General features: G+C 62.6%; 55 protein-coding genes, 2 tRNA genes and 1 pseudogene (2 of these 58 cut by a window edge). 27 read left to right on the top strand and 31 right to left on the bottom strand.

From position 1 onward, the window contains the following. A protein-coding gene (locus tag UP10_RS26820) for a DUF6622 family protein (protein WP_044590232.1) crosses the window boundary here: on the top strand, positions 1–97 show its final stretch. The gene continues 407 nt to the left of window position 1, outside the view; 97 of the gene's 504 nt are visible here — the last part of the coding sequence; its start codon lies off the left edge, out of view; its stop codon occupies positions 95–97. A 12-nt stretch (positions 98–109) separates the two neighbouring features. Here the strand turns inward: UP10_RS26820 and UP10_RS26815 are convergent, their stop codons facing one another. The 5 genes from UP10_RS26815 to UP10_RS26795 all read right to left on the bottom strand — a co-directional run bounded on the left by UP10_RS26815 (position 110) and on the right by UP10_RS26795 (position 6,609). Beyond that, entirely contained in the window at positions 110–1,099 is a 990-nt protein-coding gene (locus tag UP10_RS26815; protein WP_044590231.1) for a hypothetical protein, read from the bottom strand. A 98-nt stretch (positions 1,100–1,197) separates the two neighbouring features. Further along, positions 1,198–2,049, bottom strand: a complete 852-nt coding sequence (locus UP10_RS26810; RefSeq protein ID WP_044590230.1) for a carbohydrate ABC transporter permease — start codon at positions 2,047–2,049, stop codon at positions 1,198–1,200. After that, positions 2,046–2,915, bottom strand: coding sequence for a carbohydrate ABC transporter permease (locus tag UP10_RS26805; RefSeq protein WP_044590229.1), 870 nt, complete (start codon positions 2,913–2,915; stop codon positions 2,046–2,048). Before UP10_RS26805 ends, UP10_RS26810 begins: the two co-directional genes overlap by 4 nt. Before the next feature lie 198 nt (positions 2,916–3,113). Then, positions 3,114–4,499 carry an ABC transporter substrate-binding protein gene (locus tag UP10_RS26800; protein WP_044590318.1) on the bottom strand — a complete coding sequence of 462 codons (1,386 nt, stop codon included), beginning with the start codon at positions 4,497–4,499 and terminating at the stop codon, positions 3,114–3,116. A gap of 160 nt (positions 4,500–4,659) precedes the next feature. Further along, positions 4,660–6,609, bottom strand: a complete 1,950-nt coding sequence (locus tag UP10_RS26795; protein ID WP_044590228.1) for an AsmA family protein — start codon at positions 6,607–6,609, stop codon at positions 4,660–4,662. A gap of 242 nt (positions 6,610–6,851) precedes the next feature. On the opposite strand from UP10_RS26795, the gene UP10_RS26785 reads away from it, so the two are divergent. From UP10_RS26785 to UP10_RS26775, 3 genes are read left to right on the top strand one after another with little or no spacing between them, the layout of a single operon-like run. Then, positions 6,852–7,559, top strand: coding sequence for a CoA transferase subunit A (locus UP10_RS26785; RefSeq protein WP_044539432.1), 708 nt, complete (start codon positions 6,852–6,854; stop codon positions 7,557–7,559). 24 nt (positions 7,560–7,583) lie between these two features. Then, on the top strand, positions 7,584–8,234 hold the full coding sequence (locus tag UP10_RS26780) for a 3-oxoacid CoA-transferase subunit B (protein ID WP_044590227.1): 651 nt from the start codon (positions 7,584–7,586) through the stop codon (positions 8,232–8,234). 1 nt (position 8,235) lies between these two features. Next, the gene (locus UP10_RS26775) at positions 8,236–8,880 is read left to right on the top strand and encodes a GNAT family N-acetyltransferase (protein WP_044590226.1); all 645 of its coding nucleotides are present in this window, start codon (positions 8,236–8,238) and stop codon (positions 8,878–8,880) included. Between the two features lie 341 nt (positions 8,881–9,221). Here UP10_RS26775 and UP10_RS26770 read toward each other — a convergent pair whose 3' ends face one another. Beyond that, positions 9,222–10,166 (bottom strand): threonine/serine dehydratase, encoded by a 945-nt coding sequence (locus tag UP10_RS26770; RefSeq protein ID WP_044590225.1) that lies wholly within the window; start codon positions 10,164–10,166, stop codon positions 9,222–9,224. 55 nt (positions 10,167–10,221) lie between these two features. Here UP10_RS26770 and UP10_RS26765 point away from each other — a divergent pair, with 55 nt between their 5' ends. Further along, entirely contained in the window at positions 10,222–10,539 is a 318-nt protein-coding gene (locus UP10_RS26765) for an ArsR/SmtB family transcription factor (protein WP_044590224.1), read from the top strand. Positions 10,540–10,964: 425 nt separating this feature from the next. Next, on the top strand, positions 10,965–12,656 hold the full coding sequence (locus UP10_RS26760) for a vWA domain-containing protein (protein ID WP_044590223.1): 1,692 nt from the start codon (positions 10,965–10,967) through the stop codon (positions 12,654–12,656). 290 nt (positions 12,657–12,946) lie between these two features. Here UP10_RS26760 and UP10_RS26755 read toward each other — a convergent pair whose 3' ends face one another. Continuing rightward, positions 12,947–16,639: a PAS domain-containing protein gene (locus tag UP10_RS26755; protein ID WP_044590222.1), complete on the bottom strand. Its 3,693-nt coding sequence runs from the start codon at positions 16,637–16,639 to the stop codon at positions 12,947–12,949. Between the two features lie 320 nt (positions 16,640–16,959). Here UP10_RS26755 and UP10_RS26750 point away from each other — a divergent pair, with 320 nt between their 5' ends. The 5 genes from UP10_RS26750 (at position 16,960) to UP10_RS44590 (ending at position 19,662) form a co-directional block, all read left to right on the top strand. After that, positions 16,960–17,358 (top strand): phasin family protein, encoded by a 399-nt coding sequence (locus tag UP10_RS26750; RefSeq protein ID WP_044590221.1) that lies wholly within the window; start codon positions 16,960–16,962, stop codon positions 17,356–17,358. A gap of 314 nt (positions 17,359–17,672) precedes the next feature. After that, positions 17,673–18,107 (top strand): phasin, encoded by a 435-nt coding sequence (locus UP10_RS26745; RefSeq protein ID WP_044590220.1) that lies wholly within the window; start codon positions 17,673–17,675, stop codon positions 18,105–18,107. A gap of 241 nt (positions 18,108–18,348) precedes the next feature. Then, positions 18,349–18,425 (top strand) — tRNA-His (locus UP10_RS26740). Between the two features lie 498 nt (positions 18,426–18,923). Further along, positions 18,924–19,598, top strand: a complete 675-nt coding sequence (gene tenA / locus UP10_RS26735; protein WP_044590219.1) for a thiaminase II — start codon at positions 18,924–18,926, stop codon at positions 19,596–19,598. After that, positions 19,577–19,662 (top strand) — tRNA-Arg (locus UP10_RS44590). Before tenA ends, UP10_RS44590 begins: the two co-directional genes overlap by 22 nt. 597 nt (positions 19,663–20,259) lie before the next feature. On the opposite strand, the gene UP10_RS26730 is transcribed toward UP10_RS44590, so the two are convergent. The 4 genes from UP10_RS26730 to UP10_RS26720 all read right to left on the bottom strand — a co-directional run bounded on the left by UP10_RS26730 (position 20,260) and on the right by UP10_RS26720 (position 26,137). Then, a complete protein-coding gene (locus UP10_RS26730) occupies positions 20,260–21,195 on the bottom strand; it encodes an archaeosortase/exosortase family protein (protein ID WP_044590218.1) in 936 nt (311 codons plus the stop codon). Between the two features lie 697 nt (positions 21,196–21,892). Then, the gene (locus tag UP10_RS26725) at positions 21,893–22,927 is read right to left on the bottom strand and encodes a beta strand repeat-containing protein (protein WP_156180268.1); all 1,035 of its coding nucleotides are present in this window, start codon (positions 22,925–22,927) and stop codon (positions 21,893–21,895) included. 394 nt (positions 22,928–23,321) lie between these two features. After that, positions 23,322–23,573 carry a hypothetical protein gene (locus UP10_RS44585; RefSeq protein WP_156180266.1) on the bottom strand — a complete coding sequence of 84 codons (252 nt, stop codon included), beginning with the start codon at positions 23,571–23,573 and terminating at the stop codon, positions 23,322–23,324. A gap of 410 nt (positions 23,574–23,983) precedes the next feature. Next, positions 23,984–26,137, bottom strand: a complete 2,154-nt coding sequence (locus tag UP10_RS26720; protein WP_044590216.1) for an EAL domain-containing protein — start codon at positions 26,135–26,137, stop codon at positions 23,984–23,986. Positions 26,138–26,436: 299 nt separating this feature from the next. Here UP10_RS26720 and UP10_RS26715 point away from each other — a divergent pair. Further along, positions 26,437–26,698, top strand: a pseudogene (locus UP10_RS26715) (transposase); the annotation flags it as partial. A 32-nt stretch (positions 26,699–26,730) separates the two neighbouring features. Here the strand turns inward: UP10_RS26715 and UP10_RS46735 are convergent. Continuing rightward, positions 26,731–27,009 (bottom strand): hypothetical protein, encoded by a 279-nt coding sequence (locus UP10_RS46735; RefSeq protein ID WP_197086904.1) that lies wholly within the window; start codon positions 27,007–27,009, stop codon positions 26,731–26,733. Positions 27,010–28,146: 1,137 nt separating this feature from the next. Next, positions 28,147–28,392, bottom strand: coding sequence for a hypothetical protein (locus tag UP10_RS44575; protein ID WP_156180264.1), 246 nt, complete (start codon positions 28,390–28,392; stop codon positions 28,147–28,149). Positions 28,393–28,577: 185 nt separating this feature from the next. On the opposite strand from UP10_RS44575, the gene UP10_RS46730 reads away from it, so the two are divergent. The 4 genes from UP10_RS46730 to UP10_RS26690 all read left to right on the top strand — a co-directional run bounded on the left by UP10_RS46730 (position 28,578) and on the right by UP10_RS26690 (position 31,646). After that, positions 28,578–28,844: a PilZ domain-containing protein gene (locus UP10_RS46730; RefSeq protein WP_050043818.1), complete on the top strand. Its 267-nt coding sequence runs from the start codon at positions 28,578–28,580 to the stop codon at positions 28,842–28,844. Positions 28,845–29,954: 1,110 nt separating this feature from the next. Next, entirely contained in the window at positions 29,955–30,302 is a 348-nt protein-coding gene (locus UP10_RS26700) for a hypothetical protein (RefSeq protein ID WP_349643978.1), read from the top strand. Between the two features lie 167 nt (positions 30,303–30,469). Beyond that, the gene (locus UP10_RS26695) at positions 30,470–30,790 is read left to right on the top strand and encodes a hypothetical protein (protein WP_044590214.1); all 321 of its coding nucleotides are present in this window, start codon (positions 30,470–30,472) and stop codon (positions 30,788–30,790) included. Positions 30,791–30,965: 175 nt separating this feature from the next. After that, on the top strand, positions 30,966–31,646 hold the full coding sequence (locus UP10_RS26690; protein ID WP_044539419.1) for an AAA family ATPase: 681 nt from the start codon (positions 30,966–30,968) through the stop codon (positions 31,644–31,646). 178 nt (positions 31,647–31,824) lie between these two features. On the opposite strand, the gene UP10_RS44570 is transcribed toward UP10_RS26690, so the two are convergent. From UP10_RS44570 to UP10_RS26685, 3 genes are all read right to left on the bottom strand, one after another. After that, complete coding sequence (locus tag UP10_RS44570; RefSeq protein WP_156180262.1) at positions 31,825–31,977, bottom strand: hypothetical protein; 153 nt, start codon at positions 31,975–31,977, stop codon at positions 31,825–31,827. Positions 31,978–32,112: 135 nt separating this feature from the next. Next, positions 32,113–32,262, bottom strand: coding sequence for a hypothetical protein (locus UP10_RS44565; RefSeq protein WP_156180260.1), 150 nt, complete (start codon positions 32,260–32,262; stop codon positions 32,113–32,115). Positions 32,263–32,377: 115 nt separating this feature from the next. Continuing rightward, the gene (locus tag UP10_RS26685) at positions 32,378–32,671 is read right to left on the bottom strand and encodes a DUF4282 domain-containing protein (RefSeq protein ID WP_044539418.1); all 294 of its coding nucleotides are present in this window, start codon (positions 32,669–32,671) and stop codon (positions 32,378–32,380) included. Positions 32,672–32,898: 227 nt separating this feature from the next. On the opposite strand from UP10_RS26685, the gene UP10_RS26680 reads away from it, so the two are divergent. The 3 genes from UP10_RS26680 to UP10_RS45430 all read left to right on the top strand — a co-directional run bounded on the left by UP10_RS26680 (position 32,899) and on the right by UP10_RS45430 (position 34,168). Continuing rightward, positions 32,899–33,357 carry a MaoC family dehydratase gene (locus UP10_RS26680; protein WP_044590213.1) on the top strand — a complete coding sequence of 153 codons (459 nt, stop codon included), beginning with the start codon at positions 32,899–32,901 and terminating at the stop codon, positions 33,355–33,357. Positions 33,358–33,365: 8 nt separating this feature from the next. Then, positions 33,366–33,848 (top strand): MaoC family dehydratase, encoded by a 483-nt coding sequence (locus tag UP10_RS26675; protein ID WP_044590212.1) that lies wholly within the window; start codon positions 33,366–33,368, stop codon positions 33,846–33,848. A 176-nt stretch (positions 33,849–34,024) separates the two neighbouring features. Then, positions 34,025–34,168: a hypothetical protein gene (locus tag UP10_RS45430; protein WP_044590211.1), complete on the top strand. Its 144-nt coding sequence runs from the start codon at positions 34,025–34,027 to the stop codon at positions 34,166–34,168. 48 nt (positions 34,169–34,216) lie between these two features. On the opposite strand, the gene UP10_RS45425 is transcribed toward UP10_RS45430, so the two are convergent. The 7 genes from UP10_RS45425 to UP10_RS26640 all read right to left on the bottom strand — a co-directional run bounded on the left by UP10_RS45425 (position 34,217) and on the right by UP10_RS26640 (position 39,121). Further along, on the bottom strand, positions 34,217–34,354 hold the full coding sequence (locus UP10_RS45425; RefSeq protein ID WP_197082685.1) for a hypothetical protein: 138 nt from the start codon (positions 34,352–34,354) through the stop codon (positions 34,217–34,219). Positions 34,355–34,571: 217 nt separating this feature from the next. Then, positions 34,572–34,994, bottom strand: coding sequence for a hypothetical protein (locus tag UP10_RS26665; protein WP_044590210.1), 423 nt, complete (start codon positions 34,992–34,994; stop codon positions 34,572–34,574). A 151-nt stretch (positions 34,995–35,145) separates the two neighbouring features. Beyond that, a complete protein-coding gene (locus UP10_RS26660; protein ID WP_044590209.1) occupies positions 35,146–36,024 on the bottom strand; it encodes a hypothetical protein in 879 nt (292 codons plus the stop codon). Between the two features lie 274 nt (positions 36,025–36,298). Continuing rightward, a complete protein-coding gene (locus UP10_RS26655) occupies positions 36,299–36,733 on the bottom strand; it encodes a nuclear transport factor 2 family protein (RefSeq protein WP_044539412.1) in 435 nt (144 codons plus the stop codon). Positions 36,734–36,930: 197 nt separating this feature from the next. Then, positions 36,931–37,197 (bottom strand): hypothetical protein, encoded by a 267-nt coding sequence (locus UP10_RS26650; protein ID WP_044590208.1) that lies wholly within the window; start codon positions 37,195–37,197, stop codon positions 36,931–36,933. 221 nt (positions 37,198–37,418) lie between these two features. Continuing rightward, positions 37,419–38,549 carry an alpha/beta fold hydrolase gene (locus UP10_RS43270; protein WP_082077266.1) on the bottom strand — a complete coding sequence of 377 codons (1,131 nt, stop codon included), beginning with the start codon at positions 38,547–38,549 and terminating at the stop codon, positions 37,419–37,421. A gap of 125 nt (positions 38,550–38,674) precedes the next feature. Then, on the bottom strand, positions 38,675–39,121 hold the full coding sequence (locus tag UP10_RS26640; protein ID WP_044590207.1) for a nuclear transport factor 2 family protein: 447 nt from the start codon (positions 39,119–39,121) through the stop codon (positions 38,675–38,677). 338 nt (positions 39,122–39,459) lie between these two features. Between UP10_RS26640 and UP10_RS26635 the strand changes: the two genes are divergently transcribed. From UP10_RS26635 to UP10_RS26625, 3 genes are all read left to right on the top strand, one after another. Further along, complete coding sequence (locus UP10_RS26635) at positions 39,460–40,581, top strand: alpha/beta fold hydrolase (RefSeq protein ID WP_044590206.1); 1,122 nt, start codon at positions 39,460–39,462, stop codon at positions 40,579–40,581. A gap of 73 nt (positions 40,582–40,654) precedes the next feature. Beyond that, entirely contained in the window at positions 40,655–40,894 is a 240-nt protein-coding gene (locus UP10_RS26630) for a hypothetical protein (RefSeq protein WP_044590205.1), read from the top strand. 1,013 nt (positions 40,895–41,907) lie between these two features. Continuing rightward, positions 41,908–42,264: a hypothetical protein gene (locus UP10_RS26625; RefSeq protein WP_044590204.1), complete on the top strand. Its 357-nt coding sequence runs from the start codon at positions 41,908–41,910 to the stop codon at positions 42,262–42,264. Here the strand turns inward: UP10_RS26625 and UP10_RS43265 are convergent. The 5 genes from UP10_RS43265 to UP10_RS26605 form a co-directional block, all read right to left on the bottom strand. After that, on the bottom strand, positions 42,157–42,438 hold the full coding sequence (locus UP10_RS43265) for a pyridoxamine 5'-phosphate oxidase family protein (RefSeq protein WP_082077265.1): 282 nt from the start codon (positions 42,436–42,438) through the stop codon (positions 42,157–42,159). The two genes, UP10_RS26625 and UP10_RS43265, sit on opposite strands and share 108 nt — an antisense overlap. A gap of 3 nt (positions 42,439–42,441) precedes the next feature. Then, the gene (uvrB, locus tag UP10_RS26620; RefSeq protein WP_082077264.1) at positions 42,442–45,369 is read right to left on the bottom strand and encodes an excinuclease ABC subunit UvrB; all 2,928 of its coding nucleotides are present in this window, start codon (positions 45,367–45,369) and stop codon (positions 42,442–42,444) included. A gap of 305 nt (positions 45,370–45,674) precedes the next feature. After that, the gene (locus UP10_RS26615; RefSeq protein ID WP_044590203.1) at positions 45,675–45,911 is read right to left on the bottom strand and encodes a hypothetical protein; all 237 of its coding nucleotides are present in this window, start codon (positions 45,909–45,911) and stop codon (positions 45,675–45,677) included. Between the two features lie 162 nt (positions 45,912–46,073). Next, a complete protein-coding gene (locus UP10_RS26610; RefSeq protein ID WP_044590202.1) occupies positions 46,074–47,297 on the bottom strand; it encodes an NAD(P)-binding domain-containing protein in 1,224 nt (407 codons plus the stop codon). Beyond that, the gene (locus tag UP10_RS26605; RefSeq protein WP_044590201.1) at positions 47,287–48,192 is read right to left on the bottom strand and encodes a LysR substrate-binding domain-containing protein; all 906 of its coding nucleotides are present in this window, start codon (positions 48,190–48,192) and stop codon (positions 47,287–47,289) included. The genes UP10_RS26610 and UP10_RS26605 overlap by 11 nt, the downstream gene beginning before the upstream one ends. A 119-nt stretch (positions 48,193–48,311) precedes the next feature. On the opposite strand from UP10_RS26605, the gene UP10_RS26600 reads away from it, so the two are divergent. Further along, positions 48,312–48,545 (top strand): hypothetical protein, encoded by a 234-nt coding sequence (locus UP10_RS26600; RefSeq protein ID WP_044590200.1) that lies wholly within the window; start codon positions 48,312–48,314, stop codon positions 48,543–48,545. A 16-nt stretch (positions 48,546–48,561) separates the two neighbouring features. On the opposite strand, the gene UP10_RS26595 is transcribed toward UP10_RS26600, so the two are convergent. Continuing rightward, on the bottom strand, positions 48,562–49,188 hold the full coding sequence (locus UP10_RS26595) for an SCO family protein (protein WP_044590199.1): 627 nt from the start codon (positions 49,186–49,188) through the stop codon (positions 48,562–48,564). After that, the gene (locus tag UP10_RS26590; protein WP_044590198.1) at positions 49,185–50,300 is read right to left on the bottom strand and encodes an MBL fold metallo-hydrolase; all 1,116 of its coding nucleotides are present in this window, start codon (positions 50,298–50,300) and stop codon (positions 49,185–49,187) included. The genes UP10_RS26595 and UP10_RS26590 overlap by 4 nt, the downstream gene beginning before the upstream one ends. Positions 50,301–50,527: 227 nt before the next feature. Between UP10_RS26590 and UP10_RS26585 the strand changes: the two genes are divergently transcribed. Together UP10_RS26585 and UP10_RS26575 are read left to right on the top strand one after the other, a co-directional pair. Beyond that, positions 50,528–51,235 (top strand): glutathione binding-like protein, encoded by a 708-nt coding sequence (locus UP10_RS26585; protein ID WP_044590197.1) that lies wholly within the window; start codon positions 50,528–50,530, stop codon positions 51,233–51,235. A gap of 315 nt (positions 51,236–51,550) precedes the next feature. Further along, positions 51,551–52,195 carry a VOC family protein gene (locus tag UP10_RS26575; protein WP_044590195.1) on the top strand — a complete coding sequence of 215 codons (645 nt, stop codon included), beginning with the start codon at positions 51,551–51,553 and terminating at the stop codon, positions 52,193–52,195. A 106-nt stretch (positions 52,196–52,301) separates the two neighbouring features. On the opposite strand, the gene UP10_RS26570 is transcribed toward UP10_RS26575, so the two are convergent. Beyond that, on the bottom strand, positions 52,302–52,979 hold the full coding sequence (locus UP10_RS26570) for an HAD family hydrolase (RefSeq protein WP_044590313.1): 678 nt from the start codon (positions 52,977–52,979) through the stop codon (positions 52,302–52,304). A gap of 361 nt (positions 52,980–53,340) precedes the next feature. Between UP10_RS26570 and UP10_RS26565 the strand changes: the two genes are divergently transcribed. After that, a complete protein-coding gene (locus tag UP10_RS26565; RefSeq protein WP_044590194.1) occupies positions 53,341–54,903 on the top strand; it encodes a DUF1800 domain-containing protein in 1,563 nt (520 codons plus the stop codon). Positions 54,904–54,905: 2 nt separating this feature from the next. Further along, positions 54,906–55,959, top strand: the 5' portion of a protein-coding gene (locus tag UP10_RS26560; RefSeq protein WP_044590193.1) for a DUF1501 domain-containing protein. It continues 170 nt past the right edge of the window; 1,054 of the gene's 1,224 nt are visible here — the first part of the coding sequence; it begins with the start codon at positions 54,906–54,908; its stop codon lies beyond the right edge, outside the window.

Genomic DNA, 55,959 nt, shown 5'->3' with positions numbered 1-55,959 from the left:
CGCGATCTCGGGCGCGACCGCGGGCTATTTCATCGGCTCGACGATCGCGCTGTTGCGTGCCTATTGGCACAAGCGGCGGCAGGCCGCCGCGAGTTAAGCGTTGCGTCGATCACGGTTGCTTCCTTCGCTCGGCGGCTTTCGGGCTCGCACCGCGCGGTCGCGGTGCCGCTGTAGCCGTCCGAAGTCCGGCGATGCCGCGAACGCCGTCGCCCATGGCCGCACCGAGTTGCCGCAGCGCGAGGCTGTTGAGCGGAAATTCGAGCAGGATATGGGTCAGGCTGAGCGCCAGCAGGAAGGTGAAGCCGAACGCGTAATTGTAGAAATACAGCGCGGTCGACGCGGCGCTCGCGGCACCGACCAATGCCAGCCGCGAGCGCGGGATGTCCGCCCAGCGGATGACGTCGGCTTTGATGAACCAGTTCAGGTAGTGGTAGGTGTAGACAAAGGCGAGCAGGCTGGTCAGCCGAGTGTCGAGCTTCAGCCCCGGGATGCCGAACAGCCGGCTCAGCGCCGGGCCGACATTGCCGAAATAGTTCTTTGCGGCGAGCGCGAAGCTCGCGATCCGCACCTCGGCCGTCGGCGGGGCAAACAGGATCACCGCGACGGCGATCAGATAGGCGACGACCAGCATCGCCTGCACCGGGCTGCCGGCGCGATAGGCGCCGAGCGTCATGAAGACCAGCGTGAACAGCGAGACGTGGACCAGTGTCGGGATCAGGATGCCGACCACGGCGAACGACGAGCCGCTCTCATACATCATGGCAGCCAGCGCGATCGCGACCATGAACAGCAGCATGCTCTCGACCGCGGATTTGGTCGCCGCCAGCATCGCGCAGACGATCAGCGCGGCCCACATCGCGAAGCCGAACCATGCGGCATTGTCGATCAGGGCGGCGGCGATGGCGAGAACGATCAATGCAACGGCAATGCCGCGATGGGGCAGGAAGTAGCTGCGGTCGTGCAGCCACGAGATCTCGGTGAAGTAGTGGGCAGGGCCGAGCACCACATAGGCCAGCAGCAGCAGTTCGAACGGGACGAGATAGGCGGCCGCGAACGCCAGCAGCATCAGGCCGAGGTGAGTGACGTCGTTGGTCCGCATATCCAGACGTTTCTCTGACGGGGCCGGCTATCCTGTCGGTCGCCCCGCCGGCGTGACAGGTTCAATCATCTCGCCTTCTATTATCCCATTCCGGCCGCTCACGATTTGACCGCGCCGGCCGTCAACCCGCCGACCATGTAGCGCTTGAAGACGTAGTAGATCGCGGCCGGTGGCAGCGCATAGATGAAGCCTGTGGTCATCAGCAGCTCCCACGGCGAGTCGTCGGCGGCGAGGAAGTTGCCGAGCGCAACAGGCAGCGTGATGTCGGTATCCTTCGAGAGCAGCAGGAACGCATAGAGATATTCATTCCAGGCGAGCAGGATCGCATAGGTGCCGACCGCGACCAGCGAGGGCATCATCAGCGGAAGATAGACCAGGCGGAACAGCTGCAGCGTTGTGGCGCCGTCCATGGTCGCGGCCTCGTCGAGCTCGACCGGCAGCTTGTCGGAAGCCTGCTTTAGCACCCAGATCGCGTAGGGCGAGGCGATCGTGACCATGGCGAGGATCAGCGACCAGTGATTGTTGAGCAGGCCGTAATTGCCCATGGTGCGGTACATCGGCACGGCGAGGAACGCGGCCGGGATGAAATAGGTGAACAGTGCGAGGTTCATCACGGCGCGGCCGCCCGGCACCCGCAGCCGCGAGATCGAGAACGCGGCGGCGGTCGCGACGAACAGCGTCAGCGCGCCGACGGCTAGCGCGATCACGGTCGAATTCCAGAACTGGATCCAGAAGTCACGCAGGAAGTAGTGCTCCTGGTAGAACACAATGTGGAAATTATGCAGCGTCGGGTGGTCCGGCCACAGCTTGCCCGCGAACGCGTCCTCCTTGGGCGAGATCGCGAACACGAACATGTGGTAGATCGGCACCATGGTCCAGATGAAGACCGGGATGCCGATCAACAGCAGCTTGGCTTCGGTGCCGACGTCGCGGAGGGTGGGCAGCTTCATCGCGACAACCGTTTCATCATGAAGTAGATCAGCGGCAGTACGAACGGCATCGCGCAGACGATCGAGGCCATCGACAGCGAGAGCTGGTCGAGCCGAAGATACCGGATGCCGAGCGTCGAGAGCACATGGGTCAGGTCGGCGGGGCCCCCGCCGGTGAGCAGATAGACGCTGTTGAAGTCACCGAGCGTCCAGATCATCGAGAGCAGTGAGCAGGTGACATAGAGCACCTGCATCGACGGCCAGGTGATGAAGCGGAATTTTTGCCACCAGCTGGCGCCGTCGACGTCGGCGGCCTCGAACAGATCGTTGGGGATGGCGAGCCGCCCGGTCATCAGGATCAGGGTCCAGAACGGCAGCGATTTCCAAATATGCACGCCGATCGCCATCGTCAGCGCCACGGTGGGGTCGTTCAGCCAGTTCGGCCCGTCATCGCCGGTCAGCTTGAAGATGACCTGGTTGACCATGCCCCATTCGGGATTGAGCATGAAGCGCACCGACAGGATGGTCGGGATCGAGGGCACCGCCCAAGGCAGGATGAACAGCACCGACAGCCATTTGATCCAGCCGCGCTGCTGGATGAAGAAGCCCGACAGGAACAGCGCGACCAGCATCTTGAAGTTGATGCCGATCACCAGGAAGATCAGCGTGTTGACCGCGGCGCGCGCGAAGATCGGATCGTTGTAGAGCGCGACATAGCTTGCCGGATGGCGCGCCAGCCACAGGCCGTAGCAGACCGGATAGACGACGAAGGCGAGGAACACCAGCAGATAGGGCGCAAGCAGCACGATGCCCCAGACCTGCGGCGGCGTCAGCCGCGCCGAGAGGGGCAGGCTCGGGATGTCGGATGCTGACAGTGTTATCGCCATTCGTTGACTCTTTGAGCGAGATGTCGCCCGCGCCTAGGTTGTCGTCCCTGCGAAAGCAGGGACCCATAACCACCGGCTTTCGTTGTTGCACGAAAGCCGGTGATCAGCATCTTTCAAAATCGCCGCCGCGGCGTATGGGTCCCTGCTTTCGCAGGGACGACCAAGAAGAATATGCCGCGGCGGTTGGTCTCGTTACTCCTACCCCGCAACCTGCTTGATGCGGGCGATCAATTCGTCGACGGCCTTGTCCACCGGCACCTTTTCGCTGACCACGCGGTTCATGGCCTTGGCCCAGACGTTCTCGTTGTTCAGGATGGTGAACTTCCAGTTCTTGGTAAAGTCGAACGGCGCGGTGCCGCCGGTGAACTGGGTCCAGACCGCCTTACGGTGGCGGTCGGCCTGCCAGAACGGGCTGGCCTGGCTGGCCTTGGTCACCGGGAACCAGCGGCCGAGCGCGCCCTCGATGTAGGGCCGCACGTTGTCTTCCTCGAGCAGGAAACTGATGAACTGCTTGGCCTCGGCCTTGTTCTTGGCCGCGGTGAAGATCAAACCGGTCTTGACGTCGGAGCGGTACCTGATCGTGGAACCATCCGGCGCCTTGGGGAAGGACGCGGTGATGATGTCGTGCTCATAGGCCTGCTTGCCGGCGGCGCGCTGCGCGTCGGTCAGCGCCGGATTGGTCGAATCCTCGAACCACTTCGCCGCGATCGAAATCGTGAAATTGTGGGTCATCACGATGGTCTTGTTGTGGAAGGCGACGTTGTTGTCCGGGTCTTTCCAGGTCGTGGAGGAGGGCGGCGTGCAGCCCTTGATGTAGGTGTCGGTGTAGTCCGTCAGCGCGTGGATCAGGGCGTCGCGGACCTTGGGATCGTCGACCAAGAGCTTGCCGTCGTCGTCGACCAGCTTGACGTGATAGGCGTCCATGAAGGTGTAGAACGACTGGAAGGCGTCGGTGGATTCCACGCCCATCGGCTGGCCGACCGCGTAGATGCGCTGGCCGGTGGCCTTGCGGATCGCCGGTTGCACCTTGTCGCACCAGAACGTCCAATAGCCCGTCCAGTCGTTGGGGATGTCGCTCTGCTTGAAGCCGGCCTTCTCCAGCATGTCGCTCCAGATCTGGACGTGCATGCTCTGCTGCTTCAGCGGGAAGCCGTAATAGGACCTCTTCTTGGCGACGTTGTCATAGAGCTTCGACGCATCAAGCGTGTTCTGCACGAACCGATCCTGGATCGGCGCCATGACGTCCGAGAGGTCCTCGAGCTTGCCCTCATAGGCCCATTTGCCCTGTGCCTGCACGTCGTAGGTGTCGGAATAGGCGACATCGGGCACGGTGCCGGAATCGAGCGCGGCGACCGTCTTCGGAATCATGTCCTGGATCGCGTATTGCGACAATTCGACCTTGATGCCGGTCTTGGCTTCGAATTTCTTGATGGTGTCGAGCAGTGCGTCGTCTTCGGATTTGTAAAATCCCTTGCCCCACCAGACGGTGATGGTCTTGCCCTGGGCAAAAGCGGGTGCGGTGGCGGCGAACAGGCCGACGGCTGCGACCGCGAGTGAAAGCGCGCCGATAACCTTGGATCTCACGTTGTTCTCCCTCTTCACGCCGGGTTTTTTAACCGGTTGGGTAAAACACTAGCGCATGGCTGTGACCTGATCCAGATGGTGCATCGGCGACTTCTGTAGGGGGTCTCGCGAGCGGCGCGGACGCGCATAGTCGCACCTATGCGGAAAGCGAAGAGCTCGATCAGTTCGACTTCGCATTTTCGGCGGCTGCCGGGGCGCTTGCCGGCGCTGCGGCGTCGGGCGCCGCGGGCTTTCCGCCGCCGGTGAGGCGCTCGATCACCGAGCGCACCGCGTCGCGGGTCTTGCGGTCCTTCACCGCATCGAGCAGCGGCGCCGACGCAGGCGATCGGCGGATCAGGCTTTCCGGATCGGGGAAGATCAGGGGATCGTCCCACGGACCCTGCACCACGAAGGGCAGATCGAAAGCGTTGCCGCCGGCGGATGCGGACGTCAGGCTGGCGACGCCCTTGAGGTCATATTCGCGCGCCGGCACCGAAGCCGTGCCGGTCAGCGTGATCTTTGCCGCGGGGCCCTCGACGCGAATGTCATCGGCGGTCGCAACGCCGTCGGAGAATTTCACCGAGAGATTGAGATTGTCATAGGGCGTCGCGCCGGAGCGGAAATTGCCGCCACCCGACAGCGGCCGCCGCTCCAGCCGCTTCAAGAGCTGCTCGACATTGAAGCCCGCGATCGCGCCGTCATGGCCTGTCAGCGTCGCGGTCCCGTCGAGCGATTGCGCAAGGCCAAACGGGCTGGAGCCTGACGCCGTCAGCGAGACGTTGAGGTTGCCGCGACCCGAAAGCTTGGTGATGCCGAACAATTCGCTGGCACAGGCCTGCAAATCGACGTCGGTGAACTGGAATTGCGCCCTGACGTCGGCGACCGCATCCGACCGCGCGACCGCGAACGAGCCCTTGGCGATGCCGCCATACATCTGCGCCTCCCCGACGCTGAGCGCGAGCGCGCCGCCGCGCAGATTGGCGCCGAACGCGGTGCGACCGAGCCTGGACGGGCCGACCGTGACCCTTGCCGCCGACAGCCGCATGTCGAGGTCGGTTGATGACAGCGAGGTCAGGTCGAACAATTGCCTGTTCCAGTCGCGCTGGCCGCTGGCCAGCAGGCGGAAGGTCGAGATGTAGGGCGTGAAGTCGAGATTGCCGGCCGCAAGCGTCGCCTGCAGCGTCTGCCGGCCGTTATTGGCGTAGGTCATCACGCCTTCGGCGACGTTGCCGTCGAGCTCGACATTGACATTGGTAAGCGCGACCGAGCCGCCGACCACATTGGCACGCGCCTTCAGCGCGAAGCGGCCGAAGCCGCCACCGCCGCCGGGCGGCTCCTGTCCCATCCAGCGCAGCGCATTGCGCAGCGACGGTGAGTCCATGGTGGCGACGCCTTCCATCATCAGGCTGGTGCGGTTGGCGACGGTTCCGTCGAATGCAACTTTCAGCGGCGCGCTGGCTAGCCGTGCCTTCAGGCCGGAGCGCTCGCCCGACAGCAGGGCTACGAAATCGCTGGCGCTGATCGAGCCGTCGACGCGCTCGCCGCGCCAGTCGAACTGGCCGGTTGCGGCAAAAGAGCGCGAGATCGACGGCCAGGCCAGCGACAGGTCGATATCGCCGAGCTGTTCGGCGACGCGGTTGGTTGCGTCCTCGTAGTTCATTTCGCCGTCTTGGATCCGGATCTCGGAGAACGACACCTGGTTCTCGGCGCCGGGCGTCATCGTCCTGGCGATGGTTTCGACAAACGGTGTCCAGTTGCTCTCGCCATTGGCGTCGCGCACCACATGGATGTGCGGGCGGAGCATCATGACGTCGGCGATCTCGAACCGTCGCAACATGAGGGGCAGCAGGCGCAAATTGGCAGTCAGCACATCGACCTGCAGAGCGGGGTCGGTGGTATCTGCACCCTTGAGCCCCACATCATGGAACGAGACATAACTGCCCGGAAACACCGAGACATCGATACTGCCGTTGACGACGAGGTCGAGCCCGGTGACGGCGCGGATCTGCGCTTCCACGGCGCGTCGCAGCGAATCCCGGTTGAGGAACCAGGAATTGGCGATCAGGCCAATCAGCGCCAGGCCGAGAACCGCCGCGATCGGCATCCCGAGGCGCTTTATTCCTTGGGCCATGGTCAATGACATGTCCGGATCGGGTTGAAATTGTCGGGTCACGTCGGACACTGCGGGCTGTGCATGGAAGCCGGTGCCAACCCACGCAACTTGAAGGGTTTTCTTGTCGCTTTCAAGGCCATCCTGATGTCGCAGGCGGCCTTCCGTGGCGGCACGGGGGCCGTCATTGACGCACCGCGAAGATTTCGCCTAATAATCCAGCCTGTGTCAGCGGTTCACGCCCTCCATCAGGTATTCGTCGCATGAACAAGGTCTATCCCGACGCCAAGTCGGCACTCGATGGTCTCCTCAAGGACGGCATCATGATCATGTCGGGTGGCTTCGGCCTCTGCGGCATCGCCGAGACCCTGTCGGACGCGATCCGCGACTCCGGCGTGAAGGGGCTGACCGTGATCTCCAACAATGCCGGCGTCGACGGCATCGGCTTGAGCCGGCTCTTGGAAACGCGCCAGATCAAGAAGATGATCTCGTCCTATGTCGGCGAGAACAAGCTGTTCGCCCAGCAATATCTCGCCGGCGAGCTCGAGCTCGAATTCAACCCGCAGGGCACGCTGGCTGAGCGCATCCGCGCCGGCGGCGCCGGCATCCCGGCCTTCTACACCAAGACCGGTGTCGGCACGCTGATCGCCGAGGGCAAGGAAGTGAAGGAATTCGACGGCGAGAAATACATCATGGAGCGGGGCCTGTTCGCCGACGTTGCCATCGTCCACGCCTGGAAGGGCGACACCGCCGGTAACCTCGTCTATCGCAAGACCGCGCGCAATTTTAACCCGATGATGGCGACCGCGGCGAAGGTCACCGTCGCCGAGGTCGAGCACCTGGTGCCGGCCGGCGAGATCGATCCGGACCATATCCATACGCCGGGCATCTTCGTGAAGCGCATCATCGAGGTCGGCACCGGCCACAAGCGGATCGAGTTCCGCAACACTCGCCCGCGCCCCGCAGCTTGATCCGAAACCCGTTAGGAGCCTTCCATGGCCTGGACCCGTGAACAGATGGCCGCCCGCGCTGCCAAGGAGCTGCGCGACGGCTACTACGTCAATCTCGGCATCGGCATCCCGACACTGGTGTCGAACTACATCCCCGACGGCATCGACGTCAGCCTACAGAGCGAGAACGGCATGCTCGGCATGGGCCCGTTCCCCTATGAGGACGAGGTCGACGCCGATTTGATCAATGCCGGCAAGCAGACCGTCAGCGAATTGCCTGACACCAGCTATTTCTCCTCAGCCGAGTCGTTCGGCATGGTGCGCGGCGGCCATATCGATCTCTCGATCCTCGGCGCCATGCAGGTGGCGCAGAACGGCGACCTCGCCAACTGGATGATCCCCGGCAAGATGGTGAAGGGCATGGGCGGCGCCATGGACCTCGTCGCCGGCGTCAAGCGCGTCGTCGTGGTGATGGAACATTCCGCCAAGGATGGCGCGAAGCTGCTGAAGCAATGCAACCTGCCGCTGACCGGCGAGAAGGTCGTCGACATGGTCGTTACCGATCTTGCCGTGTTCACTATCGACAAGCACGGCAAGGACGGCATGGCACTGATCGAGCTTGCCGACGGCGTCACGCTCGACGAGGTCAAGGCCAAGACCGAGGCCGACTTCCGCGTCGCGCTGAAGAACACCTGAGATGATAGTGGCGGGACGGACAACGATCCGTCCCGCACGACCCGACGACGCGGCCTTCATCGCCCGCATCATCCTGTCGGCGCAGCGCGGCCCGTTACCGCGCGGCTGGTGCGACATCGCGCTCGATCGGGGTGAGCCGGAATGCCTCGCCTTCATCGCGCGGCTCGCCGTTGCGCGTCACCGGTCATGGTATCACGTCGCTCATTTCCTGATCGCCGAGGTCGATGATGTGCCGGCCGCGGCGCTGTGCGCGATGCCGGCATCCGGAACGGTCGTTGCCGCCCGCGCGGCGATCGAGGAGGTCGCGGCAGAGACCGACATCGATGCTGCGGGCGTTCTCCAGCGCGGCGCCTATGCCCGCCATTGCTGGGTTCAGGGCGGCGAGGGCGACTGGCTGATCGAGCACGTCGCGAGAGACAAGGCGTATCGCGGTGGCGGATTGGTACAGGAACTGATCGGACACGCGCTCGCCGCCGGCAAGGCCGCTGGCTACGCGCAGGCCTCGATCTCGTTCCTGATCGACAATGTGGCCGCCGAGCGCTGCTACGCCAAAGCGGGCTTTGCATTCGCCGAAGAAAAGCGCGATGCCGCGTTCGAAGCCCTGACCGGCGCGCCGGGCTTCCGAAGGTTTGCCCGCGCGATGTGAGTGGGCGGTAAAGCCACCGCATACACAACTGTCGTCCCGGCGAAGGCCAGGACCCATAACCACAAGGTTTTGTTGTTGAAGTAGGCTGTGGCCCCAGCGTCGCGCAACAAGTCGCATTCGGGGTAATGGGTCCCGGCCTTCGCCGGGACGACGGCGAGTTTGTTGCAACGGCTTGTGAGTCGTACATTCGCGTTCTCGCGACATGAATTGTCCGAGCTTTGCATTTCGTTCCGCCCTCTCCTTGAAGGGCGCAGGGAAAGCTGGGTTTCTCTTCTGATAAAGCGAGATATTTTTCGTGTGAGGCCTTGCGCCGTGGGGCAACTCAGTGCCAGGGGCCGCCATCAGCGGCCGAAATCCACCGCCGTGGTGTTGCCGCCGCTGATCACGACCGCGACGCGCTCATTGGCATCGGGCTTGTAGGCGCCCGACAGCAGCGCCGAAAATGCCGCGGCGCCGCCCGGCTCGGCGACGATGCGCAAGCCACGCCACAGCGTCTGCTGCGCCTCGGCAATCGCGTCGTCGGACACCAGGACGGTGCTATGCACATATTTCGCGGCGATCGGATAGACGCGCTCGCCGACCCGCCGCGGCGCCAGCGAATCTGCCGCCAGCCCGCCGGTCTCGGCATCGACCGGATGGCCGGCCGCGAGTGCGCGCGTCAGCGTCGGCGCTGCCGTTGGCTCGACGCCGATCACCTTGACGCGGCCGCCATACCACGCGGCAACGCCCGCGATCAGGCCGCCGCCGCCGACTGCCACCAGCACGGTGTCGATGTCGGGGGCCTGCTGTTCGAGTTCGAGGCCCAGCGTGCCCTGACCCATGATGGTCTCGTGCTGGTCGAACGCCGGCACCGGCATCGCGCCGCTCTGCTGCGCCCAGACTTCGCTTGCGGCCAGCGCGTCGGCGTAGAGATCGCCCTCGATCACGAGGTCGGCGCCATAGTCGCGGATGCGCTGCACCTTGGCGGGCGACGACACGGTGGGAACGTAGATCCGCGCCGGCTTGCCGAGCCGCATCGCGGCGTAAGCGGTGGCTGCACCATGGTTGCCGCCCGATGCCGCGACGACGCCGGCCTTCGGCACGTCGCGTGCCAGCAGATTGGCGAAGGCGCCGCGGGTCTTGAACACGCCGGCATGCTGCAGCAGTTCGAGCTTGAGCGTCAGCGATTTTGCGGCGAGGCCGAACTCGTCGCCCGCGAGCACGACGACCGGGGTCCGCCTGATGTGCGGCCTGATCAGACCAGCGCATCGTTCGATGTCCTGCGGTGTCACCTCGGTCACGGTCAGTCTCCTTGCAGACGGGAATGATTGACAGCAATTAGTTATTTAGCTAATTAGCAATATGACTTCATCTCAGGCCAATGTCGAGTCCGCGCTGCGCGCGCTAGCAAGTGATCGCCGGCTCTTGATCCTGGAATGGCTGAAGCGCCCGAAGGCGCATTTCCGCGCCCAGGTCGATGGCGACCTCGTCAAGGATGGGGTCTGCGGGGTGCTGATCGCCGAGAAGCTCGGGGTCAGCCAGCCGACGGTCAGCGAACATCTGAAGATCCTGACCCAGGCCGGGTTCCTGAGCACCAAGCGCGTCAAGCAATGGACGTTCTACAAGCGTGACGAAGCGCAGATCGCGCGGACGAAGACCGCGATCATCGCGAAGGTCTAGAGCGTTTTCGAGCGAAGTGGATAGTGGCTCGGCTCGCCGGATGCGGCGCCGCGCAAAGGTGCTTGAGTTGCCGAGTGACGCGCTTGATGTCGTGCGCCGGAGTGTCGGCTAATGCATGGCACCGTGCAAAGGCATCTCTCTGTGATTACGCTCACACCGAAGGCCGCGGTCGAAACAGTCTGATCGTCATCTGCGCGTTGGGTTAGGCCAAGCGTCCAGACACTAGTTGCGCCGATTGAAGATATTTTTGCGGTTCGTTACGCGGCTCTCCGGCATTTGTGTCGCGTGAGCAATCCGGCCAAGAAAAAACAAAATCCGGATCGAAGCAGGGCCTCCCTGAGGCAGCGCGCGGGTGATCTCACGACACACCGCGCCGTCGCAGTCGTCTTTGCCTCCGATTGTCCCCCATCATCGAGGACCGTTCCGTGATCAAGTTTTTCCGCAGCTCGTTCGTTGCCGGCCTGTTGTCGCTGGGCCTGGTTCTGCTCTCACCCTACGCCGCGCAGGCGCAAGCGCAGGGGACCGACACCATTCTCGTGCTCGACGCCTCCGGGTCGATGTGGGGCCTGGTCGATGGCCAAAGCAAAATCTCCGCAGCAAAGCAGGCGGTCGATTCGATCCTGTCGAAATGGAATCCCGCCGATCGTCTCGGCGTGATGGTCTACGGCCATCGCTCGAAGGGCGATTGCAAGGACATCGAGCTGATGGTGCCGGTCAGCAAGTTCGATCCGGCGAGGATCAAGGCTGCGGTCGACGGCATCAACCCGAAGGGCAAGACGCCGATTGCGGATTCGCTGAAGGCTGCGGCCGCGGCGCTGAAGTCCACCGAGAACAAGGCGACCGTGATCCTGGTGTCCGACGGGATCGAGACCTGCGCACCGGATCCGTGCGCGGCGGCGGCCGAGCTGAAGAAATCCGGCATCGGCTTCACTGCCCACGTCATCGGCCTCGACGTCGCCGATCCCGCGGCGAAGAGCCAGCTGCAATGCATCGCGCGCGCCACCGGCGGCGTCTATCTCGACGCCGGCAATGCGTCGAGCCTGACCGGGGCGCTGACCAAGGCGGTGGCGGCGACGCAAGGCACCAAGGTCGCAAGCGAGGCGCCGCAGAAGCCCGTGGCCGATCCCTATCTCGGCAAGAACATTCGCGGCGTGGCGCGGCTTGCCGAAGGCCTCGATCCGATCAGCGACGAGGACGTCAACTGGGGCATCTTCAAGCCCGCCGCCGGCGAGAAGGGCGAGCACGTGAACACCTTCTATGGTGCGCCGTTTGCCGACATCATCGCGCCCGGTGATTACATCGTCGAAGTGAGCTACCGGCAGCTCAAGCGCGAGTTTCCGCTCAAGGTGGAGAAGGGCAAGCAGGCGATGCTCGATGTCATCCTCGATGCCGGCTACGTCACCAGCGAAGGTTCGGTCGCCGGTGGCGCTGGCAAGGTCGATGACGTGGTCTGGCAGGTCACCGACAAGGGCGGCACGCTGATCGCCCAGGAATACGACGCGGTGCCGCGCTTCGTGCTCGCCGCGGGCAGCTACGTGCTGACCCTGACCAAAGGGCAGTCGAAGACCAGCAAGCCGTTCTCGGTCGCCGCCGGCGATTCGAGCAATGTCTCGCTCACGCTCGATGTCGGCAAGCTGATCGTGACCTCTACCTATGCTGAGGGCGGGCCCAGGGTTGAGAAGGATATCGTGGTCGCGGTCCGCCAGCCCGCGAAGCCGGACGGCGACGAGGGCGAGAAGGTTGCGCAGGAATACGATGCCGAGTCGAAGTTCGACCTGCCAAGCGGCAGCTACGACGTGACGGCTGTGGTCGGCGAGGCCAAGGGCACGGTGCGTACGGAGGTGAAGTCCGGTGCGCCGACCCGGATCAACGTCAACCTCAACGCCGGCGTGATCGGAATCAAGACCGACGGCGCCCAGGAGATCGACATCTACGGCGCTGAGCGCGACATCAATGACGAGCGCAAGCGCGTCTCGGTGAGCTATGAGGCGACCTTCAACGTCGCGCTCGGCGCCGGCGACTATGTCGCGGTCGCGATCTATGCCGACGGCCAGAAGGTGGAAAAGCCGTTCTCGATTGTGGCTGGCAAACGCCAGACGCTGGAGATCAAGCAGTAGGCGGCGTTGCGACGTTACGTCTCTCCTGTCTGTGAGGTGAGCACGTCTCTCAGGCTCCCTCCCCCCTTGTGGGGGAGGGTGGGGAGAGGGGTAGCCCCGGGCGAGATGCGTGACGTTGGAATTCGTTTTCGCAAATCTCGGTCGCGCGTCGTTTCAAGTTTGCGTCGGAGAGAGCGCCCGTGTGGCACCCCTCTCCCCACCCTCCCCCACAAGGGGGGAGGGAACCCATCTGCCGGTGCGACCCTCACGGTGGAGCGGAGAATGCGGCGGCATCACGTAAGCGCGCTACCTCACACCCGAGCGATCGCGTGCGAGAACACCACCTCTATCAGCGTGCCGGAGCGGCCGCCGGTGCGGATCTGGAATTTGGCGCGGTTGGCTTCGACCAGGGCTTTGGTCAGCGACAGGCTGACGCCGCCGGCGCCGGCCTGGTCTGATGGCGCAGGCGCCCGGAACGGCTCCAGCGCGGCGGCGACTTCGTTGTCGTTGAGGCTCTGCCCGGTGTCGCGCACCCGCAGCATCACCTCGCCGAAGTCGGACAATGCGGTCGAGACGATCACCTGGCCGCCGGCATTGGCAAGATGGATCGAGCTGCCGATCAGGTTCAGCGTGATCTGGCGCAGCGCGCGGGCGTCGGCGACGACCATGGGCAGCGTGTGCGCCAGCGAAGTGCGGATGATGATGCGCTCGCGGTTGGCCTGCGGCTGCATCACCGCGACGCAGCTCTCCACCATCTCGTTGAGGTTCTGGCTGGTGAAGGCGAGATCGAGCTTGCCGGTCTCGATCCGGGAGAGATCGAGCAGATCGTTGACGATGGCGATCACCCGCTCGCCGGAGGCGCGGATGTCCTTCATGTATTCGACATAGCGCTCGTTGCCGAGCGCGCCGAAACGCTCGCCGATCATCACCTCGGCAAAGCCGATGATGGCGTTCAGCGGCGTACGCAGCTCGTGGCTGATCCGCGCCAGCATGTCGGATTTGCCGTTGGCGGCGCGCTCGGTCAGCCGCCGCGCCTCGCGCAATTCGTTCTCGCTTGCCTTGGTCTGCGAGAGATCGCGGAACACGGCGAAGAAGTTCGGCCCCTCGGCGCGGGTGCGGCCCATCGTCACCGACAGCGGAATCAAGCCGCCCTGGCGCACGCGCCCGAGCGTCTCGCGGCCGTGATCGAGCAGGCTGGCGACGCCGGCCGATTTCACGCTGGCGAGATAGTCGAAAACGTTGTGCTGGCTTTCCGGCGCGAACAGATCGGCGAGATTGTGCGTGATGAACTCCGCGCCGTCATAGCCGAACAGCGCCTCGGCGCTGCGGTTGCAGGAATGGATGTTGCCCTCGGCATCGAACATGATGATGCCTTCGGCCGCGGTGTCGAGGATCGCGCCGAGCTCTTCGGCGTCGGCGTGGCCGGCCTGCGGTTCGGGTGGCACTGCGATCGGCTCGATCGCTGTTTCCGGCGCCGGCGCCGAGAGTGCTGCCGCGATCGCGGTGTCCTCGTCATGCGTGCGCGAAAAGATCAGCGCCAGCGCGGAGTCGTCGTCCCATGAGATGGTGTGCAGCCGCGCCTCGGCAGACACCGATGTGGCTGATGCGTCCGCGGCCTGGTTTGCGGAGATCGTGACCGGCGTGCCGGTGCCGGACGAACTGCTCGCCTGCGAGACGCCGGGTTCGACGAACAGCGCATCGAGCCCGCCGGCGTCTTCCAGCGCGTGCAAACTGTCATAGCCCATGCGCGCGAGGAAGGCGTGGTTGGCATAGAGCAGGCGGTCGAGCCGGTAGATCAGGATGCCGACCGGCAGCAGATCGAGCAGCGCCTTGTCGCGCCTGGCTTCGCCGCGCGGCGGCGGCTCGGTCTGCGCCATCCAGCCGGACTTCGGAGTGTCTGGCTGCTCCTCGCGCGGCGGCTCGATTGCGGCGGGCTCCTCAGCGGTCGGCTCGGTTACGGCGTCCGGCTCGGCGATCGTCTCTGCGGTGCTGCTGTCGGCGGTTGCCGCGGTCAGTCCCGCCTCGTTCTCCAGCCGCGCCGACAATTGGCGGGCGAGCTCGTTGAAGGCGTTGTTCTCGACCGGCGTCAGCGATGGCGGCCGCGTGTCGCCTCCGGGGCGGAACGGGACCACATTCTGTGGCGTCTCGTTGCGCACATCCTCTCGGACTTCTTCGCGCGTATCTTGGGGCGTTTCCACGGTCTGATCCAGGTCGGGGTGTGAAGTCTCGGATGCTATCGGCTCAATTAGGTCCTCGATCGGAGGTGCGGCGTTGGCCTCGGGCGGCTCCGCGACCGGCGGAGGAATGTCGACCGGCGGCTCGGCGGCGAGCGGCTCATCTGCGACCAGCGCTGTGGGCGCGACGTCAGCCGACAGCGGCTGCGGCACCGTTGGGCCGCTGAAGAACTCATAGCGGCGCAACGCGGCGAGTCGCGCAAGCCCGTCGAGGTCGCGACACACACCAAAGCCGCGATAGCCGGCGAAAGTCCTGTTGCGGTCGAACACCGGCAGGCCGGCCAGTTCGACCGGCAGACGGCCGCCGCCGTCGACCGGCCAGGGCAGCGTGATGCCGCTCCAGGTGTCGTGGGTGGCGACCGCCTTCAGCACACGACCGTCGGGGTCGAGCCCGAAAGCATCGGATATCTCGCTCCAGAGCCGGCCGAAGCCGGCCGCGGTGCGGGTGCCGATCAGGCGGGTGAATTCGTCGGAGCCGAGCGAGAAGCGGCCCTCATGGTCCATCTGCCACATGAAGCGCAGCGGAAGCCGCCGCGCAGTCGGCAAGGGCTCGTCGAGCCAGGATGGCGCGGGCGCGGGCGGCGGTTCGGCGGCGGGCGCATCCGCCACGGCGTAGGGCGAGGGGGCAGGCTCGGCCGGTGGTATTGAGGCTGCCGTGACGGGCGCGACAGCCTCGTCCTCAACGTCGGGCAAGGTCTCGAACGGCGGCTCTTCGATCTCTTCTTCGGCTTCCTCTTCCGCCGTCACATCGATCGGCGCCTCGGTCGGCGAGTCCTCGACCACGGGCGCTTCGGGATGCGCGATGTCGGGATGCGCAGGCGTGGTCTCGGCGGGCTCCGGCTCCGCGTGCGCCTGTTCTGCTGCCGCAGGCCCAGCGTCGACATGAGGCTCGCTGATAACAGGCTCGGGCGCGGCGGGTTCTTCCGTAATCGCTTCCTGCTGCGTCGCCAGCGCGTCGTACAGCGTGAAGGCGGCCGGCACTTCGGTGGTCGGCGCCGGGGCTTCGTCAGGCGCGATCGGTTGTTCGCTCGCGAGAGCAACTGCCGGTGTCTCCGGCGCGACCGTCTCCTGCACAATCGCCTCAGGCACGACTGTCGGCGTCGGCTTCGGCTGCGCGACGACATTCGGCGCCGGCTTGATCAGTGCGACCAGCGCGGTATCGGCGCCGCGGCCGATCCGTTGCAGCACGACGCGGCCGATCGCGATACTGGCTGCGGCGCGGCCCTGCTTCAGCGCGTCGCTGCGCGCCGCATCGAGGCCGGCTTCTGAAAGATCGTGCAGGCCGAGCAGGGGACGCGCCGCATCATTGGCGCCGAGCAGCATGCCGTCGCCGCTGAAGGCTGCGACCGGCCGGTCCAGTCCCTGCACCAGCCGCTGCAGCCGCTCGGCCAGCGGCATCACGCGGCCGGTGGCCGCGGCGACCAAAATGCCGTGGCTGCCGTCGGGCAGGTCGAGCCGCGCGCAGCTGCAGGTCGCGAGCAGTCCGGGTGCCGCACCAAAGCCGCGCAGCCGCTCCAGCCTGATAGCACCATTGGCGAAGAGGCTGCCGCTGAGCCGGGCAACCTGGCGACGATGCGGATCGGCTGGACCGAATGAGCGCTTCGCCAGATCCGTGCCGTTGACCGCACCGAACACCTGCGCACCGACCGGATTGGCCCAGAGGATCCGCGCGCCGTCGGCCGACCACAGCCATGCGGGCCGCGGGCTCGCCGCATGCTCCGCTAGCCTGGGATCGCCGAGCGCCTGAATCTGGAATTCCGCATCGTTCATCACGCAGGACTTGATCGCATTGGTTGGGCTTTCTCACCTGCGATGGGCGCAGATACCGGCGGCCAAAGGATGACAGCCTTAACGGTTCGTTAGTATCGCAAGCGCGCGGCGGCAGGTCCACCGCTGCGCCCATCCTGCCCACGGCAAAGGCTGGATAACGTTAACTTGCCTGAACGATCCGCCGCGCTTAGGCGTTGTCGGCGCTAACGGCCGGGCAAGCCAGATCCGGAACCGGCGACACCGCGTCACGTCGGCAATGCGGCGTCGCGATGTAGGCTGGCGTCGGCCGGGACAGGCGAAGATAACCAGGGAGCACGACCATGAGCGACAACGGACGTGACCATTTCGAGATCCCCAAATTCGAGATCCCCAAGGACATGCGATCGATGGCGGAGGCAAGCTTCGGCCAGGCGCGCCAGGCGTTCGAGAAATTCGTCTCCACCGCGCAGGCGACCGCCGGTACAATCGAGGAGCGCAATGCCAGCGTGCGCGCCGGCGCCAAGGACATTTCGAGCAAGGCGCTCGCCTATGCCGAAAAGAACGTGCAGTCCTCGCTGGACTATGCGCAGTCGCTGCTCAAGGCGAAGGATCTGACCGAAGTGATGAAGCTGCACAGCGACTACGTGCAGGGCCAGATGCGCGCGCTCGCCGAGCAGGCCAGCGAAATGGGCCAGATCGTCAGCCGCGCCGCGATGGACGCGGTCAAGCCGAAAGGCTGAGTCGGGCCAAGCTATAGCCGAGCCGATAGTGGGTTCCCCGATGCAACGCCGAGATTGCTGACGCAACCTTGGGGCGGCCAGAATGGAACCTGCATCCGGTGCAGTCAAAAGTTGCGGCATTGCAGCGAATTCGCGTTGCGTTGCACAAAATTGACATGATAAGGGTGTCTTATAGGTCATGCCCAACGCCGGGCATTCCCGTGAATCAAGGCAGCGTGATCCATTTCGACGATCCCGGTTTTAGTCCGGGGCGTTCGCAGATGGTCACATCGAGTCACCCGTTTCGAGTCACCGTTGCGAAGGATTACACGTCAATGACCAACCCCTCCGATCCGTTCTCCGCCTCCGTCATCCCGTTCGAGGTCCCCGAGCAGATGCGCGCGTTCGCCGAAAAGGGCGTCTCGCAGGCCCGCGACAGCTACGCCAAGTTCAAGGACGCTGCCGAGACCCACAATTCGACGGTCGAAGCCGTCTTCACCAGCGTCAGCAAGGGCTCCAGCGAGTATTCGGCCAAGGTGCTCGAGTTCTTCAAGGCCAACACCACCACCCAGCTCGAATTCGCCCAGTCGCTGTTCTCCGTGAAGTCGCCGACCGAGGCGATGGAGCTGTGGACCTCGCACGCCCGCAAGCAGTTCGAGACCTACGGCGCCCAGGCCAAGGAACTCGCCGAGCTCGGCCACAAGGTCGCCGCTGAGGCCGCCGAGCCGATCAAGGCCAGCGCCGCGAAGCTCTATAAGCCGGCCGCCTGATCAGGCCCGCACCACGATTTGCTGAAGGCTCGGGCAGGAATGTCCGGGCCTTTTTGCTGGAAAACGCGTCAAAACAGCAGCCTAAGGCTTGGGTTCTGGTTTGGTCAGAGCCTGAGCCGGGGTTATCCATCGCTGTGAAATGCGGACGGAAAGCCTGCGTTCCGGCCTTGCCAAAGGCGTGCGTTGCACCTAGTTTCCGCCCGAAATCGCCGCCCCCTTTAGCGGGGCCGCGTGCCAGGATGCAGTTGTAGCTCAGTTGGTTAGAGCGCCTGTCTGTGGAACAGGAGGTCGGTGGTTCGAGCCCACCCAACTGTACCAGACTAATCAAGCGCTTAACCTAATTCGCCTGAATGTAGAAAGTGTTGTAGCTACCATGGAGCTACCACGCGGGGCAGGGCAGCAATGAGCGACAAATACGGAGCATGGTTTGCAGACGTCGCGACTAACGAGAACGGTTAGACGACACGCCCATCTGGGCAGAGACCAAGGACGAAGCCATAGCCAAGGATGACGAGTGGGCCCACAAAGTGTGCCAACAGGTCGGGGAGGGTCTGTTGATCCTCAAGCGCCCCGGTGAGCCGGGCAGCATCTACAGCAAACGTTTCGTTCTGCTCAATCCGTAGCCGACTGAGAGTCGAAATGCCCGATCGCAAAATCCAGCGTCAGATTCTTGAAACACTCCAGGCGGCGTAGGCGAATTCTATACGCGATCGTGACGGCTGATCGCAGCGGCTTGTCAAGGTCAGCGTGCCGCTTCGCGCGCTATCGGTGGCGAGCAAAAGAGATTCATGGGAAAGGCAGTCAGGTGAATAGATCGTGAGTTTCTTCGAGCGTCTAAAGACAGAAGCGTCCGCTGAATGGCGAGCCTACACCGAGCATCCTTTCACGAACGCATTGGCGGACGGCTCGCTCGCCGAAGCGGCGTTTCGTCACTACCTCGCTCAGGACTACCTGTTCCTCATCGAGTTCGCGCGCGCCTACGCGCTCTCGGTCTACAAGTCGCCCAAGCTTGCCGACATGCGTGAAGCAGCGGCCGGCCTCTCGGCCATCCTTGATGTTGAGATGAACCTTCATGTGAAGCTCTCTGCCGGGTGGGGTCTATCTCCGAGCGACCTTGAACAAACTCCCCCGGCGGTCGAGATGCTGGCCTACACACGCTACGTGCTCGACGCTGGAATGCGCGGCGACCTGCTGGCACTCAAGGTGGCGCTTGCCCCCTGTGTGATCGGGTACGCGGAGATCGCCACGCGGCTCGCCTCGCGACCAAATGCGGACGCTGCAACGAACCCCTATCGCGTTTGGATCGCCGAGTACGCCGGCGTGCCATACCAGGAGATCGCAGCAAAAGCGCGGGCGCACCTGGAGCATCTCGCCGATCTCTACGCCACGCCGGCCCGCGAGGCAGAGCTGATTGCGATCTTCAAGGAAGCCACCCGGCTCGAGGCAGACTTCTGGGAGATGGGCTGGCGCGCGGGCCATCGTGTTGAATAGGCCTTCGGCAATCGTCAGGCTCCTAACCTGAAGGTCATAGGTTCAAATCCTATCCCCGCAACCAAGTAAGCTGCTGTATTAGCAGGAAGCCAAAATTGACCCCTCACCAGATGGATGAAATCCGGGTGCCGAAACTCGCAGGAGAGTCAGTGCGGGAATTGGGTCGGTCCTACAACGTCTCACCAAATACGATCAGTCGCGTTCGAGAAGCCGGTGCAACGACCGCAACCTCGCCGAGGCAGAGCAGACGAAAGCACTCCGCAGAAGATCGCTCCAAACGGTTCTGCTGGGGGCCAGATGATCTGGAGCATCACTAGCCCATCGGCCCTGACCGCGTTTGATCGCTCTAACAGCAGAGAGAGAGCGATATTTGCTCGTCTTGCACCTGTCGCTCAATCGTCAGACCGACGTCTACCGGCGCGAAGGCATCGACCTCGACGTATCGACGCGGCGGATTGGGTGGGCGCGGCCCGCGGCAAACCGATGAAGCGAGCGCGGTTTTGAGCGCAACGTTACGCCGCAATCAATCCTAAGTCCTGGAATTGCACGGTCCAGTTTGGCTCGGGATCCCTTAGGCGCTCGATGTTGATGCCGCGAGGAATCGCGCCCCGCAAGGTTGGAGTCCTTAACCCGGAAAGCGACGGTCCGTTGCCAGATGAGCTCATCCCCGTTCGAGCGACCGCGATACTTCCACCGGAACGGTCGGATCGGGGCGACTCAACCAGAGCTGCACAAAGATAATTGCGCTTGCTGTGGCAACGGCCGAAAAGATGTCCTTGCCCAACCCTTCGTGCCAAAATTGATACATGGGTGGATTCATGCAGACCATAACCAACCGCCACATATTTAACGCAAATTGGATCAGCAATGCGCCCAAGCCTACGAAAAGATCGGCCCTAATCCAATATGGGCGATGAAGCATCGTAAGTGTCACCCAGCATAGGGACGCCAACGAAAGGTTGTGAAACGACGCGCATCCCGAATTAATTATGACGTCGTGTCCGCTGGGAGTCGTAACCATTGTACCGTCCGATGAGGCTCCAGCTACGACGTAACTCAGAAGCCAGCCAACCACTCGGGCATCAATATTCAGGAAAAGAAACGACAGCTTGGCAAAAATCAACGGGGCCCATACAGCGTTGATGGAAACCGCAAGTACCACAGCCCCCGCGGCTTTTGTGTATAAATCATTACGATCCCGGATAATCAGATAGAGACCAAACAGCGTGATCGAGCAATACGCTGAACCGATTGCAGCGATCAGCAAAGCGAATGCGCCGCAAGCCCAATCGAGCAGAGAAGGGGCGCCAGTTCGCGCTTTGGATAGAAGGTAAAGCGAGACAACACTAGCCCCTGCCCCAAAAGTCCCGAGCACGGGTTGGCCTGCCAAATCGCTGACACTTATCGAATCTGAAAATTTTCTCGCGAAACTTCCCGCGTAAAGCGCGAACTTTTCCGCATAAACGGATATTAGGATCGCGGTTTCCGAATCCGAAAAGTTTCCCGCGAGCTTTCCCACGTAACGCGCGAATTTTCCCGCGTAAAGGAAGACTAAGATTCCTATCTCCGAGCCTGACAAAATCCAAAAGGCGCGCATAAGGGCTCTTTGTGGGTTAATTTTGCAGTTTATATGCGAAAGTCGCGGAACAAAAAGTTCTGCATTTTAAACTCGCTGAAACAAATAATGAATGGAACCAGACGTGATGGTTGAATTCCATTAAAAGCCATGCTCTGATAGTTATTGCATTGCGATAATGTTTTAAAGAGAAACTGGTCATTTAAAGAGGAACTAGACATGAACATCAAGTGGGCGTTTCTTCCAGCATTAGCGTTAGTCGCTTCCGTATCGTTTGCCTCAGCTCCGTCCTTTGCATGCGAAGGAAATTGCAACAATAATGGAAATCCAAACGGTGGTGGAAATGGCAACGGCAACGGCCATCAACCGTTGGGTGCTCCTCTGCCGCTCCTCGGCGCTAGCCTTCCTGGTCTAGCAATCGGGTACGGAGCTTACTTGCTGATCCGGCGTCGACGTAATGCGACTTGATGCCGTCTCGTCTTAGATGATGCAAGGCCGCCTTCGGGCGGTCGTTTTTGGATTTCGTTCGGACTGGCGGACTGTCGCAACTGTAGCGCTCCACGTCCGCTATTTCGGAAGCAAACCGTCGCCGATGACGACGATAGGGCTCGTCGTTCGAGCCAGTTGCTCGGAGAACATTTCCCGGCGCACGTCTGCGTGAACGTGGAATAGCACCGGCCTGTGACTTCGCGGAAGCGCCTGCGCATTCTTTAAAGCTCTAAAAACGAAGCGGCAAAAGCATCGCTTTCGGTTGCCCCCCCAAAGAACTCACCATATCGCCCGCGCCGTTACCGAGAGTGATCGCGTTGGACACTAGCTCAGAGCCTGCGAGACTGACTACGTCGCCCGCGCCACTACCAAAATGAATTATGTTATTGTCGGCTTCCCCGTTAGAGGCATTTACCGTATCGCCATCGCCGTTTCCAAACGTGATTGCATTGTTAGAAAACGGCGCTCCCGCGTTGCTCATCGCGTCAAGGGTGTCACCGGCACCGTTGCCGAATGTAACAGTTTCATTTTGACCACCGCTGGTGCTCGCCGTGTCACCCGCACCATTTCCAAACGTGATCGTGTCGTAGCTGTCACCATCGGCAGTCACCGTGTCGTGCGCCCCGTTTCCTAAGGAAATCGCATCGTGTGCACTACTGATAGTGGTTTCGCTTCCATCGAAATTGGTTGTCGAGCTACTGACCACCACAGAGTCACTGACGCCGTTGCCGAGAGTGATCGTGTCGGATTGATTGTCGATCACACTAACCGCGTCTCCTGCACCCTTACCCAAGATAAAGGTGATACCGGAGTTTGCGTCGGCAACCGTCACCATATCATCCGCACCGTTACCCACCGTGATTACGCTTCCGTTTCCTCCGTTAAACGCGATGTTGATCTGATCATTGCTGCCATTGCCGAGGCTAATCGTTGACGGAGCTCCGACAATGCCTCCGCTTACAAGATCATTGTCTCCATTACCGATCTTGACGTTAGCGCCGCTCACTCCCACAAATGCGGAGTCACCGTCACCATTACCAAGGATAATGCGGTCGTTTGTTCCGATTGTTCCGTCGCTTGCGCCTATGGAGTCGCCGTCTCCATTTCCCAAGATGATAGTGTCGTTGGAGGTTCTGCCGGCGCTAACCGTGTCATTATCACCATTTCCGAGAGTAACTGTACTACCACCCGAATACGAAGCGATGACAGAATCTTGATCGCCATTGCCTAGCGTTATTGTACCACCGCCCTCTTGTGCATTCACGGCGACCGGAAAGCGGACCTCGCTGGATGTCCGAGAAGGGCACACTCGGAGCTGGCGGGCCTTCCGCTGAAGTCCGCTAGACCCCAGTGAGCAGACATCCGCAAGCCGCGAGATGAGATCCGAAAAGGGTCAACAACGGCCAATGCACCGCAGCAGTGACAGTCTACCGCTTGCTAGTGCTGACGGCGCTAGTCAGCCTCGATCCGTCGCACGGAGGATCGCCATTGGAGACGACGGTCGTAACATTGTTAGTCACGCAGACCGACAAATCAGAACAAGTAGGATCAGCGCAACAACACTCACAACAGCGGCGGTAAGTACGGGCCATGGATAGCGGCGCGGTGTCCTATCGCGCCAGCGGGGAGGCGGAATATAGCGGGCTTCCATGGCGACCTTAGTCGCGCATTCGACGCCGAAGGGGCGTCACGCGTGCTTGCTTTCGTAGAATGTGCCCAAAATATTCGCGTGCAACCCTGTCTATCACCGTCGAGATTAGTTCCTCAGGTCGTGACGCATCACGGTGCTTTGCTTCAAGCAAATATTCGGCAACGTCTTCCTTCAATTTCACCAAGCTCGCATCATCACAAATTGGCGTTGCCAATCGATGCCGTTCGGACGCGCGTATCATTTCGCTGCGTGAAAGCATGAGAACCTCCCGAGATTATTATTGGCTTTGATCTTGAAGGTCGTGAAGCGACCAGTTTTCCTAAACCCGATCAATAACGGTCGGTTTTTCTGGATGCCGGTTGAAGTCCGGCTCGGTAGATCATTTAGACAACCGAAGGCGATATGTTCGGTTCCTGACTTAAGCGCCGAAACAGTTGTTCCTTTTTCCGGAACCGGCTGGTTTCTGGTTTGCGTTTCCAGCGTTCGTTGTCAAAACCGGAAGTGTCGGTCCGTCGGCGGGATGTCTGCTTTCCCCCGATGACCGGAAATCTCCAGGACCCCTTGGTAGGTCCGAATAGGGCAAACAGGTGAACGGACCCAAAGCTCAAGGTCTTTGAAGTTCCTTTGATTTGTTCGCGCTTTGCGCGCACCGGAATGACGGCGGCGCCGTCAGGCTGCGATAATGCGGTCGGACGTCTGTTCCGCCTGATGCCCTGAAAGGAACAGCAGCTCGATCTCGTGGGCGGGAAGCGGCTTGCTGAACAGGAAGCCCTGCATCTCGGTGCAGCCTTCGGACGTGATCTTGTCGAGCTGCTCCTGGGTTTCCACGCCTTCCGCCGTGGCCGTCATGCCCATGCCATTCGCCAGCGCCGCGACCGCGCGCACGATATTGAGCGAGCCGGAATTCTCCGTAATGTCCTTTACGAAAGAACGGTCGATCTTGATCTTGTCGAACGGGAAGGACTGAAGATAGGTGAGCGAGGAATATCCGGTGCCGAAATCGTCCATGGCGATCCGGACACCGAGCTCGCGCAACTGGTGCAGGACGGCGAGCGTCGATTCCATGTTCTGAAGCAGAACGGTTTCGGTGATTTCGATTTCGAGCCGTGCCGGTTGCAAACCGGAGCCAGCCAATGCGCCGACGATGACCTGCATCAGGCCGGGATTGCGAAATTGAACTGCCGAAATATTGACCGCGACATTGAGATTGTTAGGCCAGCGCGCCGCGGTGGCGCAGGCTTGCCTGATCACCCATTCCCCGATCGGAACAATAAAGCCGATCTCTTCCGCGAGCGGGATGAACGCGGATGGCGCGATCATTCCCCGCGTCGGATGATTCCAGCGGATCAGGGCTTCGAACCCGCTAATTTCGTTGCTCGCCAGATTGACCACCGGCTGGTAGTAAAGTTCGAACTCGCCCGATAGCAGCGCCTTGCGCAGATCCTGTTCCATGATGCGGCGGGCCTGCATCTGCAGGTCCATCGCCGGCTCGAAAAAGCGGAATGTGCCGCGCCCGTCACCCTTTGCGCGGTAGAGCGCGAGATCCGCATTTCGCAGCAGTTTGTCGGGCCTCAAGCCGTCGCCCGGGCCGAGCGCGATGCCGACGCTGGCGCCGATTAAGGCCTGATGGCCGTCGATGTCATAGGGCTCGCTCATCAACTCGATGACGCGCTGGGCAAGCGAAGTTGCCTCGGCGGGATCGGTGATGGGAGCCTGGACGATGACGAATTCATCGCCGCCCATTCGTGCGATCGTGTCTGTCTCGCGAACCAAACCGCGCAGGCGATCCCCAACGATCTTCAGCAACTTGTCACCGGCGGGATGACCAAAAGTGTCGTTCACGGCCTTGAACTTATCGAGATCGAGGTGGTGCACCGCCACCATTTGCTCACGATGAATGCGACGGCCCAACGCGCTTTCGAGCCGCTCGTTCAATAATACGCGGTTGGCAAGACCGGTGAGCGCACAGTGATGGGCCATGTATTCGATCTTGGCCTCGGACTGCCGCTGCTGGGTGATGTCCTCATGCGTGGCAACCCAGCCGCAGTCCGGCATCGGCCGATGCCGGATCTTGAAAGTGCGCCCGTTTTTCAGTTCGACGATGCTATCGGTGGGGTCTGACGACACCGCGACGTTGCTGCGCCATTGCAGGTATTCATCCCTCGACATCGCGGGAAAGCTTCCTGCCTCGAAGCGCATGTCGACAATCTCTGAGAGCAGCGTCCCCGGACCGACGCGGTCGGGCGGAAGGTCATACATCTCGACATAGCGGTCGTTGCACACGATCAGTCGATGACTGGCGTCGAAGAAGCACAGCCCCTGCGACATATTGTTGATCGCGGTGTCGAATTGCAGGTTGCGTATCCGCAATTTCTCTTCCTGCTCCTTGCTGAGCTCGAACTGCTTCTGCAGGCGGGCGTCCATTTCCTCTCGCCCGGTGATATCCTCATGGGTGGCCATCCCGCCACCGCCGGGCATCGGGTAGAGGGTATATGCGATGATCCGGCCGTCCGTGAATTCCTGAACAGTCGTTCCCGCAACAACGGTGTTTCCGACGCGATGTCCGACGTATTCGTTGGGTCTTGAAAGGATCTTGAATCCCAGACTCAGCCGGTGCTGGATAATGTCGCTGAGGGGAGTGCCAGGTTTCACTTGCGCGGGCGAAAGCCCATAGATCTCCAGATAGCGCGTGTTGCAGAACACGACTTCGCGCTTGCCGTCGAAGATGATGAGTCCCAACGACAGATTGTTGATGGCTTGCTCGAGAAGCCGGGTCGGATGAGCCGGCTCCCGATCGATGAAACGTTGGACCGAATCCACCATTTGGTGTTCCTCCGCCGCATTAGAGACCCAGGCTGATGAATGGCATCCTTGACATGCGGGAATATTCCGCAGGTTCCTTGGAGTGTGCTGAATGAATCTTTAATTTTTTGAGCGGCCTCAGCCGCGACCCGCTAGCTGTCACGCCTGGTCCACCAGGATCACCCTGATACGTTTGATATTGGTCAGCGTGGGGGCGGTCAGGACGAGATCGCCGGTGACTGCAAAGAACGCGGTGGTGTCATTGTTGTTAAGATAGGCCTCGGCATCGGGGCCAACCGCGTCTTCTGCGATACGCTTTAGAGCGCAAGAGCGTCGACCCGATGGCGGCGAAGACGGCCCCAGCGCGGACGGCCGCCCAGCATCAGCCGCTGCTGCACTTCGTCGGTGTTGCGACCTGGTCGGAAGAGAAGGTGTTGGCCAAGGTACGCGAGATGCTACCGCCGGCGATGACGAAGGACGGGCCGATCGAGGCTTGGATCAATCGACGATACTTCGTTCCCGAAGCAGGGTAAGCACTCGGTCGGTGTACACCACAAATATTGTGGGCAGCTCAGGTTACAGCGAGCGGGGATACCGGCGCTTTACTGCCAAAATCAGCTCCAGCGCACGCCGGAAAAATCGCCGTTTCGCCAGGCGAGATGGCATTTGCGGGCGGTCCGGAAGTTATCAAACGATAGCTCGAAATCCGTAGGCATCGCGCCGATATCATGAAGGCGAATACTTGCGCCGTGATCGGTAGCGTTGCGGACCGTGCATGAGAGTGTGCCGGTCGACCCTACGAAGAACAGTGCAGCGCCACGGTCAATTCGCGTCCGGGGGAGCGCTCGCCGTTCGGGCCTTGAGCGCTGCAGGATTTCTTCGATCGAAGACATCGATATCACCTCAAATGGCGAAGCGCTGACGAATTACTTTCGCGTGGGCGACGGCCGACGTTCTGAATGCATTGCGTGACGTTTGATTTTGAGGCTCTCGCGTTCTGCGTCAGCGACGAGCTGTCGTAGCTCCAGCACTTCGTTATATCGGATGTTCAAGCTACGATCGTCTTGATCGCCCTGTAATTTGCTGTTTGTTGCCATCTGCTTCGAAGGTACGCGAACCGCTTTCGCTTTTGGTTGGCGAGACCGCCGCACCGTTGGGGACAATGCGGCGATCTCCGGCCGAGCCGGTCGGGGGTCGTGGGATGGGATAGCTCGGCGCGGTTGCAAGCAAGAATAGGGCACAGTGAATCGCAGGCAATCGATCATGCAAGTTAAGCTTGATGCGCGCGCAAAGCGTTATATCGGGAACTAGAATTTACTCGACGTGGCGCATTAGCCAAGTCGCTTCAGGTTAATGGCAGGATTTTATTGACGCCACTCGACTTGTTCTCCGATCATCGAACTGTTCACGATGAAACAATTAGGTATCGAGAATGTTTGTCGAGTTGACGATATTTACGGCTTTGACGATTTGTGCCGGCGCTGTCTTGGTCAAACTTTACGAGCGGCGGCAGGATGTCCTTTACGGTCCATATCTCAGGCGTCAGAACTCTGAAAGACGATCATCCTGAAAGAGAACGCCGATGCGATCTCCTCGATGGCTTCTTGTCGTGCTCCTATGCGCGTTATGTGCATCAGTGACGATGGCTGTGTTCACAACTGTGAAGCGGATCGTGATGGAGCGGCAAAGTCCGTCGCTTAAGCTAAAGCAGAGCGATCAGGTCCCAGTGCGCTTAGCGCACGCCGAGCGGCGACCCGCCTCGGTGGGTGCGCATGAAATTAGGGCTAAATCTTTGAGGTTCCCTGCCGATGGATAGGCTGAACGCCGTTCGTACCGTTGACAAGCACGCCGCCATGTTTCTCCGATTTGGAGCACCGGGATATCTTGTCATCGCCGCCGTCGGCGGTGAGAGGACTATTGAGCATGAAGCTTGGTTGCAGCTACCGCTGTGGCAGCCAGGGCAGGCCGATGCGCTAGGCCCGGCCGTTGACCTTGATCAATTGAGATCAGTGGGAAGTAGTGCTTAGCGATTAGGAAAAAGCAAAGCACGCCACTGGTGACAACGGCGATCGTGACACCATTCCAGAAACTGTAGAACGCCGCCGACCAAAACGGCGTATCGAGCTTTTGCGGTTTTTGAGGCATTCGTCAATTCTTCCGACGGCGCGTCGAAGCGGAGCATCGTTATCGTAGATGGCGGCCATGAATGCTTCGTAACCGCCGCCTCCCGAGCTCTCGCTAAGCGCCGGCTGGCCGATGAATTCGATGCCGCGCACGACGGCCATCCAAAAAATAAGCGGGTCATCGATCCTGGCCCGCCAGGGAGTTAGCTGAACGAAGCCCGGCAAACAGGAACGCGGAACGAGGCGACCCGGGCATCGTTCGGCGGGCGGTCTCGTCGCAACCTCTCAGTCATTAGAGAACTCTCAACCATTCTCACGCACGATGGACGAAATTTGCCGTGCTCAGTCCATGGGCAGAAATTATCGTCCTTTCCGATAGGCGCAAGTCCGCGCGTAAAAATGCCCTCGATACCGCACTGATTAGGTTCGGCGACGTGTCGGTGGCTTGCGTTGTTCGGGACATCTCCGAGAGCGGAGCGGCGCTTCGGATTGGCGCACAGTCGGAGATCCCTGACCAGTTCAAATTGGTCGTGCCTCGTAGCAAGGTTTTTGCCTGTAGGGTTGCCTGGCGCAAGGGTGGTTGGGTCGGCGTGTCGTTTCTTTAGGTGCGGCCCCAGCGTCTCGGAAGAATTCGCCATCGTTTAGTTGCGAGACCGTTTCGTGCAACCGAAGTCGCCAGTTAATCTTGATGCTGTCGTTGACGGTTAAATCTGGAACTGAATGTGGCATCGGAGAACGGGCCGGGCCGGCACTTGCGCGGATGAGAAGAATGACGAGCGAACAAGCGCGACTTTTGAAAATTAGCGATCAAGTCCGGTGGTTGGGGGACGAGGGAGCGAGCGGTGTTGTGACTGAGGTCAATCGCTTCGGAGTTGAGATCAATTGGTCGGACGGTCTCACGACGCGACCGTTCTTCAACGACACGAGGAAGATCGAGTTGACGGATCAGGACAACAACCGGCTCTCTTAATGGTCGACGGCGACCGCGCGGACCAAAAGGCCCACTGTGTGTTTGCCACGGAGTGACCGCTTTAGGTGTGCTCGGCAGCGCTGAACGTGTCGATTCGGTCTGTGAGGCAGTGCCAACGCTACGGTTTGCAATGCGCGGCCGACCCGTTGTTACCTCAGACGCACTGGCGGGCGCAGTTTGCAGCAAATATCAATAAAAACAATATCGTACCTACGAATCGGGAGCACTTAGCGTAGGTCACCGACGGCTTTTAGTGCCGATCCGAACTACGTTATCAAAGCTTCGAGGATCGCAATAGGCAGCGTCCATTACCCTCGTTCACACTGGAAACATTGAGATCAAGCCAAAAGACCTCAGTTCATGTCTGCAGGACGTATCTGATCTCCTTTATTTGTTGGACGTACTAAGGGGACACGAATGGGCGAAGCAGAACTTGAGTTCCAGTCTGCTCGGCACTCTTGGTTGGTCTCCGTCTAGGCGAACGCGGTTTCTGGTAACGATGCGAATCGGAGACGTTTAACGGATCTCGAAGTGCGAATGCACGGGCGTGTCTGCGTGCGACAAGAACGCAAGGTCTTTCAAGGCTGAAGCTGAAGATTGGCGGTGCCGCCCCAACTGTATGAGCGTCAATTCACCGGACGCCTGGAAGATGCAAGATTCCTCGCCCGTGCCGTTTCACCCCGCCTGCTTGCCATTCGCCGTCCATTCACCCACAATCCGCCAAATGACGGCCTTGGGGGGACGCATGGGGATCGCCGGTTCAAGGAGTTTTTCGTTCGCGCTGATGCTGGTGATGGGAGGAGCGGCTTCGCTGCTCCCGACCGAGAGCAAGGCCTACACCGCCGACCAGCAGCAGGCCTGCACACCCGATGCGTTCCGGCTCTGCAACTCCGAGATCCCCGACGTCGATCGCGTCACGGCCTGCATGATCAGGAACAAGGCGCTGCTTTCACCCCAATGCAAGGCGTTCTTCCGGCCCGATCCCGAGCCGGAGCGAGTTACGGCAGAGCCGGTGAGGCGGCCGGTTGCCGTCAAGCGCAAGCCTGCGAAGCCGCACAAGGCGAAGAAGTCGGCGAAGCCTGTGGCGAGCTGACGCAGGCACGCCAGCGCGCTGGATGACGCCGCGACCATTTCAAGGCCATCGCACGCGACAGACTGACGCCTTGTGATGCTGTCACGCAGCAACATCTTTCCTCTTTGGCTGTTATCAGCCGAACAGACACCGTTCCGCGATGCGCGGGATGGTTGAGGAGAGATGGGGTGAGCGAGTTTTACAGACAGGAGATCGATCGGCATTTTGCCTGGTTCGAAGCCAAGCTGCCGCCGCGACCGGCGCGGTTTGTCGGCTGGCTGCGCAGGCCGTCGTCGCGCTATGTGCGGATTCCGCTCGCGATCCTGCTGATCCTCGGCGGCATTTTCAGCATCCTGCCGGTGCTCGGGCTCTGGATGCTGCCGCTTGGACTCCTTTTGTTCGCGCAGGATGTGCCGTTCCTGCAGAAGCCGGTTGCGCAACTGCTCGGCTGGGTCGAGCGCAAATGGATCGAACGCGACGCGAAACGCGCCGCAAAGCGCGCACGCTGAGTCAAATCAAGTAGTTAGCGGCTTCCATTTGCGGTTGTGTTATGTGCGGAGTGTGACTCAAAAGCCCAAATGTGCCGGTAATCTTGGCTTCTTTGCGGATTGCAAGAGATTTATCTTTCACGAATCAGCGCGCTGATTCATTTTCGGCTTCTGGGGTCAATCTGGAGGCCAAGGTATGAACGTCATTGTTTTCGCGTCGCGTAAGGGGGGCTCGGGAAAAAGTACCCTGGCTGCCCACCTCGCCGCGCAAGTGCACAAGGCAACGAAGCCCTGTTTGCTGATCGACGCAGATCCGCAGGGCTCGCTGACTCTCTGGCATAAGTTGCGCGGCACCAACGAGCCGCCGATCAAGACGGCGGTGAACTCGGTCAGCGGCATCATCGCGCAAGCCAAGCGTGACGGCATCGAGTGGGTGTTCATCGACACGCCGCCGAATCTGTCGGCCGTGGTCGACGACGCGATCAAGAACGCCACCATGGTGATTATTCCGGCGCGGCCCGGCGTGTTCGACGTCAACGCGGTGCAGGAAACCATCCAGAACTGCCGTTCGTCGCGCAAGCCCTATGCTGTCGTGATCAACGGCGCTCCGGCGCAGCGCGACAGCGTCGAAAGCCCGATCGTCGCGATCGCCCGCGAGGCGCTGGCGAAATTCCGCGCGCCGGTGTGGAGCGGCCAGATCACCAACCGCGCCGATCTGTTGATGGCGCTCGGCCACGGCGAAGGCGCCCGTGAATATGATTCGGAAGGCCGCGCCGCCGCCGAGATTAACCGTCTCTGGGCCGCGATCGAACGCTCGATCAAGGCAATCCGCGGCTCGGCATCGGCCTCCGGCGCCATGCACAAGCAGGCGGCGTAACAACGCCGCTGATGCCCGGACTGACAAACGCGCGGGCTCCGCGCGTTTTTTAGTGGCTTGCGAGAGACGGAGTCATTCCGGAGCGATGCGTAGCATCGAATCCGGAATCTCGAGATTCCCCGATGCGCAATTGCGCATCTGAGGTTCACGCTTCGCGTGCCCCGGAATGACGGTGGCGTCACGCCACCATCAGCACGTAGAAAATAATCACCGGCGCCAGGGTCAAGATCACCGACCAGATGCCGACCGCCCACAAAATATCCTGGATCGTAAAGCCCGGCCTGTCGGCAATTCCGGACCCTACGGCAAGCGAACGCTCCTCAAACTTCACGACGCCCCCGCGTTGTTCTTGTCCGTAATGGGAGCAACGATATGCGGTCGGTTTTAAAATCCCGGCCGCAATTTTGCTCGCATTTGACCACAGGTGCTACCGCCGATTAACCACGGCGGGGCCCCGGTCGCCGCGTCAGGCCGCCAGCAAATGATAGGTCATGACCGGCGCGAAGCCGATCAGCAAGGCCCAGATCGCAAACGACGATACAAGCAGCACGTCGTGCACCCGTTGAGCGAGCTCGCTGGATGGATAGCGCGGATTGTGATGGATTTTTGTGATCATTGGTCTCCCCCCAGAGTTGTTTGAGGAGAGAGCAATACGCTGAAAATTTGAAGTTCCGGCTCGCGCCGCCGCTCAACTTGGCTGCGATTCAGTCATCGTGTCTTAACTATCAGCCTTAGCGCGTGCCGCCCTGGTCCCTGATCGCGCCGAGATGCTCGTTGATGCGGAACACGATCAGGATGAACTCGGCGACGATGCGCGAGAACACGATGCCGACGATGACGCTGGCGATCGAGGCGAGCAGCTGGATGAAGCCGACGAACGGGCTGATCGCCATGGTAGAGAGGCTCAGCAGGATGCCGGAAATCCCGAACAGCATGATGACGCCGATCACGAGCCAGTAGAACGTCTTGATGATCGTGGGCGTGATGAAACGGTCCCACTGAAACAGATCCTGGAAATCGAACATCGGTGGTTCTCCCGGCAAGCCGAAATTTGATTCGCGTCTCATCCTACTGCGTCATGCGAGGCTTTATCAGGCCGGCTTTATCAGGCCATCCCGAGGCGCCCGCATCCCCGCGACCGGTCCCCCGAACCGGGCGCCGGCCGGTCAGGGGCGAGCTATGCGAGTGGGCCGGTTGAGATTGCCGCAAATAACGGCCACAATCGGGCTTCCCTCCAGCATATCCTCACCCCATGACCAGTTTGACCTTCGAAGATTTCAAGCCCGGCCGCTTCGGGACGTTTGGCCCGCGCCATGTCACGCGCGAGGACATCCTGGCCTTTGCCGCCGAATACGACCCGCAGCCGATGCATCTCGACGAGGCGGCGGCGCAGAAATCCATGCTCAGGGGCCTGTCCGGCTCGGGTTGGCACCTGGGCTCGCTGATGATGCGGATGCTGTTCGATGGCTTCATCGGCCGCACCGCCTCGCTCGGTTCGCCCGGCGTCAACGAGATGCGCTGGATGGCGCCGCTGCGTCCGGGCGACGATTTGACGCTTGATGTCGATGTCACCGAAGCCCGCGTCTCGAAGAGCCGCCCGGAGACCGGCATCGTGACCTTCAAGGGCACCATCCGCAACGCGCGCGGCGAGGTGCTGTGCGAGATGGAGTCGCCGATCATCGTAGCCCGCCGTGACGGCGTGAGTAGTTAGAGGACGGCATGCGTTTCTTTGAGGACATTGAGATCGGCGACCGGCGCGACTTCGGCTCGTTCACTTTCACCGCCGAGGACATCAAGCGCTTTGCGGCGCAGTTCGATCCGCAGCGGTTCCACCTCGACGAGGAGGAGGGACGCAAGTCGCTGTTCGGCGGGCTCGCAGCTTCCGGCTGGCACGTCGCCGCTGTCTGCATGAAGCTGCTGGTCGCCGACGGCAAGCGGCAATCGGCAGAGGCCGCCGCGCGCGGCGAGACGGTTGCGGTGTGGGGACCTTCGCCGGGCTTCCGCGAACTGCGCTGGATCCGTCCGGTGCTATCGGGCGACACCATCAGCTTCTCCAACCAGGTCGAGACCAAACGGACCTCGTCGAGCCGTCCCGAATGGGGCATTTTGCAGGCGCGCAACACCGGCACCAATCAGCGCGGCGAAATGGCGTTCTCGTTCCTTGCGACCGCCTTCGTGCCGCGGCGCAATCCCGGTTCCTGATGTTGCACGCGCGCATCTGATCTGTTGCACGAACGCCATGGTTAGCGGATTACTTCTACGCACCCCTGCGGTTGTGCATTGCGCGGAAGCTATTTTTTGCTAACGCATTCTGAACCTTTGTCCCTGCCTATGGCTTTTGGGCAAGAACCTCAGGGAAAGAACTTCAGGGTGTGACCATGGCAGATCGCAGCGCGCTGAAACTGGTCGGCTTTATCTTCGCAACGGTGACGCTCGTCGTGATGCTGGCCACCGGCCTCGTCGTGAAAGGCTTCGCCGACGGCAATTATTCGTTCGAGACGACCTCGAGCATCAATCGCTGATTCAGCGTTTGATAAGCATGTCGCCCGACAGCTGATGCGGGCGCTGTCCTAACGGTTCCAGATCAGCACCATCACCACAGTCACGGCCAGCAGCAATCCGACAAACCTGATCATGATCGTTCCGACGCTCTGCTGCGATTGGCGCAGCGGGATGGGATCGGTGTTGTCAGGTCGAACGCTCTGCATGGATTGGGTCCCTAAGACGTGCCGGCCGCCTCGATGCGGCGCCGCTGCTTGGTCGCGGTCTGCGCAATTCAAGTTCAAATCAATGTTGAAAAGTATTGCCCGAGCGGCGTTTCGGGCACGTTAACCGCGGCCATCCGGCGGAAAATAGTCCTGAAACGAAGCCGCCGCCTCCCGTTCCGGGAGAGGCGGCGGATGGCAGTTTTATAACTGTTTTGGATCAGCTGTTGCGCAGGCCGTCGGCGGCACGCTTCCACTGCGAGACGTTGTCGGCGATCATCCGCGTCGACTTCATCGCGGCCTGGCTGAGCTGGGCATAGCCGGAAATCTCGCGCTGCACGCGCTGCCCTTCGGCATGCAGCAGATCGCGCAAGCTCTCGAGTTCGGAGATCAGCTTCTCGATCTCGGCGAGCGAAGTGCCGGCGACGCGCTGGATCAGCGAGTTGACGTTGTTGACGGTGGCGTCGGTGTTCGGCTCGAGCGGCGCGGTCTCCGGGCTTGTTGTCACGGGCGCCCGCCGCAGATAGGCGATGTCGTTGCGCACGAAGTCGCGAATTCCGGCCTCGACTTCGGTGACCGCGGCGAGATTGGTGTCGACCTCGGTGGTCGGTTCAGCATCAATGGTTTCGGAACGGGCGTTCATCGGCTTTCCCCTGTGTCGCGTAGCGCGGCGCGGCTGTCCCCCGCACGACGAATTGATAGTTGGCACGCCCATCAGGGCCGCGGAATTTGGCCGCATCTGGGCCGAGATGCGGCAATGGTTGATCATTCGCGCGACAGGGCTAACAGATCGTTCACCATGTCCGCTTGAAGCCGGCGCTGATGCTCTTGCTGGTCGTGCCCTGCGCGGTCTCGCCGATCGACCCCGACACGGTGACGCCGTCGAGCAGCTTCTGCTCGGCGCCGACCCGGCGCAGCCATTTGTCGTCAAAGGTCGAGGTCTGCCCCGCCGTGATGCTGGTGCCGGTGTCGTTGACGGACAGCTTTGCCGACTGGTCCGCGTCGTAGCTGCGCGTCGGGCGGCTGACGATGCCGGGCACCGGCACCACGCCCTGCTGGGTCATGTTGATGCCGTTCTGCAGCGTGACCGAATACCCGTCCGACAGCGGCACCTGTTTGCTCAAGGAAGTGCCGATCTTGCTCTGATCGGCGCCCGGGTCGACGCGAGCCTCGACCGAGGTCTTGTCCCAAACCGAAGCCACGCCGGGCGCGCTAATCGAGGCCCAGGCCGAGCCGCCGGATTGCGGCAGGCTGCCGCCATTGGCGAGCCGTTCCGACAATTGCTCCGACGTCGTCGTGCCTTGCCTTGCGACCGTCATGTCGGCACCCACACGCGTATCGAGGAACGGCGAGACCGACTGCTTGACCGACACCGCCGACGTGCCGTTGCCATTGAGGTTGGACGACCAGGCCGGATTGCCGCCCGCGCCGCCATTGGCCTTGGCCGCGCCCTTCGGCGCCAGCACCGGCAGGGTCGTCGGATCGGTGTTGAGCTGGCTCCAGTCGAGCTTGCTCTCGTCGATATCCTTCAGGATGTCGACGTCATTGGCATCGGCCGCGGTCTCTGCCGGCGGCGCTGCCTCTTCGGTCGCCTCGTCAGCCCCGTCTTTGCCAGGAGGCGTCTGCGCGGCGGCCGAAAACGCTATAGCCAGCATCAAAGCGGCCGCCAGCATTGGCAGCCTTGTCCAGCCAAGCAGCCTTGCCCAGCCAAATCGTGATGCGAAAATCATTCCCAGCCCGCGAATTCCAGCGTCGTAATTTGCTGATGTCGTGGTGCAATATTATGGCGGCTGAACCCTAAGAACAATGGGTCGCCATGTCCGGGCAGGGGCGCGTTGTCGCGCCGGATGCCCCGTGCCCTTGCAGCCCTTCCCGGGGCTGGCAAAGACGAGCCGCAGGGGACGGGGGAATGCCCGGACATGGCGAAGCTGGAGAGATCGTTGAGCGTTACACCGCCATGCGCGGCAGATGGATCGGATAGCCCACGGTCTGTTCGACGAGGTCGAAGGTGTCGACCAGCACGCGGAAGCTGGTCAGCTTGCTGGCCCTGAATTGCGCGAAATGCGCGATCCGCAGCGAGATCGGCTTGTTGGAGTCGAGCGCGGTCAGCGAATAGCGCATCATCGAGGACGCCGAGTCGACGCCCAGCATGATCGACTCGCGGTCGAAGCGGTGGACCCGCACGTTCTCGCCGATCTGCCGGATCACCTCGAGCACGGCTTCCTTGCCGCGGCGCGCGCCGAAGAAGGGAAACATGTCGATCGGTCCATAGATCGCCCAGTCGACCTCGTCGTCGAGCAGGGGCTCAAGGTCATCAAGCTGGCGTTCGTTGATCGCGCGATGCAATGCGCGCGAGAAACGCCAGAGGCTGTGCTCTGTCATTTTTGGTGGTTCCTGAAACTGGATTTCGAGACAGCAACGGGCTTGCGGCGTCAGCGCCGACGCCATGCCAGGTTGCTGCATTTCGCTATTATGCCCTCAAATAGGGCAGATCGGCCAAAACGCAATTGCGAATTTTGCATTGCACAATTGCGCGGAATTTTACCGGAATGTGACAGATGCCCGGTTTTCACCGCTTTTCAGCGGTCGCGCTGCCGGAGCGGCTCCCGCTCGATCGCGATCTCAGTGTCCCGAATCGCGATCACCGCGAACAGCAGGGCGCCACCGATGCCCCCGATCGCGGCCCCCAGCGGCATGAAGGTAAAGAACACCAGCATGCCGCTATAGCCTTCAAAATCCGTGGTTTTGAAGATTTCGACCCAGGCGAGCCCGGCCCCGATGCCCAGCGCCGCTCCGCCGAGGGCGCCCAATGCAAGGCCAAGCAGCGCCAGCAACGCGATCTTCATGGTGGTTTCAGTTCCGACGCCCGTAGCAGGCCCTGTGGTAGGTCGGCGTCGGGTCGATCAGGTTCAAAGCCGGTGCGCGAATTCGCGCGCGAACGGCGGCCCGACCGTGACGGGTGGCGGGCTTGTTCCGCACCACTAGACAACAGGTCGCTCCGGAGATGGATAATTGTTCTTACCATCTCCGAAGCTGTTTCACGGCCAGCCAGAACGCGCCTCCCGGATCACGCCAGCTCAATGATGAGTTTGGCGAGAGCGTCAGGCTGTGAGAAGAACGAGGAATGACTGGTTTTGAGAGAAGCCACTGTTGCGCCTGGCACATCGCGCATCATGAGACGTTGCGTTTCGATAGGAATGGCCTTGTCCTCGGTGCATTCGATATAGACGCGAGGAATGCCGCCGAAGCGCTTTGACGTGATCGTCGAAACCGTCTGGTCCGGAACGGTGCTGGTGATCGGCAGGACGTTTTTTGCCGCGATATCGAGATCGTGTTCGCTGCAATCGGCATAGAACGCGGCCTTTAAAAGGGCCCGCTGCGTGAGATCGAGTTTAAGGCCGCGGCCATCGTTGACCTGCGATGCGACCTGAAACAGCTCCTTGGCCGCCGGGATCTTGAGATTGAGAAGCACGTAGTCAAGCGCCTTCTTGCCCTTCGGCGCCATGAAGGCCGTCAGGTAGATCAGCTTTGAAATCTTCTCGGGATATTTCTCCGCGAGGTATGTCAGCGTGACGCCCCCCATGCTGTGCCCGACCAGTACGACTTTCTCGCTGGAGTTCTTGAGGATCGCCTCGACCGGCTGGGCATATTCCTCGATCGACTTGAAGCCGTCGTAGGGCGTTGGATCATACCCATGCGAGGTAAGGTCGGGGGTTGCGACGGGATAGCCTGCGAGTGCCAGGCGATCGGCGACCTTCTGGAAGCACCCACCCCAGTGCCACGACCCGTGGACCATGATGACTTTCGGCTTTGGTTTGGTTGCGGCTCGCGCCCGGGGGGCGGCGACGGCGGTGAGGATGGCGGCGGCGGTTGCGGCTTGAAACAACTGGCGACGTTGCATGACATTCCTCCGATCAAGAGCGATTGTTTGTACACAAACAATAGACGGTTGTTTGTGTGCAAACGATATGCCAGCCGTTCGTACACGAATGATTTTCGAAAATGGAAATGGGACGGACAAGCAATCGCTGTATGCGACGCGGCCAAGCGGCGGCCCATCCAGATGGGTCACTAAGAGTTTGAATTGTTTGTATTTTTGATCCAACCGCGAGGCGGATAGGCAAGAAGGCGGATTTTGGCCGGGCCAATAGAAAGCGTATCCGTGTGCAGCGCTTGTTGGATTTGCCTTGACCGACATGGGATCGTTTCCGGCCCAAGCTGCACAAAATCTACGCTCGCCGTGATCAAGCAAATTGCCGGGTCCGGAATATCGGATAGATCGCAAAAGGACCGGCCCGGTCGACGGAGACCCCGCGCCCGCAATTAGCGAACGCCCCTCTCGCTCGTCAGCAGCACCGCGACGTCCCGCTCCAGCACCTGCTGGACCAGGTCAAAGGTGTCGATGATCTCGCGGATCTCGGCGATCTGGCCGTCGCGCATGGTGTAGAACACGGCGACGTCGAACTGCACCATCCGCGCATTGTCGCGCTTGCGGAGGAAGACGCGGAGCTGGGCCGCGATTTTGTCGCCCTCGCAGACCAGGTTCTGCGCCTCGTAGCGCATGTCGGAATAGTGGGTGTGGATGGTGGTCCACATCTGGCGCAGCGCCGCCTTGCCGCGGTGCTGGCCCATATGCGGCAGAATGTCGATCGGGGCATTGGCCAAGAACGCGATGTCGTCGGTGCAGCGATCGAGCGCGCCCTCGATGCCGCCGGCATAATAGACGTCGAGGAAGTTCAGCACGCGCTGTCGGTTGAGATCCTCGCCCATCGTCGACTCCGCCGGTTTCCCCGACCCGCCCCGGGGTCGCGCTTGCGATCCCCATTACACATTGTGGACGGAACTGGCCCACGATCAACCGGCAAGTGGTAGTTTGATTTTGACGCCGCAGGCCGCGATTTGGTTCAGCAACCATGGCGTGCAAGCACGGCTGTCATGCGCGAACAAACCGGATGGCGCGAAGGCTCAGGCAACCGCGGAGCGGCCGGATTATTCCATGCCCCGCGGCAGCCAAATCTTTGTTCCGCGGCCTTGCCGGGACCCTTCCGGCACGTATCCTCAGCACCGGGAAGGCGGCCGCACAGAGCCGCCGCAATGGGGAGAGACCAATGATTCGCATCGCCCACCTCGCCGTGGCAGCATTCCTGCTCGCCGGCCCGGCTTCGCTGTTGCCTGCTTTCGCGCATACACCGCAGCAACCGCCGCACCAGCTCTATAATGAGGGCGACCTCAGGCTCGAGAGCGGCGAGGCGATCAAGGATTTTTCGATCTCCTACGTCACCCACGGCACGCTGAACGCCAAGAAGTCGAACGCCATCCTGATGGTGACGGCGATCTCGGGCAATCATCACCGGCTCGATTTCATGATCGGCCCGGGCAAGGCGCTCGACACCGACAAATATTTCATCGTCTGCACCGATGCGATCGGCAACGGGTTCACGACCTCGCCGAGCAATTCGAAGGCGCAGCCGCGGATGCAGTTTCCGAAATTCGTGCTCCGCGACATGGTGGAATCGCAGTGGCGGCTGATGAAGGAGAAGCTCGGCATCGATCATGTCGTTGCGGTGATCGGCCCGTCGATGGGCGGCATGCAGGCGCTGCAATGGGGCGTCAGCCATCCGGATTACATGGATGCGCTGGTCGCGATCGTGCCGCTGTCGAAGACGCCGGCCTGGTCGGTCGCGGTGATGGAGGCCTCGCGCAAGGCGATCATGAACGATCCGGCATGGCAGGACGGCAATTACACCGCGCCGCCCGAGAAGGGCGTGCGGCTGTTCCGCGACATCGTCGCGCTGCTCGCGGCGCGCACGCCCGACATGTATGCCGCGCAGTTCAAGAGCGGCCCCGACGTGGTGCCGTGGATGGAGCAGCAGGAGGCCGCGCTGCTGCCGCTGTTCGACGCCAATGACTGGATCTACCAGAGCTGGGCCTATGACCGGCACGATGTCGGCACCACGCCGGGCTTCGGCGGCGACACCGCGAAGGCGCTGGCCGCGATCAAGGCGAAGACGCTGATCCTCACCGGCACCAAGGACCTGCTCAATCCCGACTTCGAGCCGAAGGAGATGGGCAAGAACATTGCCGGCGTGACGATCAAGACGATCAGCCCCGGCAGCGTCACCGGCCATGCCTCGGCCGGCGGCTTCTTCCCGGCGGACGTCGAGTTTCTCAACCGCGAGACCGGCGCGTTTCTCGGCGGCGTGACGGATGGTGGCAAGAAGCTGGATTGAGCGGCGGCGAAGCAGATGGAACCGGCAGGGCAGTTGGGCCGTTGATGCGGCAGGATTCCATCGGAGCCGTATCATGAGATCAGTTCTTCTTGCTTCCGCCATTGCCGTCATTGCGTTCACCGCCGCGTCTCCCGTCGATGCCAAGGGCTGCATCAAGGGCGCCGTCGTCGGCGGCGTCGCCGGCCACTATGCCGGCCATCACGGCGTGCTCGGCGCCGCCGCCGGCTGCCTCTACGGCCGCCATCACGCCAAGGAGCAGGCCCGCCAGCAACAGCAGCCTCAAGCCCAGCCGGCGCAGCAGGACAAGCTGTAGTTCTCGCGTCATTGCGAGCCAACGGGTCGCGCGAATGCGCGCCCGATGACAGGCTCCGCGAAGCAATCCATCGCTCCACATGCGCGGAGCGATGGATTGCTTCGTCGCTTCGCTCCTCGCAATGACGAGGTGAGAATTGGATTCAATTTTCCAGCCGCAATCTACGCTGTCGTCGCCCGGCTCGTCCGGGCGATCCAGTATTCCAGAGACATTCATTGTTGAGCCGATAGGCCGCGGCGTACTGGGTCGCCCGGTCCATGTGCGCAATTGCGCACAGGCCGGGCGATGACACTGTGGATGGGGACGCAGCTTCTCATCCCCGCGACATGATTTGCCCGAGCTTTACTTTTCGTTTCACCCTCTGAATCAAGAGGGCGCAGGGAATGCCGGGTGCACGCTGCACCCGCGGTCTCGTGTGCCAAGGTAGAAAACAAAGCGCACACGAGCATACAGGTTCAGCGGAGGCACTCCGGCATTCCCTGCGCGATGGGTTACGGCTTATACGTGCTCCCCGGCGAAACCGGGCTTTTTTGTCACCGTCATCAGCAAGAAGCATTTGCCTCCTGCCAATTTTCAACCTGCCTTAGGGGCTCGGACCACACGACTTCACCGTCCGCCTCATGCGCTCTCGTCAGCTGCGCAATCGGCGTCCACCGCATCCCACCGCGCGTTCGTGACGTGCGCACGCCCCTCTTATCGGGTGAGACAGCCGGATTCATACACTGAGTTGATCTTCTGATAAAGCGAAATGTTTTCTCTTGAGGGCGTTGACAGGTTTTCGGCTGAGTTGCCCGTCGTGTTGATTTTGTCACAGACCCAGAACCGTAGGATGGGTGGAGCGCAGCGATACCCATCGTGTCGCGCGGAAATAGATCGATGGGTTTCGCTCCGCTCTACCCATCCTACGCGGCGTCGGGCCGCTTCGCGTCCCGCAATGGCGGATGTGACGCGCGTCACGGCATTCTTCAGCCGGCCGCGGCAGAGTAGCCGCGTCATCAGACAGGAACGCCGCCATGAACGCCATCACTGCACCGAAATCATCAGCGCAGAACCGGCTCGAAGGCTTTGCGCTGACCGCCATCTTCCAGGGCCTGCCAACATTTGCCGCCGCCGTGCTGATGCTCAAGGTCGTCGGCGCCGCGATCTTCGTCGTGCTCGCCGCGCTGGTCTATGCCGCCGTCACGCCCTGGCTGGTTTCGAAATTCCCAATCCTGTTCCGGAAGGCCTCCGAGCCGGTGTTCTTCGACGCCAACCTGTCTGTCTCAGACAAGGTCGCGCAGTGGCTGAAACAGCCGCAGGTCTCGCTGCAGTTGGTGACGACGGTGATCATGCTGTCGCTGCTGGCGGTGGCGGTCGCCAGCATGGGCTAACCCCGAGCGGAGATTGGTGAATTTGCGTGAGGTCGTCAGCGTGTCGAAGATGATCTCGAGTTCGTCGGTGACGGCGATGCCGACGACCGCCGCCTGCGGCGCGCCGTCATGAACGGTGCTGACCACCGCGAGCCGGTGCTTCCGCAGGAACGCGAGAAACTCGGCGCGCGTCATGGCTCACCGCTTCTTCCATCCGCCCCGATGCCCCGGAGCGCCGCCGCTGGAGCGCGGGGCTGGGCCGAACTCCGGTCCCGACTGCCGCGAGTCGGTGGGCTGGATGATCCGGCTGGTGCTGCCGAATGGTTTTGCGGGCAGCGCGCCGCCGTCTCGGAAGGGCAGGGATTCCGGGCCGTGCATTTCGTCGAGATCGGGCTTGTGAACCCTTGAGCCGGACTTGCCGCCGCGGCTTGCCTTGACTGATGTCGCCGCGGCCTTGTTCTTCAGCGCGCTGACCGGCAGGTTCGCAGCCTCGCCGTATTTCTTGGTGCCGGCATAGGCGCCGGCCTTGCCCTGCACCGTGCGCTGTTTCGCGGTGGGGTCGTCGACTACGGCCAGTTCGGTGGCGCGCAAGCGCTTGACTTCGTCGCGCAGGCGGGCGGCTTCCTCGAAGTTCAAATCGGCGGCGGCTTCTCGCATCCGTGTTTCGAGGTCGCCCAGCACGGCCTCGAAATTGTGGCCGATGCTGATGACGTCGTCGGCCATGCCGCCGTCGCCGATCTCGACCAGCACATGGTCGCGCTCGTAGACGCTGTTCATGATGTCGCCAATGGACTTCTTGATGCTCTCCGGCGTGATGCCATGCTCGGTATTGTATTCGACCTGCTTCTCGCGGCGGCGGTCGGTCTCGGCGATCGCGCGCTCCATCGAGCCCGTGATGTGGTCGGCATAGAGGATCACCTTGCCGTCGACGTTGCGCGCGGCGCGGCCGATGGTCTGGATCAGCGAGGTCTCGCTGCGCAAAAAGCCCTCCTTGTCGGCGTCGAGGATCGCAACCAGCGCGCATTCGGGAATGTCGAGGCCCTCGCGCAGCAAGTTGATGCCGACCAGCGCGTCGAACGCACCCAAGCGAAGATCGCGGATGATCTCGATACGCTCGATGGTGTCGATGTCAGAGTGCATGTAGCGGACGCGGATGCCCTGCTCATGCAGATATTCGGTGAGGTCCTCCGCCATCCGCTTCGTCAGCACCGTGACTAGGCTGCGGTAGCCGGCCTGCGCTGTGGCGCGGACTTCGCCGACGAGATCGTCGACCTGGGTGCGCGCCGGGCGGATGTTAACGGGAGGATCGATCAGCCCGGTGGGGCGGATCACCTGCTCGACGAACACGCCGCCGGCCTCGTTGATCTCCCAGCCGCTCGGCGTCGCCGACACCGCGACCGTCTGCGGCCGCATCATGTCCCATTCCTCGAAGCGGAGCGGGCGGTTGTCCATGCAGGAGGGCAGACGAAATCCGTATTCGGCCAAGGTCGCCTTGCGGCGGAAGTCGCCTTTGAACATGCCGCCGATCTGCGGCACGGTGACGTGGCTCTCGTCGGCGAACACCAGCGCATTGTCGGGCACATACTCGAACAGCGTCGGCGGCGGCTCGCCGGGGCGGCGGCCCGTCAAATAGCGCGAATAGTTCTCGATGCCGGCGCAGCTTCCGGTCGCTTCCATCATCTCCAGGTCGAAGGTGGTGCGCTGCTCCAGCCGCTGCGCCTCCAGCAGGCGGCCCTGATTGTTCAGTTCGTCGAGCCGAAGCTTGAGTTCAGACTTGATCGACTTGATCGCCTGCACCAAGGTCGGCCGCGGCGTCACATAGTGCGAATTGGCGTAGATCTTGATGAATTCGAGCTCGTCCTGCTTGTGGCCGGTGAGCGGATCGAACTCCTCGATAGTCTCCACGGTGTCGCCGAACAGGTTCACGCGCCAGGCGCGGTCCTCATAGTGCGCCGGGAAGATGTCGATGACGTCGCCACGGACGCGGAAGGTGCCGCGGGTGAAATCGGCCTGGGTGCGTTTGTACTGGAGCGCCACGAGATCGGCGATCAATTGCCGTTGGTCGATGCGCTCGCCCTTCTTCAGCGCAAACGTCATCGCGGTGTAGGTCTCGACCGAGCCGATACCGTAGATGCAGGACACCGAGGCGACGATGATGACGTCGTCGCGCTCCAGCAGGGCGCGGGTGGCCGAATGGCGCATGCGGTCGATCTGTTCGTTGATCGACGAATCCTTCTCGATATAGGTGTCGGTCCGCGGCACATAGGCCTCGGGCTGGTAGTAGTCGTAATAGCTGACGAAATACTCGACGGCGTTGTCGGGGAAGAAGCTCTTGAACTCGCCATAGAGCTGCGCGGCCAGCGTCTTGTTCGGCGCCAGGATGATGGCGGGCCGCTGCGTCGCCTCGATCACCTGGGCCATGGTGTAGGTCTTGCCCGAGCCGGTGACGCCGAGCAGCACCTGGGTGCGGTCGTTGCGTTTGATGCCCTCGACCAGTTCGGCGATCGCGGTCGGCTGGTCGCCCTTCGGCTCGTAGGACGACTTGATCTCGAAGCGGACGCCGCCCTCGGATTTCTCCGGGCGTGGCGGCCGGTGCGGCGTCCACACCTGCGTCGAGCCGTCATCCTTGCGGAACTCGGGCCGTCCCTCGCGGATCAGGTCCTCCAGCGCGTCTGCGGTCGCCTTGACGCCGAACGCCTCCATCTTGCTGCGCGGCGGCCGCGCCAGCGACTCGTCGTCGTCCTCGGCGGTCGGCAGGCCGAGCTGCCGCGCCAGTTCGGGATCGAGCGTCGGGATCGTCGCCGAGGTGCCGTAATTGGCCTGGGGAGCCTCGTCGAAACCGGCGGCATCGCGCTTGGCGACGTCCTCGCCGGTGTCGCGCGTCGACGCCCGCGCGCGATGCGCGGCGGCCTCGCCGCCGGCGCGGCGATCCCAGGAATTGTCCGGCGGCGGCTGCAATCCGGTGCCGGAGCCCATGCCGGCGTCGCCGCGGTTGATCGCGGGATTCAGCAGCTCAGCCAGCGCCGGCCCGATCGGTTGGACGTCGGGCCGCGACGCCTTGGAACTTTGGGCTTTCGATTTAGGGGTTTTGCCGGGTTTTTTCGGAGTGCTTGGTGTCTTCGCCATGCCCCGAATATGGGACGAGTCCGGCAGCGAGAAAAGGGCAAAGGGGGCAAGGATATGGGCGTGGCGCCCCGCTGGCAGCAATTGTCAGCAGGGCAGCCGTCGTGCGCGTCAGGCCCGCGGCTTGTCGACGATATCGAGATGGATTCCGCCGCAACCGTCGCACTGCAGGGTCCAGTATTCGGCAGCACGGCCGGGAATCACGCGCAGCACGGCGAGTTCGGCCTGGCAGTCCGGGCAATTGGTTCTGATCCGCGTCGCGGAGGCAGCTTCGCATCGGGGGACGACAGCGACGACAGCGTTGCCGATCAGGCCGAAACCTGGGCTGACGACATTGTCTTGCCATTGCGTTGCCGGAACCGGTCGATCAGCCTCTTCGCGTCCGTGATCGCTGCATCCCGATCGGACCACGCAAATCCGATGTCGAGCGTCGGAAACGAAATACCATCGATGACGACCGGCCTTTGATCGGTACGTTGAATCCTGGCGTGCCATTGCCTTGTTCCCACTTCAAACGACGAGATTTCAAAACCGCCGTAAATCATTTGCGACCTCGAAATTTCCAGCCTTCGGGATCGAACCACGCACGTGGAAGGCCAAGTGTGAACGAGTTCACACAGCGTCGTTTTTATTTGTGCGAAGCAGTGGAACTTAGCTTTTGAGCATGATCTTTTCGGAAAACCGGTGCCCACTTTTCCGGATCATGCTTAGAGGCGGCCCGCGATGTGATCGGCCAAATCGGCGGCGTCGTCGCCGACACCAGACAGGAACGAGGATTTCATCTTCGACAGCCATTGCAGGCCGAGGAAATACAGGCCCGGTATCTCGGAGATGCCGTGGCGGTGTCTAGGGTCGCCGTTCGCGTCCAGCACCGGTATCTCGATCCAGCCGAGATCGAGGCCGTAGCCGGTGGCCCAGATCACGGCGCCGATGCCCTCGGCGCTGATATCGAGACGGCGCAACGGCTCGGTGAGGCACGGCGGATCAGGCAGTTGGGCGCGGGCCGCCGGATCATCAGGGCAATCGAGGCCGCGTGTCCTCACGTAATCATCCACCACGCCGAGGAACGTCGCATAGGCGGCGTCGCCATTGGCGAAGTTCTCCCCTAGATCGGGCGCGATCGCGATCACGCCGTCGCGCGCCGCCGTGACGCGGCCGAGCAGCGTGATGCCGTCGGCGGCGAAGCGGCGGAAGTCGATGGTGTGGCCGCCATCGGCGCCCGAGATCACCGGCAGCAGGCGCGCCGGGCCACGCAGCTCGACCGGGGTCTTGTCGATGCCGATATCGGCCAGCCACCGGAACAGGTCGCGGCCGCGGTAGCGGCGCGGCAGCCGGCTGTGGCGTCCGACCGACAGGAACACGCGGCGGCCGGCGCGCCGCAGCTCCTCGGCGATCTGCGCGCCCGAAGCGCCGGCGCCGATCACCAGCACTGCGCCATCGGGAAGCTGCGCGGGATTTTTGTAATCGCTGGCGTGGACCTGGAACAGGCCGGGATGATCGCGCAACAAATCGGGCCGCAGCGGCCGCTGATAGGGGCCGGTGGCGACCACGACGTTTTGCGCGGCGATGCAGCCGTCGGAGGTGTCGGCGATGAAGCCGCCGCCGTCGCCTTGCCGCAGCCCGGTCACCGCGACGCCGCAGCGGATTGGCGGCGCGACGAAGGCTGCGTAGTCCTCGATGAATTTGACGATCGAAGCGACCGCCGAGAAGCCGTCAGGGTCACTGTGCGGAAACGCAAACTCCGGCAGCCGCACCGACCAGTTCGGAAACTGGAACATCAATCCGTCCCAGCGTTCGCTGCGCCAGCGCTCGGCGATGCGGTGCCGTTCCAGCACGAGATGATCGATGCCGCGCTGCTTCAGCCGGTGGCTCATCGTGAGCCCGGCCTGGCCGCCGCCGATCACCAGCGTGTCGACGCGCTCAGCCGGCATTGCGCGCTCCCTTGCCGCGCGCGGCGGGCTCGGTTGCGGCGCGGATGATCCAGCGCCGGAACGCGGCGAAGTCGCGCTGCTCGGCGTGGAAGCCGCGATAGACCAGGTACCAGCGCATGCCCTTCGGCACGCTGAGCGCAAACGGCGCCACCAGACGGCCAGCGGCGAGGTCGTCGTCGATATAGGGCCGGATGCCCATCGCGATGCCGAGCCCGTCGACCGCGGCCTGCAGCGCCTGGCCGTAGAACTGGAATTCGGGTCCGCGCGCGGTGACGCGCGGCACGCCGGCGGCCTTCAGCCAAGACGGCCAGTCGTCGGGCGAATGCGCGACGCGGATCAGGCTCGGGCCCTTCAGGTCGGCGGGGCGCTTCAATCCATTGGCGAGACGCGCCGTGCACACCGGCAGCAGGTCGGCCGCAAACAGCGGCTCGGCGACCAGGCCCGGCCATTGCCCGTCGCCGAGCTGGATGCCGCAGCTCCAGTCGTCGCCGAATGGCGCCTGCATGCCGCCGGTGGTGATGCGAACCTCGATGTCGGGCTCCGCTTTGCGGAATTCGGCAAGGTGCGGGATCATCCACTTCATCGCAAACGTCGGCCCGACGCCGACGGTGAGCACGCGCGCGCTCGCCGACGCCGTGACCTGCGCGGTGAGGCTCGCCAGCGCGTCGAAGATCGGCGTCAGCCCGATTTGATAGGCGCGGCCGGCCGGCGTGGTGATGAGACGGTTCGCCTTGCGCTCGAACAGCGCGACGCCGAGCCGCTCTTCCAGGAGATGCACCATCCGGCTGATCGCGGCGGCCGAGACGTTGAGCTCGTGCCCTGCGCCGGCGAAGCTGCCGGTCCGCGCCGCCGCTTCGAACGCCTTGATCCCGTTGAGAAACAGCAGCCGCCGCATGAACACCCTCAGGAAAACTGATGCAAGAGCAAGATAACTCAGTTTGCCCGCGCCGTCCAAGCGCGGGAATATTGGTGCCGCCACAGGATCATGCTCTGGGACGTTGAGGGAGACATGCGATGGCAGAAACGACCGATGCCCTGGTGCTGGATCTCGTAGAGTGGGTCGCACGCGAGCCGCGGCCCTATGCCGAGGTGATCGAGACCTGGCGCACCTCATGCCCGCGGCTGACGATCTGGGAAGATGCCGTCGACCGCGGCTATGTCGCGCGCCGCCCGTCGGTCGAGGGACTGCGGGTGACCGTGACGGAAAGCGGCGAGAGATTTTTGCGCGCGCACGGCCGCATGCATTGAAGCGCACTGGCGGAATCTAGTGCCCCGGCTCCGCGAGCCGCGGCTTGATGATCTCGACCATGCGGTCGGCCGAGGTGCCGGGCGGGAAGAAGCCGAGATAATTGCCGTCGCGGTCCATCAAATAGATGTAGGCGGTGTGATCGACGGTGTAGTCGCCGGCACCCTCGAGCGGCACTTTGGCGTAATAGACCTTGTAGGCATCGGCGACGTTGCGGATCGCCTCCGCCCTGCCGGTCAGGCCGATCAGGCGCGGATGGAACAGCGGCACATATTCGGCGAGATGGGCTGATGTGTCGCGCTCGGGATCGACGGTGATGAAGATCGGCTGCACGCTGTCGGCGTCGCCGCCAAGCTTGTCGAGCGCCAGCGCGATTGCCTGCAGATCGGTCGGGCAGACGTCGGGGCAATAGGTAAAGCCGAAATAGACCAGCATCAATCTGCCGCGGAAGTCACTGTTGGTGCGGACGTGCCCGGTCTGGTCGGTGAGCGCGAAGGGCCCGCCGACCGGCTCCCGATTCCACATCAGGATGTCCATGATCTCGGCGGCCGAGCGCGTCGATTGCGCCGGCGCATCGCCGGCATGCACGCTCGCCAGCGTCAGCCACAGGCCGGCACAGGCGAGCGCAATAGAACGGACAATCATATGCCGAAGGAGAGGCGGCTGCCGGTGGTTGTCACCAGCACCTTGTCGCCCATCTGCGCGGTCGCCTCCTGCACGAAGTTGAGCCCGGAGCAATGCATCGGGATCAGCACGTCAGGATCGAGCTTCTTGATCTCGGCGACCACCTCGGCGAGGTAGTCTTTCGGCGCGGGGCCAAGATGGAAGCCGCCGACGATGGCGTGCACCTTCTGGATGCCGGAGACCTCCTGCGCCTGCATCACCGAATTGACGATGCCGACATGGCCGCAGGACGAGATCACGACCAGGCCCTTGTCCCTGACGTTGAAGCAGGTCGCGTGCTCGTGGATGTGCTCGTCGGGCACGATCTTGCCGTCCAGTTCGGCCGGCAGATAGTGGCTGGTGTTACAGCCAAGCCCGTCCTTGATACCGAACTCGACCCAGGTCTGCGGCAGGATGCGCTCGATGCTGCGGCGGGTGATCTTGCCGGTGGTGAAGGCGTGGCCCGCGATCACGGTCGGGGTCTCGCACAGCACCGTGGTGACGCGTTGGGCTGCGAGCTGGCGGCGATCGAGCGTGCCGAAATCGGTGAACTGGCCCTTCGTCGGCGTCGCGTTGACGCGGTGGCAGAAATTGTCCTCGCCGCCGGCATAGAGCCTGACGTCGGCCGGCAGTCTGTCGCGGAATTTATCCAGGAAGCCGGTGAGGCCGCCGAAATGATCGTAATGGCCGTGGCTGACGATCAGCGCATCGATCTTGCCGGGATCGACGCCGACCAGCTCCATGTTGTTGAGCAGCACCTCGGGCGTATAACCATAGTCGAGCATCAGCGTGCGCTGGCTGCCCGCGGCCTCCGACTCCAGCCACAGCGACAGGCCCCATTCATTGTGCAGCGACCTGCGGAAATCGGCGCCGCGCGTCGCCGGCACGATCGACACGCCGTTGGCCTGCTTGGCCCGCAGGAACTGGTCGAAGCTGGAATCAACGAGAACGCGGATCGACAATTTGTCGACGGTCGGCACCTGGATCGGCGCAGCACTCGCGATCTCGACGCAGGAGAAGGCGCCGGCCGCGGCAGCGCCGGCGATGGCCGCCGAGCCCTTCAGGAAATCGCGCCGCGCCAAATCTCTTGCCATGGAAAATCCCCCGGAAATGATGATGTAGACAAGCGCGGAACCTAGGTCCAATCGCGCCAAGGCTCAAGAGAGGCTCAATGGGATTTCGACGCCGGGCTCTTTCATCACATTCGCGCGCTGTGATGAGGCCGCCATTGACTCGTTGCGGGCATTGCGCGCAAGTTCATGCAATCGCATCTTCTTTCGCGACGCACACGGATGCGCGCGCCCAACGCAGGATCGTCCCCATGATCGACCTCCATTACTGGTCCACGCCGAACGGCCACAAGATCACGATGTTTCTCGAAGAAACCGGGCTTGAGTACAAAATCTTCCCGGTCAACATCGGCAAGGGCGATCAGTTCAAGCCGGAGTTCCTGGCAGTCGCGCCGAACAACCGCATTCCCGCAATTCTCGATCATGCGCCGAAGGGCGGCGGCAAGCCGATCTCCCTGTTCGAGTCCGGCGCGATCCTGCTCTATCTCGCCGAGAAGACCGGACAGTTCCTGCCTGCCGATCTCTATGGCCACTACGACGCGATCCAGTGGACGTTCTGGCAGATGGGCGGACTCGGGCCGATGGCCGGCCAGAACCATCACTTCCGCAACTACGCCGTCGAAAAGCTGCCCTACGCGATCGACCGCTATGTCAACGAGACCAACCGGCTCTACGGCGTGCTCAACAAGCGGCTCGCCGACCGCGCGTTCATCGCCGGTGATTATTCGATCGCCGACATGGCGAGCTATCCCTGGGTCGTGCCGTACAAGAACCAGGGCCAGGAGATCGACGACTTCCCGCATCTGAAGCGCTGGCTGGAGACCATCGGCGCGCGCCCCGCCACGATGCGGGCCTACGCCAAGGCCAAGGAGGTCAACCCGAATTTCGGCCAGCCCGTGAACCGCACCGAGGAAGAGCGCAAGCTGCTGTTCGGACAGACCGCGGCGGTGGTGCGGTAGGTCTCGCTGTCATCATCCGCGAAAGCGGATGATCCAGTAAACACAGGCAGTCGTGTTTCACCAGATGGCCGCGGCGTACTGGATGCCCCGCCTGCGCGGGGGCATGACGGCTGAGTTCATACCCCAACATATGCCGCGCCGCTCCTTCCGTGCCGCGAGCCCCTCGGCGAGGTCGCCGCTTGGCACCAGCACGGCGCGAGTCGGTTGACAGCAGCGCAACGCCTCGGCATTCTTGCATCGCTGCATGTAGGGCGCATCGGCGTTTTCGCCGAAGGGGCAATGCCCACCTACGCAACGTCAACCGTAGCTGCGCCCATGCCGAATCTCGACAACCTTCGCAAACAGGCCAAGCTGATTCTGCGCTGGCACCGCGACCGCTATTATCCGGTCGCCGCCCAGATCAGGTCGGGCTTGCCGCGTTTCAGCCAGATGACCGATCCCGACATCCTCGCCCATGACTTCAAACTGAGTGATGCGCAGGAACTGGTCGCACGGCAACATGGCTTCGAGAGCTGGCAGGCGCTCAGGACAGGACTTCCCGCCACTGACCATGCAGACACGCAATCCGCCAAAGCCGTCCTCATCGCCGCCGAACCTCAACTCTTTGTCGCGGATATCGAGGCGGCCTGCGCGTTCTTCACCCGCAAGCTCGGCTTCGCTGTCGCCTTTACCTATGGCGAGCCGCCGTTCTATGCCCAGGTCGTGCGCGACGTCGCACGTCTCAATCTGCGCTGTGTCGCGGTGCCTCCGATCGACGGCGCGCTGCGCGAACGCGAGCAGTTGCTGGCCGCCTCGCTCACGGTCGCTGCCGCGGACGAGATCAAGCAGCTGTTTCTCGAGTATCAAGCCGCCGGCGTGACGTTCTTCCAGACTTTGAAGCGGCAGCCGTGGGGCGCCAGGGATTTCATCGTGAAGGATCCCGACGGCAATCTGCTGCTATTCGCCGGGCCTGCCGAGTAACTTTCGTCATTGCGAGGAGCAAAGCGACGAAGCAATCCATAGTAGCCGCATCTGCGGACGGACGGATTGCTTCGCTGTCGCTCGCAATGACGGTTGAAGGGAGCGCTCACCCCAGCGCGCCACGCTCCTGCAACAGCACCAGCACGGCATTGAGGTCCGGCAGCACCGCCGCGCATCTGGCGCGTGTCTCGTCGGTCGGCGGTGCCATGTCGGGCACCATCAGCGTGATGGCGCCGGCGGCGTGGGCGGCGGCGACGCCGTGGTTGGAGTCTTCGACCGCCACACAGGCCTGCGGCGTCACGCCGAGATGCGCGGCCGCCTTCAAATAGAGTTCCGGGTCCGGTTTGCCACGTGTCACGTCGTCGAGCGTCAGCACCGTGTCGAAGCGCTCGCGGATGCCGGCGAGTGCGAGGTTGCGTTCGGCGCCGCGGCGCGACGACGCGGTCACGATTGCCATCGGGCAATCGGCGGCGGCCAGCGCGTCGAGCAGCGCCAGCGTGCCTGGCTTGAGCGGCAGGCCCGATCGCATCATCTCGTCGCGGTGAACGAGGAACGCCTGGTTGATCCCGGCCATTGGAAATGTCGGGCCATAGTGCTCGATCAGCATGGCCTCGCAGACCGGCCCGGGCAGGCCGACCATGGAATGGCAGAGCGCGACGGCATCCTCACCGTAGTCGAATGCCGTCAGCGCCGCGACGAGGCTGTCGAAATAGACCTTCTCGGTATCGAGCAGAGTGCCGTCCATGTCGAGCAGGACAGCGTCGATAGTCCATTGCCTGCTCATCTTGCACTCACGCTGGCGTGTTGTTCCGCCAGTTTCCGCAAGCATGACGGGCACAGGCAATCGCCGCCGTCAGTTGGCATCGGCAGGCGAAAGCTTTCATCGGAACACCAGCAGGGACCGCCGAGCGTGCAGGAAAACCCGGCGCCGCAAGACGCGCAGGCGAGGCGGCGAGGTGCAGGCTGTTCGGATCGGTCCGTCATGACGAGATGAACATTCTAACCGCGATTTAATGCTGGAATTAATCTCGGGTTCATCCCGAACCGCGCTATGATCGCAAATCATATAGCCGGGATATGCCGCCAGGGGAATTCCCCAGGAAACTGCCAAGGAAACTACCAAGCACACTGCCAAGGAAACTGCGATGGCCCGCGATTCGCAAGCAGCGCTGGTTGCCCTCAATCGGTTCGGATTCGGCGCCCGTGGTGGCGCATCCGGCGATTTCGTCAATGCGGCCTCCGATCCGCGCGGCTTCGTCAAGGCCGAGCTCGCGCGTCCCGACGGCGCGCTGCTCGAAGTTCCGGGTCTGCTCTCGACCGCCGCACTCGGCAAGCAGGTGTTCGACTATCAGTTCGAGATCCAGCAGGCGCGTGACGCCGCGAAGGTGGCGCAGCCCGCCGCCGGCGAGACGGCGCCGCAGTCTTCCTCCGACCCGATACCGCAGCGGCGCAATCTGTCGCTCTCCACCATCGCCAAGGAGATCACGGCGAAGGACCCGACGATGCAGTCGGCGGAGAATGCCAACGCGGCGATGACGCCGGCCGGGACGATGCAGCCCGCAGTCGATCCACCGAAGCCGCCGCCACAGCCGCTCAACATCATCCAGAAGACATTTCGTGCCGAGGCGCTGGCGCGGCTGCAGCGCGGCGTGGTCGCCGATTGCGGCTTCGTCGAGCGGCTGGTGGTGTTCTGGTCCAATCACTTCTGCATCTCCGCCAACAAGGGGGCGCTGGCACGGATGTGGGCGGGCTCGTTCGAGCGCGACGCGATCCGCCCGCATGTGCTGGGTCGTTTTGCCGACATGCTGAAGGCGGTCGAGCAGCATCCGGCGATGCTGTTCTTCCTCGACAACCAGCAATCGCTGGGCCCGGATTCGCGCGCCGGCATCAACCGCAAGCGCGGTCTGAACGAGAACCTCGCGCGCGAGATCATGGAATTGCACACGCTCGGTGTCGGTGGCGGCTACACCCAGGACGACGTGACGTCGTTTGCACGCGTCATCACCGGCTGGACCTTTGCCGGACGACAAGGCCAACTCGGCACGCCAGGTACCTTCGTGTTCAACGCCAATGCGCACGAGCCCGGCCCGCAGCTCGTGCTGGGCAAGAGCTATCCGCCAAACGGCGTCGCGCAGGGCGAGGCGGTGCTATCTGACATCGCCCGGCATCCCTCGACCGCTAAATTCATCGCGACCAAGCTCGCGTGCCATTTCGTCGCCGACGACCCGCCGCCCGCGCTGATCGCAAGGCTGCAGGACGTCTTCACCAAAACCGATGGCGACCTCAAGGCGCTTGCTACCACGCTGGTCGATTCCAGCGAGGCCTGGCAGGCGCCGCTGACCAAGATGCGCTCGCCCTACGAATTCCTGGTGGCATCCGGCCGCTTGTTGGCGCGCAATCCGGAAGATCCGGGACGCTATCTCAACGGTCTCAACGTGCTCGGTCAGCCGCTGTGGTCGCCCGCCGGGCCGAACGGCTTTCCCGATACCAGCGCGGCCTGGGCGGCGCCCGAGGGTCTCAAGCTGCGGCTCGATATCTCCGCGCAGACAGCTTCCCAGCTCGCCGACCGGCTCGATCCGCGCGACCTGCTCGAACTGGTCGCCGCGGACGCGGCATCGCCGGAGACGCGGCGCACCATCGAGCGCGCGGAATCGCGCCAGCAGGCGCTGGCGCTGTTGTTGATGTCGCCGGAATTCCAGAGGAGGTGACGATGGAGTGCTGTGAGAGCTTGACGACGCAGGCGACGTCGCGCCGGGCGCTGCTGCTCGGTGGCGCGTCGTTCGCGGCCTGGGCTTACTTGCCGAAATTCGCGCGCGCCGCTGATGGCCGCGATCCCAGGCTTGTCGTCGTGATCCTGCGTGGCGCGCTCGACGGTCTCGCGACCGTCGCGCCGATCGGCGATCCTGACTATGCCGGCCTGCATGGCGCGATCGCGCTCAAGGCCGACGGGCCGAATGCTGCAATGATGCTCGATCCGTTCTTCGGCCTGCATCCAGCGATGCCGGAGTTTGCGCGGATGTATCGCGCCAAACAGGCCGCGGTGGTTCATGCGGTCGCGACCTCCTATCGCGATCGCTCGCATTTCGACGGGCAGGACGTGCTCGAAAGCGGCTTTGCCGGTCCCGGCCGGGTGCAGTCCGGCTGGCTCAATCGCGCGCTGGAGGCGCTGCCGAAAGGCGAGCGTGTCATGAGCGCGCTCGCGGTCGGCCCGACCACGCCGTTGGTGCTGCGCGGTGCGGCGCCCACGGTCGGCTGGGCACCGGTCGCACTGCCGCAGGCTGCCGACGACACCGCGATGCGGCTGCTCGATCTCTATCAGCACCGCGATCCGTCGCTGGCGAGCGCCTTGACGCAAGGGTTGCAGCTCGAGAAGCAGGCGCAGGGCGACGACATGAAGCCGAAGCCCGGCGCAGGCGGCGTGGCCGCGATGCGGCTGGTGGCGCGCGGCGCCGCTAAACTGATGGCGGCCGATGACGGCCCGCGGATCGGCGCGCTCGCCTTCGATGGCTGGGACACCCACGCCAATGAGGGCGGCCCGGTCGGCCGTCTCGCGCAACTGCTCGGCGGCCTCGATGGTGCGCTGGCGGAATTCGAAAGCGGCTTGGGGGATCGCTGGCGCGACACCGTGATCGTGGTCGCCACCGAATTCGGCCGCACCGCGCGCATCAACGGCACCGAAGGCACCGACCACGGCACCGGCACCATCGCGCTGCTCGCAGGTGGCGCGGTCAAAGGCGGCCGGATGATCACGGACTGGCCAGGGT

The organism is Bradyrhizobium sp. LTSPM299 (assembly GCF_000938235.1).
Classification (GTDB): domain Bacteria; phylum Pseudomonadota; class Alphaproteobacteria; order Rhizobiales; family Xanthobacteraceae; genus Bradyrhizobium.
This window is presented reverse-complemented; position numbering and strand designations above follow the sequence as displayed.

Bases quoted from the DNA above. Each gene is read 5' to 3' on its own strand.
- UP10_RS26815 (WP_044590231.1), bottom strand. From the start codon at position 1,099: ATGCGGACCAACGACGTCACTCACCTCGGCCTGATGCTGCTGGCGTTC.
- UP10_RS26810 (WP_044590230.1), bottom strand. From the start codon at position 2,049: ATGAAGCTGCCCACCCTCCGCGACGTCGGCACCGAAGCCAAGCTGCTG.
- UP10_RS26805 (WP_044590229.1), bottom strand. From the start codon at position 2,915: ATGGCGATAACACTGTCAGCATCCGACATCCCGAGCCTGCCCCTCTCG.
- UP10_RS26795 (WP_044590228.1), bottom strand. From the start codon at position 6,609: ATGGCCCAAGGAATAAAGCGCCTCGGGATGCCGATCGCGGCGGTTCTC.
- UP10_RS26785 (WP_044539432.1), top strand. From the start codon at position 6,852: ATGAACAAGGTCTATCCCGACGCCAAGTCGGCACTCGATGGTCTCCTC.
- UP10_RS26780 (WP_044590227.1), top strand. From the start codon at position 7,584: ATGGCCTGGACCCGTGAACAGATGGCCGCCCGCGCTGCCAAGGAGCTG.
- UP10_RS26775 (WP_044590226.1), top strand. From the start codon at position 8,236: ATGATAGTGGCGGGACGGACAACGATCCGTCCCGCACGACCCGACGAC.
- UP10_RS26765 (WP_044590224.1), top strand. From the start codon at position 10,222: ATGACTTCATCTCAGGCCAATGTCGAGTCCGCGCTGCGCGCGCTAGCA.
- UP10_RS26755 (WP_044590222.1), bottom strand. From the start codon at position 16,639: ATGAACGATGCGGAATTCCAGATTCAGGCGCTCGGCGATCCCAGGCTA.
- UP10_RS26750 (WP_044590221.1), top strand. From the start codon at position 16,960: ATGAGCGACAACGGACGTGACCATTTCGAGATCCCCAAATTCGAGATC.
- UP10_RS26745 (WP_044590220.1), top strand. From the start codon at position 17,673: ATGACCAACCCCTCCGATCCGTTCTCCGCCTCCGTCATCCCGTTCGAG.
- UP10_RS26730 (WP_044590218.1), bottom strand. From the start codon at position 21,195: ATGCGCGCCTTTTGGATTTTGTCAGGCTCGGAGATAGGAATCTTAGTC.
- UP10_RS44585 (WP_156180266.1), bottom strand. From the start codon at position 23,573: ATGCTTTCACGCAGCGAAATGATACGCGCGTCCGAACGGCATCGATTG.
- UP10_RS26720 (WP_044590216.1), bottom strand. From the start codon at position 26,137: ATGGTGGATTCGGTCCAACGTTTCATCGATCGGGAGCCGGCTCATCCG.
- UP10_RS46735 (WP_197086904.1), bottom strand. From the start codon at position 27,009: ATGTCTTCGATCGAAGAAATCCTGCAGCGCTCAAGGCCCGAACGGCGA.
- UP10_RS26700 (WP_349643978.1), top strand. From the start codon at position 29,955: ATGGGGATCGCCGGTTCAAGGAGTTTTTCGTTCGCGCTGATGCTGGTG.
- UP10_RS26690 (WP_044539419.1), top strand. From the start codon at position 30,966: ATGAACGTCATTGTTTTCGCGTCGCGTAAGGGGGGCTCGGGAAAAAGT.
- UP10_RS44565 (WP_156180260.1), bottom strand. From the start codon at position 32,262: ATGATCACAAAAATCCATCACAATCCGCGCTATCCATCCAGCGAGCTC.
- UP10_RS26685 (WP_044539418.1), bottom strand. From the start codon at position 32,671: ATGTTCGATTTCCAGGATCTGTTTCAGTGGGACCGTTTCATCACGCCC.
- UP10_RS26680 (WP_044590213.1), top strand. From the start codon at position 32,899: ATGACCAGTTTGACCTTCGAAGATTTCAAGCCCGGCCGCTTCGGGACG.
- UP10_RS26675 (WP_044590212.1), top strand. From the start codon at position 33,366: ATGCGTTTCTTTGAGGACATTGAGATCGGCGACCGGCGCGACTTCGGC.
- UP10_RS45430 (WP_044590211.1), top strand. From the start codon at position 34,025: ATGGCAGATCGCAGCGCGCTGAAACTGGTCGGCTTTATCTTCGCAACG.
- UP10_RS45425 (WP_197082685.1), bottom strand. From the start codon at position 34,354: ATGCAGAGCGTTCGACCTGACAACACCGATCCCATCCCGCTGCGCCAA.
- UP10_RS26665 (WP_044590210.1), bottom strand. From the start codon at position 34,994: ATGAACGCCCGTTCCGAAACCATTGATGCTGAACCGACCACCGAGGTC.
- UP10_RS26660 (WP_044590209.1), bottom strand. From the start codon at position 36,024: ATGCTGGCGGCCGCTTTGATGCTGGCTATAGCGTTTTCGGCCGCCGCG.
- UP10_RS26655 (WP_044539412.1), bottom strand. From the start codon at position 36,733: ATGACAGAGCACAGCCTCTGGCGTTTCTCGCGCGCATTGCATCGCGCG.
- UP10_RS26650 (WP_044590208.1), bottom strand. From the start codon at position 37,197: ATGAAGATCGCGTTGCTGGCGCTGCTTGGCCTTGCATTGGGCGCCCTC.
- UP10_RS43270 (WP_082077266.1), bottom strand. From the start codon at position 38,549: ATGTCGGTCAAGGCAAATCCAACAAGCGCTGCACACGGATACGCTTTC.
- UP10_RS26640 (WP_044590207.1), bottom strand. From the start codon at position 39,121: ATGGGCGAGGATCTCAACCGACAGCGCGTGCTGAACTTCCTCGACGTC.
- UP10_RS26635 (WP_044590206.1), top strand. From the start codon at position 39,460: ATGATTCGCATCGCCCACCTCGCCGTGGCAGCATTCCTGCTCGCCGGC.
- UP10_RS26630 (WP_044590205.1), top strand. From the start codon at position 40,655: ATGAGATCAGTTCTTCTTGCTTCCGCCATTGCCGTCATTGCGTTCACC.
- UP10_RS26625 (WP_044590204.1), top strand. From the start codon at position 41,908: ATGAACGCCATCACTGCACCGAAATCATCAGCGCAGAACCGGCTCGAA.
- UP10_RS43265 (WP_082077265.1), bottom strand. From the start codon at position 42,438: ATGACGCGCGCCGAGTTTCTCGCGTTCCTGCGGAAGCACCGGCTCGCG.
- uvrB (WP_082077264.1), bottom strand. From the start codon at position 45,369: ATGGCGAAGACACCAAGCACTCCGAAAAAACCCGGCAAAACCCCTAAA.
- UP10_RS26615 (WP_044590203.1), bottom strand. From the start codon at position 45,911: ATGATTTACGGCGGTTTTGAAATCTCGTCGTTTGAAGTGGGAACAAGG.
- UP10_RS26610 (WP_044590202.1), bottom strand. From the start codon at position 47,297: ATGCCGGCTGAGCGCGTCGACACGCTGGTGATCGGCGGCGGCCAGGCC.
- UP10_RS26605 (WP_044590201.1), bottom strand. From the start codon at position 48,192: ATGCGGCGGCTGCTGTTTCTCAACGGGATCAAGGCGTTCGAAGCGGCG.
- UP10_RS26600 (WP_044590200.1), top strand. From the start codon at position 48,312: ATGGCAGAAACGACCGATGCCCTGGTGCTGGATCTCGTAGAGTGGGTC.
- UP10_RS26595 (WP_044590199.1), bottom strand. From the start codon at position 49,188: ATGATTGTCCGTTCTATTGCGCTCGCCTGTGCCGGCCTGTGGCTGACG.
- UP10_RS26590 (WP_044590198.1), bottom strand. From the start codon at position 50,300: ATGGCAAGAGATTTGGCGCGGCGCGATTTCCTGAAGGGCTCGGCGGCC.
- UP10_RS26585 (WP_044590197.1), top strand. From the start codon at position 50,528: ATGATCGACCTCCATTACTGGTCCACGCCGAACGGCCACAAGATCACG.
- UP10_RS26575 (WP_044590195.1), top strand. From the start codon at position 51,551: ATGCCGAATCTCGACAACCTTCGCAAACAGGCCAAGCTGATTCTGCGC.
- UP10_RS26570 (WP_044590313.1), bottom strand. From the start codon at position 52,979: ATGAGCAGGCAATGGACTATCGACGCTGTCCTGCTCGACATGGACGGC.
- UP10_RS26565 (WP_044590194.1), top strand. From the start codon at position 53,341: ATGGCCCGCGATTCGCAAGCAGCGCTGGTTGCCCTCAATCGGTTCGGA.